The 48,598-nt window shown below is 25.3% G+C and carries 40 protein-coding genes (1 of these 40 cut by a window edge); 25 read left to right on the top strand and 15 right to left on the bottom strand.

Going from position 1 to position 48,598, the window contains the following annotated elements; genetic code table 11:
- Positions 1-882 carry the final stretch of a capsule polysaccharide biogenesis protein gene (locus tag AC1B00_RS01135; RefSeq protein WP_488847720.1) on the top strand. Its footprint begins 1,029 nt before the window's first position, so only the last 882 of its 1,911 coding nucleotides appear in the window; the start codon falls outside the window, past its left edge; the stop codon is at positions 880-882.
- Positions 883-885: 3 nt separating this feature from the next.
- On the opposite strand, the gene AC1B00_RS01140 is transcribed toward AC1B00_RS01135, so the two are convergent.
- From AC1B00_RS01140 to AC1B00_RS01170, 7 genes are all read right to left on the bottom strand, one after another.
- On the bottom strand, positions 886-1,074 hold the full coding sequence (locus AC1B00_RS01140; protein ID WP_488847721.1) for a hypothetical protein: 189 nt from the start codon (positions 1,072-1,074) through the stop codon (positions 886-888).
- 459 nt (positions 1,075-1,533) lie between these two features.
- Positions 1,534-1,836, bottom strand: a complete 303-nt coding sequence (locus tag AC1B00_RS01145; protein WP_488847722.1) for a hypothetical protein — start codon at positions 1,834-1,836, stop codon at positions 1,534-1,536.
- A gap of 58 nt (positions 1,837-1,894) precedes the next feature.
- Positions 1,895-2,830: a hypothetical protein gene (locus AC1B00_RS01150; RefSeq protein ID WP_488847723.1), complete on the bottom strand. Its 936-nt coding sequence runs from the start codon at positions 2,828-2,830 to the stop codon at positions 1,895-1,897.
- 14 nt (positions 2,831-2,844) lie between these two features.
- Complete coding sequence (locus tag AC1B00_RS01155; RefSeq protein WP_488847724.1) at positions 2,845-6,936, bottom strand: glycosyltransferase; 4,092 nt, start codon at positions 6,934-6,936, stop codon at positions 2,845-2,847.
- Positions 6,933-8,072, bottom strand: coding sequence for a UDP-galactopyranose mutase (gene glf, locus AC1B00_RS01160; RefSeq protein WP_488847725.1), 1,140 nt, complete (start codon positions 8,070-8,072; stop codon positions 6,933-6,935). Before glf ends, AC1B00_RS01155 begins: the two co-directional genes overlap by 4 nt.
- The gene (locus AC1B00_RS01165) at positions 8,073-9,464 is read right to left on the bottom strand and encodes a glycosyltransferase family 2 protein (RefSeq protein WP_488847726.1); all 1,392 of its coding nucleotides are present in this window, start codon (positions 9,462-9,464) and stop codon (positions 8,073-8,075) included.
- Positions 9,461-10,759: a UDP-glucose dehydrogenase family protein gene (locus tag AC1B00_RS01170; protein WP_488847727.1), complete on the bottom strand. Its 1,299-nt coding sequence runs from the start codon at positions 10,757-10,759 to the stop codon at positions 9,461-9,463. Before AC1B00_RS01170 ends, AC1B00_RS01165 begins: the two co-directional genes overlap by 4 nt.
- A gap of 218 nt (positions 10,760-10,977) precedes the next feature.
- On the opposite strand from AC1B00_RS01170, the gene AC1B00_RS01175 reads away from it, so the two are divergent.
- The 8 genes from AC1B00_RS01175 to AC1B00_RS01210 all read left to right on the top strand — a co-directional run bounded on the left by AC1B00_RS01175 (position 10,978) and on the right by AC1B00_RS01210 (position 21,435).
- Positions 10,978-13,470 carry a bifunctional glycosyltransferase/CDP-glycerol:glycerophosphate glycerophosphotransferase gene (locus AC1B00_RS01175; RefSeq protein ID WP_488847728.1) on the top strand — a complete coding sequence of 831 codons (2,493 nt, stop codon included), beginning with the start codon at positions 10,978-10,980 and terminating at the stop codon, positions 13,468-13,470.
- Between the two features lie 9 nt (positions 13,471-13,479).
- Positions 13,480-15,000: an amino acid adenylation domain-containing protein gene (locus tag AC1B00_RS01180; RefSeq protein ID WP_488847730.1), complete on the top strand. Its 1,521-nt coding sequence runs from the start codon at positions 13,480-13,482 to the stop codon at positions 14,998-15,000.
- A 9-nt stretch (positions 15,001-15,009) separates the two neighbouring features.
- Positions 15,010-15,237, top strand: a complete 228-nt coding sequence (locus tag AC1B00_RS01185; RefSeq protein WP_488847731.1) for a phosphopantetheine-binding protein — start codon at positions 15,010-15,012, stop codon at positions 15,235-15,237.
- Complete coding sequence (locus AC1B00_RS01190; RefSeq protein ID WP_488847732.1) at positions 15,234-17,972, top strand: hypothetical protein; 2,739 nt, start codon at positions 15,234-15,236, stop codon at positions 17,970-17,972. Before AC1B00_RS01185 ends, AC1B00_RS01190 begins: the two co-directional genes overlap by 4 nt.
- Entirely contained in the window at positions 17,969-18,397 is a 429-nt protein-coding gene (locus AC1B00_RS01195; protein ID WP_488847734.1) for an HAD family hydrolase, read from the top strand. Before AC1B00_RS01190 ends, AC1B00_RS01195 begins: the two co-directional genes overlap by 4 nt.
- A complete protein-coding gene (locus tag AC1B00_RS01200) occupies positions 18,398-19,960 on the top strand; it encodes a capsular biosynthesis protein (protein ID WP_488847735.1) in 1,563 nt (520 codons plus the stop codon).
- Positions 19,957-20,685, top strand: coding sequence for a glycosyltransferase family 2 protein (locus AC1B00_RS01205; protein ID WP_488847736.1), 729 nt, complete (start codon positions 19,957-19,959; stop codon positions 20,683-20,685). Before AC1B00_RS01200 ends, AC1B00_RS01205 begins: the two co-directional genes overlap by 4 nt.
- A gap of 564 nt (positions 20,686-21,249) precedes the next feature.
- Positions 21,250-21,435, top strand: coding sequence for a hypothetical protein (locus AC1B00_RS01210; protein WP_488847737.1), 186 nt, complete (start codon positions 21,250-21,252; stop codon positions 21,433-21,435).
- 57 nt (positions 21,436-21,492) lie between these two features.
- Here AC1B00_RS01210 and AC1B00_RS01215 read toward each other — a convergent pair whose 3' ends face one another.
- Positions 21,493-23,961: a CDP-glycerol:glycerophosphate glycerophosphotransferase gene (locus tag AC1B00_RS01215; RefSeq protein ID WP_488847738.1), complete on the bottom strand. Its 2,469-nt coding sequence runs from the start codon at positions 23,959-23,961 to the stop codon at positions 21,493-21,495.
- Between the two features lie 38 nt (positions 23,962-23,999).
- On the opposite strand from AC1B00_RS01215, the gene AC1B00_RS01220 reads away from it, so the two are divergent.
- The 9 genes from AC1B00_RS01220 to ppa all read left to right on the top strand — a co-directional run bounded on the left by AC1B00_RS01220 (position 24,000) and on the right by ppa (position 32,926).
- On the top strand, positions 24,000-25,025 hold the full coding sequence (locus tag AC1B00_RS01220) for a hypothetical protein (protein ID WP_488847739.1): 1,026 nt from the start codon (positions 24,000-24,002) through the stop codon (positions 25,023-25,025).
- Positions 25,022-26,428, top strand: a complete 1,407-nt coding sequence (locus tag AC1B00_RS01225; RefSeq protein WP_488847741.1) for a phosphomannomutase/phosphoglucomutase — start codon at positions 25,022-25,024, stop codon at positions 26,426-26,428. The genes AC1B00_RS01220 and AC1B00_RS01225 overlap by 4 nt, the downstream gene beginning before the upstream one ends.
- Positions 26,429-26,509: 81 nt before the next feature.
- Positions 26,510-27,694, top strand: a complete 1,185-nt coding sequence (locus tag AC1B00_RS01230; RefSeq protein ID WP_488847742.1) for a capsular polysaccharide export protein, LipB/KpsS family — start codon at positions 26,510-26,512, stop codon at positions 27,692-27,694.
- A 2-nt stretch (positions 27,695-27,696) separates the two neighbouring features.
- Positions 27,697-28,458, top strand: a complete 762-nt coding sequence (gene kpsM, locus AC1B00_RS01235; protein ID WP_488847743.1) for a capsule polysaccharide transporter KpsM — start codon at positions 27,697-27,699, stop codon at positions 28,456-28,458.
- Positions 28,455-29,117 (top strand): ABC transporter ATP-binding protein, encoded by a 663-nt coding sequence (locus AC1B00_RS01240; protein ID WP_488847745.1) that lies wholly within the window; start codon positions 28,455-28,457, stop codon positions 29,115-29,117. Before kpsM ends, AC1B00_RS01240 begins: the two co-directional genes overlap by 4 nt.
- Positions 29,117-30,205 carry a KpsE/RkpR family capsule polysaccharide export protein gene (locus tag AC1B00_RS01245; protein ID WP_488847746.1) on the top strand — a complete coding sequence of 363 codons (1,089 nt, stop codon included), beginning with the start codon at positions 29,117-29,119 and terminating at the stop codon, positions 30,203-30,205. The genes AC1B00_RS01240 and AC1B00_RS01245 overlap by 1 nt, the downstream gene beginning before the upstream one ends.
- Positions 30,205-31,815, top strand: a complete 1,611-nt coding sequence (locus AC1B00_RS01250; RefSeq protein ID WP_488847747.1) for a polysaccharide biosynthesis/export family protein — start codon at positions 30,205-30,207, stop codon at positions 31,813-31,815. Before AC1B00_RS01245 ends, AC1B00_RS01250 begins: the two co-directional genes overlap by 1 nt.
- Positions 31,816-31,834: 19 nt before the next feature.
- Positions 31,835-32,401 carry an adenylate kinase gene (locus tag AC1B00_RS01255; protein ID WP_488847749.1) on the top strand — a complete coding sequence of 189 codons (567 nt, stop codon included), beginning with the start codon at positions 31,835-31,837 and terminating at the stop codon, positions 32,399-32,401.
- A 9-nt stretch (positions 32,402-32,410) separates the two neighbouring features.
- A complete protein-coding gene (gene ppa, locus AC1B00_RS01260; RefSeq protein WP_488847751.1) occupies positions 32,411-32,926 on the top strand; it encodes an inorganic diphosphatase in 516 nt (171 codons plus the stop codon).
- A gap of 479 nt (positions 32,927-33,405) precedes the next feature.
- Here the strand turns inward: ppa and AC1B00_RS01265 are convergent, their stop codons facing one another.
- The 6 genes from AC1B00_RS01265 to AC1B00_RS01290 are packed head-to-tail and all read right to left on the bottom strand — an operon-like array spanning position 33,406 to position 40,928.
- Entirely contained in the window at positions 33,406-33,822 is a 417-nt protein-coding gene (locus AC1B00_RS01265; protein ID WP_488847752.1) for a flagellar FliJ family protein, read from the bottom strand.
- On the bottom strand, positions 33,819-35,069 hold the full coding sequence (locus tag AC1B00_RS01270) for an adenylosuccinate synthase (protein WP_488847753.1): 1,251 nt from the start codon (positions 35,067-35,069) through the stop codon (positions 33,819-33,821). Before AC1B00_RS01270 ends, AC1B00_RS01265 begins: the two co-directional genes overlap by 4 nt.
- Entirely contained in the window at positions 35,062-37,470 is a 2,409-nt protein-coding gene (locus AC1B00_RS01275; RefSeq protein ID WP_336612023.1) for a hypothetical protein, read from the bottom strand. The genes AC1B00_RS01270 and AC1B00_RS01275 overlap by 8 nt, the downstream gene beginning before the upstream one ends.
- Positions 37,463-39,727 (bottom strand): efflux RND transporter permease subunit, encoded by a 2,265-nt coding sequence (locus AC1B00_RS01280; RefSeq protein ID WP_488847755.1) that lies wholly within the window; start codon positions 39,725-39,727, stop codon positions 37,463-37,465. The genes AC1B00_RS01275 and AC1B00_RS01280 overlap by 8 nt, the downstream gene beginning before the upstream one ends.
- The gene (locus AC1B00_RS01285; protein ID WP_488847756.1) at positions 39,724-40,266 is read right to left on the bottom strand and encodes an ABC transporter substrate-binding protein; all 543 of its coding nucleotides are present in this window, start codon (positions 40,264-40,266) and stop codon (positions 39,724-39,726) included. Before AC1B00_RS01285 ends, AC1B00_RS01280 begins: the two co-directional genes overlap by 4 nt.
- Positions 40,263-40,928 carry an MlaA family lipoprotein gene (locus AC1B00_RS01290; RefSeq protein ID WP_488847757.1) on the bottom strand — a complete coding sequence of 222 codons (666 nt, stop codon included), beginning with the start codon at positions 40,926-40,928 and terminating at the stop codon, positions 40,263-40,265. The genes AC1B00_RS01285 and AC1B00_RS01290 overlap by 4 nt, the downstream gene beginning before the upstream one ends.
- 59 nt (positions 40,929-40,987) lie before the next feature.
- Here AC1B00_RS01290 and AC1B00_RS01295 point away from each other — a divergent pair, with 59 nt between their 5' ends.
- From AC1B00_RS01295 to AC1B00_RS01315, 5 genes are all read left to right on the top strand, one after another.
- Positions 40,988-41,683, top strand: a complete 696-nt coding sequence (locus AC1B00_RS01295) for a molybdenum-dependent transcriptional regulator (protein WP_488847758.1) — start codon at positions 40,988-40,990, stop codon at positions 41,681-41,683.
- 113 nt (positions 41,684-41,796) lie between these two features.
- On the top strand, positions 41,797-42,966 hold the full coding sequence (ispF, locus tag AC1B00_RS01300) for a 2-C-methyl-D-erythritol 2,4-cyclodiphosphate synthase (protein WP_488847759.1): 1,170 nt from the start codon (positions 41,797-41,799) through the stop codon (positions 42,964-42,966).
- On the top strand, positions 42,947-43,813 hold the full coding sequence (locus tag AC1B00_RS01305) for a response regulator (protein ID WP_488847761.1): 867 nt from the start codon (positions 42,947-42,949) through the stop codon (positions 43,811-43,813). Before ispF ends, AC1B00_RS01305 begins: the two co-directional genes overlap by 20 nt.
- Positions 43,794-44,960, top strand: a complete 1,167-nt coding sequence (locus AC1B00_RS01310; protein WP_488847762.1) for a sulfate adenylyltransferase — start codon at positions 43,794-43,796, stop codon at positions 44,958-44,960. The genes AC1B00_RS01305 and AC1B00_RS01310 overlap by 20 nt, the downstream gene beginning before the upstream one ends.
- 9 nt (positions 44,961-44,969) lie before the next feature.
- Complete coding sequence (locus AC1B00_RS01315) at positions 44,970-46,109, top strand: tetrahydrodipicolinate N-succinyltransferase N-terminal domain-containing protein (protein WP_488847764.1); 1,140 nt, start codon at positions 44,970-44,972, stop codon at positions 46,107-46,109.
- On the opposite strand, the gene AC1B00_RS01320 is transcribed toward AC1B00_RS01315, so the two are convergent.
- A complete protein-coding gene (locus tag AC1B00_RS01320; protein WP_239816908.1) occupies positions 46,101-46,496 on the bottom strand; it encodes a trehalose-6-phosphate synthase in 396 nt (131 codons plus the stop codon). The genes AC1B00_RS01315 and AC1B00_RS01320 overlap by 9 nt on opposite strands.
- A 66-nt stretch (positions 46,497-46,562) precedes the next feature.
- Between AC1B00_RS01320 and AC1B00_RS01325 the strand changes: the two genes are divergently transcribed.
- Together AC1B00_RS01325 and AC1B00_RS01330 are read left to right on the top strand one after the other, a co-directional pair.
- Positions 46,563-47,390 (top strand): prephenate dehydrogenase, encoded by an 828-nt coding sequence (locus AC1B00_RS01325; RefSeq protein ID WP_239816909.1) that lies wholly within the window; start codon positions 46,563-46,565, stop codon positions 47,388-47,390.
- A 168-nt stretch (positions 47,391-47,558) separates the two neighbouring features.
- Positions 47,559-48,598, top strand: a 1,040-nt coding sequence (locus AC1B00_RS01330; protein ID WP_488847765.1) for a cache domain-containing protein, incomplete at its 3' end; no start/stop codon positions are given.

Here is a 48,598-nt window from a genome sequence, read left to right on the forward strand (position 1 = left end):
TTTATGAACTCTTTAAGTGCCTTAAAGCGGTATAAGATTACAGAAAACGATAAAGCATTCATTTGGGGTAAAAAATATGACAAAAATGAACTCGAAAAGTATTTTAAGAATGTTAGTATTGTAGAAGATGGTTTCATACGCTCAATTGGGCTTGGTTCAAATTTAACTAAAGCATACTCATTAGTTGTTGATGATATGGGGATTTATTTTGACCCAAATACTCCAAGTAGATTAGAATATATCCTAAGAAATACTAATTTTAGCGATGAATTAATACAAGAAGCAAAAAAAATTAGAAAACTAATCTTAGATAATTCATTTTCTAAATATAACTGCTTAAAACATAAAGAATTACCAAAAAGAGAGCAAAAAACAATATTAATCCCAGCGCAAGTTGAAGATGATGCATCTATAAAATGTGGTGGTTTAGGATATAATACTTTAAAACTTATCAAGCAAGTTAGGACTGAAAATCCAGAAGCTTATATAATCTATAAAGTTCATCCTGATGTAGTAGCTGGTAATCGTAAGGGACTTAAGGATGAGAAAATTATTCTTAAATACTGTGATGAAATCATAACTGATATTAGTATAGATAGTTGTATAAAAGCTTGTGATGAGGTACATACCATCACATCAACAGCAGGTTATGATGCACTTATCCGTGATAAAATAGTAGTAACTTACGGAGCTCCGTTTTATGCTGGCTGGGGTCTTACAATTGATAAAAACATAACCCCAGAAATCCTATCTCGCCGTGATAGAAAACTAAGCACTGATGAATTAATAGCTGGGGTTATTGTTTTATACCCTAGATATTTAAATCCCAAAATAAAATCACCTTGCAATGCCGTAACACTCATAAATAATCTAATAAATTAAATACTATAACTGATTTTTATCTTTATTATTGATATTTTCCAAAATCACTTCTGTTTTTATACCCAATAAATCATAAATTATTTTTGCTTGTTTATGTAATTTTATATCTGAAGTTATCAAAACATCAGCATATGTTCCATAGATAATATTTGTTACATCATGGGTTCTATTAATGCTTTCTTCCTCATTCATATGAATATATTTTCTTTGTATTTCATTTGATACTATCTCTATCAGTGCTTCTAGAAAAAAAGCATAATTTGTTTTCATATACTCAATATCTAACTTAAAATCAAATCTTTCTTTAAGTCTAGATAAAATATATTTATAAGATGTGTCACCATCTTTTTTTTTCATATTTCCATAACTCACAATTTTTTTTTATTTATAGGATCTACCTCTAAACGATTACGATAACCATATGCTAATGTTCTAATTAAAAAATCTTTTGGTTCTTCTATATTAACTATAATTTTTTCCAAATAACATCCTTTTTCCATAATATCACATTGTAGCTCGCTCAACCATAAAGCATCTTCTAACTTGGATGAAAAACCTTGAAGCTTATTATAAAAAGCGAATTTATAGGAGTATGACTAGGTCTTAAAACTTTATTTTTTGTGATTTCACTTATAATCTTAAGTGTAGATATTATATTGTTTTTATCTTATATTCATCAATTCCTATAGATTTTAAAAATAATTCAAAATCTTCAATTGTAATTTTTTCATAAGCACTATCTTTAATAATCATGCCTAAAACATCATACATTTCATATAATTTCTCTTGACTTAAATTAGATTTAAATAAAACAGTAGTGCCAGTATCTTCTAATACAGCAGGTGAATATAAAAATTCATATTCTGTATCTTTATATTTATTTAAAAAATAACTCTTATAGTCTTCATTTTTTAAATAAACAAAAATATTCATATCTAAACATGCTTTTTTCATAGTATCTCCTTAAATATTTATTGTATTTGAACAATGTAATGTCAATTAATTTTTAATTTTATAAATATTGAATAAAATCATATCCTTTAGATACGATAATTGTCTGTTCTTTGATTCCACTGCGTGTAAATTTTGTATATTTAATATCTTTATTGCTTAGTAAATTCTCAACTTTTGATATAGTATTTTTCTCTCCTTGTCTTGAGCTATCGTCTATTATAATAATAAAATCATCATCTAAATTATCATTTTCTATAATATCTAATATATTCGTTCTAGGTAAATTTTTACCCCACCCTACTGGACCATCAACAATTATTAAACTAAACCTTATATTACTTATAAGTGGTGATAGATTAGAATACTTATCATTAATACCACCATCATATTCAAATTCTTCCAACCATAATAAATTAATGCTAATGTTTTCACTGAGCTCTAGTTCTTCTTTATAGGTATCAATCCATTCTTCATTATGCTCACATATAAATAATTTTGATTGTTGATTTTTAAATTTAGCGTATTGTGTTGTTAATTTTGATGTTTGACCTAATCCAAATTCTAAAATATTATTTAAAGATACTTTATCTAAAATCCTAAAGAGTATATAAATAAAACTATAATTAGCCGCCCACCCATATAAAGATATAGATTTATCTTTAAGCCAAAAACTATTTCCAACACTATCTGCAAGCAATCTTGCAAAATACATTTCATTCATATAGTTTTGTAAATATTTAATTTTATTAATTTCTTCAGTTCTATAAGAGATATTTTTTACATTATACTCTTCAAACCTTTTTGATAATACTTCAAAATTACTTTTTAATATTTTTTCTTGACTTTTTATTTCACCACCTATCGTTTTAAATAGTTCATCTATTTTCTCTAATCGTTCTAATATAACATCAAGCTTATTAATTGCATTATTGTTGCTTGATATATAATCCTCAACTTTTTGTTCAAGCTTATAAATTCTTTCAGTCAAATTCATATAATTCTCCAATATCAACCTATTCTATTTTTTAAATGCTCTATCTCTTTTCTTAGCTTTGCGTTTTCTTCTTTGATAAGGTCTAATATTTCTCGCCTAGTGTTAAACTTCACATATTTTAAACCTAAGAAATAGTATCTTGTTTTATACTTTTCTCTTGTGATTGAAAAAAATTTATTTGATTGTCTTACCCCCATTGATTTTTCATACTCAAGTCTATTCTTAATGATATTTTCAATAATATTATTTATATCCTTAGGCTCTATTCCGTTTGAAAGCTTGATTATCAAATCTTTTAATTCATTTTTAGTATAAGGATATGGAGATTTAACTACTTCCACATCTATCACCTCACCATCTTTAACTTTCATTTCATAAGTAAATGCTTTATCATGCCAAGCTATAGTAGGCTCTTTTAAAATTTCTCTTCCATTTATTTTGATTGACTGGTAATTTACATATAAAGGTATTCTTTCGCTATTAAAACTTTTATCAATTCCCATAAATTTAAATGTTAGATTACCATTACTAATTGCTTTTACCTTAAAACTATTTTTGTAGTTTTGACTAGTTAAAACACTTCCAATACCCTTATCATTTATAAACCAAGCTGGGGTTGATATATTGATTTTCGAACTATTGTTTAATAACTCTATACTATTTTCAGATGTTCTAACATTTCTAACATTTACTTTAAAAGACTTTTTGTTGCAATTAATTTCTAATTTAAATTTTTGATTATTAAATACATATTTTTTTATCTTATACGAATTATTTTTAGTAATAATTAAAGGTTTTTTTAAAAGACTTTTACCATTTAATTTGATTTGATTATAAGTGATATTTCCACTATAGTTAAACAAATCTATCACAAGCTTTCCGCTCTTTATAATTTTAAATTCAATAGCATTATCATTTCCTATAAAACTATAGCCATTGCTTTTTTCAGTTGAGATGACTTGTATATCGTTTGTGTTTTGAATAATTTGTATTTTGTTGTTTTTAGAACCAAAATTTTTAATATCAATACGACAAGTATTTAAAATAGAATTAAAATTATTATAATCGATATTGCTATTACCTAATAATTTTATAGCTTTTTTTATAAAACTTGCTTTTTTAGGCTTATAATATTCTCCTATATAAATATTATATAATAATTTTGGGAGTTTGACCATTTTACCTAGTTTTAAATCAAAATATTCTGGATTAAACCTATGAGTACCACTCATAGGCGTAAAAGTCATTTCTCCAAATAATGCCTTATCTTTTAAAATATAAAAATCAACTCTAACAAACGAAAATTCTTTAGATAATATTTCCGATAACTGAATCAACTTATCTATCAAAGCAGGTTTTTTTATTTCATTTTGTATTGGCGGCCACTTAACTTCTAAATCTATTTCATTCCAATTTACATCAAAAATAGCTCTTCTGTGTTCTAGTGTTCCACTAAGCTCATCTACCCAAATTTGCTCTACTCTACCATTGAGACAATAAAACCTATAATCATATAAATTTTTACCTAATTCACTAATGTATTCTTCTATAATAATTTTTGGAGTAATATTCAAATAATGCAACTCTAAACCAAATTTAAGCGCATAGTTATCACTTAACCATTTATCTAATTTTTCTTCAACATCTTTTAAATCTAATTCATGTTTATTCTCTACAATTATATTATACCCAGATCCATGATTACATTTAATCACAAATTTATCTGGTAATTTATCAAAATCAATCTCTTCAAATTTATCATATACACCTAAAAGTGGTATCAGATATTCTTCACCAATTTGCTCTTTTATCCATTCTCTTACAAGATACTTGTCAGCTAATCTTGTTTTAATAGGAGTCGAATCATACAATTTCATCCACTGAATCTTTTCATTTAAAGTTTTTGGATTTTCTAAATTTAAAGTTTTACCAGTTACTTTTTTATACCAAATAATTAAATCATTTTTATCTTTTTCTTGCTTTCTTTCATGATATAAGGAATAATATGCTTTTGGATCTTTTATTATTAACTTAATATTATTAATACCAAATTGCGTAAAGATAGTTTCATCTATAAGATTTTCTTTTAAGTATTTTTTAAAATCCTTTGCAAACCTTTCAAGAAATAATATTCTAAAATTATCATCAATCCTGTCTAATGTAAAATTATAAGCAAAGTATCTAAGTAATACAATAAATTTTCTAAGCTTAATATTATTAGCAAAATTTTGTAGAATAAAATTCTCTATAAAATCATACTCTTCACACATGCAAAAAACTTTTTCTTTACTCTTAACTGAAGAATTTGGATTATCTCTTCTTATCCTATAATATGAATCTTCTACAAACATTATTTTTTTTGCATAGCAAAAAGTCTGTATCCAAAATCCATTATCTTGAAATGACGCACCAGGAGTTTCATTTAACTTAATATTATTGTTAATTATCATAGTTCTTTTAAAAATACCATTACAATTAATATTATTGACTCTAAAAATATTTATATTACTATGAATGTTGTATATTTGGTTATAAGAGCATGTGTTATTGTTACATAGTTTTCTATCAATGAATTGCCTATATTTACCACTTCCATAAAAAATTTTAAAGTCTGACTTAATAATATCTAAATAATTATTTTTAGCTATTTCATATAATTTTAAATACATATCTTTTTCAATATAATCATCAGATTCTACAATACTTATATATTCACCTTTTGCATATTTTAATCCCAAATTAATTGTTGCACCATATCCAGAATTTGCCTTGTGAATAACTTTAATTCTATTATCTTTAATTGCATACTCATCAAGAATTTTAGGTGTATTATCTATGGAACCATCGTTTAAAATTATCACTTCTATTTCTCTTAATGTTTGCTGCAAAATACTTTCAATACATTCTGATATGTATTTTTCATTATTATATACAGGTACTAAAACACTAACTTTAGGTATATAATCTAATTGATTATCAAATTTAACCCTATCATCATTACTTATAACTAAATCGATAAGTTCAATGGAATTAAAATATTTTAAAAGATAATCATCTATTTGCATACTTAATAAATCAGTAATATTTTTTAATTCATTTTTATAACTAATTAATTCTTTACTAGAATCAAGTTTATATTTATCAACCATTACTGCTTTAAAAAATTCAATCAATCTATATTTATCTTTAACACCAACTTTTGATAAATTAAAAATAAATACAGACGCTAAAAGCGTATAAAAACTTGATGATATAAAAAAATTATTTATGTTTTCACATTCTACATATAGCTTAAAAATAGCATTTTCAAAAACAAATAAATCATTACTTTTTGAATTTGTTAAAGAATTGCTGTTATCAACCCTATAAAAACAACCGCAAATATTTAAAAATATCGCACTATCACATTTTAATAAAGAGTTATACATAAAATATAAATCATTTGTTGTTTTAATATTTTGAAATTTAACATTATTTTGATTGATTGACTTAGCGAAAAATAATTTATTCCATGGCGCTGGATTTGTCAATTGAAATAGCTCATTATAATGTTCTTTTAAAATGATTTTTTGTTTTTCAATAATTTTACTTCCTTTGCTATCAGAAATATTAATATTACCATTAATATACTTGAAAGTTTTATACCTAAAAACAATTATATCAACTTTTTGTATATTTAAATCACTAAAAATTTTTTCATATAAATTTAAATCAATATAATCATCACTATCTAAAAAATGATAATATTCCCCACTAGCTACCATCATACCAGCATTTCTTGCAACTCCAGCATATAGATTTTCTTGAATAAGGACTGTGATGCGATTATCTTTAACTGCGTATTCTTTTAAAATTTCTAATGAATTATCGGTTGAGCCATCATCTATACATATTATTTCTATTTCTTTTAAGCTTTGGTTTATTACACTATCTAAACATTCTTTTAAATATTTTTCTGTGTTATATACTGGGATTATTACTGATACTTTTGGAGTATAATCAATTTTATTTTTGATTAAAATAGTAGCTTTTGTATCAGGATCGCCTTCGGCGTTTTTGACTACAATTTGATTTTCTGATAAAGTCATTAATAAAAGGTCGCTCATTTATTACCTCCTTTTATATTAAAAATATCCTCAAACACCTCAAAAGCACCGAGGATAGTTCTATTCATATCATAGTATTTGTAAGCCCCTAATCTTCCTAAAAAATAGGTATTTTCTAGCAATATAGCTTCTTGTAAATATTTGTTATATAAAGCAATATTTGAATCATTTAAAATTGGATAAATTCTTTCATTCTTTCCTATTTCAAATTCTTCAGGATATTCAAACGATAAAACAGTTTTATTAGAATTTTCTTTTAAAAAATATTTATACTCAGCTATTCTAGTAAAATCATAATTATTAGGATAATTAACCACTGGAGCATTTTGAAATTTATCAATATCATAAGTTGTAATTTTAATGTCTAGACTTCTATATGGTAGTTTTCCAAATTTATATTCAAAAAATTCTTCAATAGCTCCAGTATAAAATATTCTATCAAATTGTTTTTTATTTATATTTTTATAGTCTGTGTTTAGTCTTATTTCTATATTTTTATGAGATAACATATTTTCAAACATCTTAGTATAGCCTTTAAGAGGTACACCTTGGTATTTTTCTTGAAAATACCTATTATCTCTACCTATAAAAACCGGAACCGACCCAGTAACAGATGGATCTAACTCTTCAGGCTTAAAACCCCATTGTTTAACAGTGTATTCCTTAAAAATTTTTTCATATATAAAATCCGCTAATAATTTCAAATCTTTATCATCTGTTTGTAATAGCTCAAGTATCTTTACCTTTACATTATACCCAAATTTTTCTATAAGTTTATTTTCCAATTTATTTGCCAACTGCTCAGGAAACACAATATGCAACGAATTTAAATTAAACGGAACTGGCACTTCATTACCATCTACTATACCTAAAACACTATGCATAAAAGGCATCCATTCAGTATATTGTGATAAAAAATCCCAAACTTCTTTATTGTTAGTTCTAAAAATATGGGGGCCATACTTATGAACTATAATACCCGTATCTATATCTTTATAATCATAACAAGTACCTGCTATATGGTCTTTTCTATCTATAATAACAACTTTTTCATCCAATTCATTGGCTATTTTATTTGCCATTACAGCACCACTTAAACCACACCCTACTATTAAATTTAATTTTTCTTTACTCATTTATATTCCTTTTATTTTTACCATCTCAACACTATTTTTTTTATTTTTTACATTTCTTATATTTACTTTGAAATCTTGTTTTTCATTTGCAATTCCTAATCTAAATTCCACTTTAATAGTCTCATTATTTTTAACCTTTAACTTGTATCTATAAGGAGAATTATCGGTTGTGATAACTGGGAGTATATTTATTATCTCATCATTGATTTTTATTAAGTTATATCTTGTAGCTTTATAAATGCCATTGCTCAAAATAGACCTAAAAGTTATATTAAATATCCCACTTCCTATAGCTCTTAGATATATCACACAATCACCGCTACCCTCAATGCTTATGCCATTACCTTTATCATTAGAAAGTATCTTTGGATATGAATAGTAAAAATCTTCAAATTTCGTTTGTTGTGGCTTGTAAACTATGATAAAATCATTAAAATTTATCAATTCTCTATCATTAAAGCATCTATCAGATATAGCTTTTAACTCATCAAAAACATCTTCACTTAACTTATCTATATGACTTATAAATTGTGATTTAATTTTCATAAAAATATATTTCAAGATAATTTGTTTATGCTTTAAATCCACTTTTTCTATATTTTTAAATTGACTTATCAAATCAGCTAAATTATCAGCTCTAAGCTGTATTAAAGAATTAACATGATTTCGTCTATACATAATCAATTCCTTATTTGATACATAAAGCCTATTTAGATTATTTATACACTTTATGAAAAAACTAACATCATTAACACATTTAAGATTATCAAATTTTATATCGTATTTTGTAACAAAACTAGTTTTGTATATACCACTCCAAGCACTATCAGGAAGAGTTAAAAGTAAATCTATCTTAGGATTTTTTATAAGTTTATTGAAATAATTTTTATCAAGTTTTGATATTGCAATATAATCATTTTGATAATATAAGTCATTATAATCATCATAAATTATATTTTTAAATTTAAGCAACTCCACTTGATATTTAACAGCTTCATTATAAATATATTTAAGCTCTCCATCCATCACATCATCACTATCTAAAAAGTGATAATATTCCCCACTAGCTACCATCATACCAGCATTTCTTGCAACTCCAGCATATAGATTTTCTTGAATAAGGACTGTGATGCGATTATCTTTAACTGCGTATTCTTTTAAAATTTCTAATGAATTATCGGTTGAGCCATCATCTATACATATTATTTCTATTTCTTTTAAGCTTTGGTTTATTACACTATCTAAACATTCTTTTAAATATTTTTCTGTGTTATATACTGGGATAATAACTGATACTTTTGGAGTATAATCAATTTTATTTTTGATTAAAATAGTAGCTTTTGTATCAGGGTCGCCTTCGGTGTTTTTAACCACTATAATTTCTTGGCTCAATTCTTAACCCCGATATTTATTACGTCAAAACCATATTTTTTAGCTTCATTTAAGTCTATTATATTTCTAGTATCATAGATTTTTTTAACTTTTACAAAATCTTTAAGCTTTGAAAAATCAATATCCTTAAACTCATCCCACTCAGTTAAAACCACTAATAAATCGCATTCTTTAGCGCATTCATAAATTGAGTTTGTGTAATTTACACTCTCATTTAAAATACTTTTAGCGTTTTGATTAGCCTTTAGGTCATATACATTTATATTTTGATAATCTTTAATCAATTCCTTTGTAATTTCAATCGCTGGACTTTGTCTACAATCGTCCGTACCATTTTTAAAAGCAAGTCCTAAAATACCTATTTTTGGACTATCAATATCTTTTAAAATATCTTTAATGTTATTTACAATTTTTTTAAACCTATTATTATTTCCTCTGATTGTGGTTTTTATTAACGAAATATCTACTCCAAATTCTTTAGCCATTCCAAGCATTGCCAAGGTATCTTTTGGAAAACAACTCCCACCATATCCAGGACCAGCGTTTAAAAATTTGTCACCAATTCTACTATCAAGCCCAATCCCAAGCGCAACATCGCTTATGTTTGCACCACTTTTTTCACAAAAATCAGCCATCTCATTTATAAAATGTATTTTCATTGCTAGAAATGAATTAGATGCGTATTTGATAAGCTCAGCTGATTTTCTAGAAGTTATTAAAATTTTATCATTATTTATATGAAAATATAGTTTCTTTAACACCTCACTTGCTTTATCAGAGTTACTTCCTATTACAACTCTATCAGGATTATAAAAATCCTCTAAAGCATATCCTTCTCTTAAAAATTCAGGCAAAGATACTATATCAACATTAGAATTTATTTCATGTATAATTTGCTCTATTTTATCTCCAGTTCCAACAGGAACAGTTGATTTAGTAGCTAATATGAAATATTTATTTTTATCTTTTAAGTTTTTACAAATTTCATTTGTTGCTGCAAAAATGTATTGTAAATCAGCCTTTTCACTATCATTTGACTGCGGAGTTCCAACTGCTAATATAACGATATCAGCCTCATTTACAGAAGAATATGATGTGCTAAATGTTAGGTTTTTATTTACCACTTCTAAAAATGCTTCTTCAAGATTATTTTCATAAATTGGAAGCTTACCCTCCTTTAAAGAATTGATTTTACTTTCATCAACATCTACACAAACAACATTATGACCTAATTTAGCAAAACCAACACCACTAGGCAAACCCACATAGCCAGTTCCAATAATAACTATATTCAAAATTTCTCCAAGTATTGAAAAACCATTATTTTCAATATTAAAAAACATTGTGTCTTATTAGAAGTAGATAGTTTTAATATGTATTGATATATTAATTTTTTACACGATTATTACCTTTTTTTAAGAAAAAAATGCTTTAATTATTGCTTATTATTTAAATTTCAATACCATTTATTTGTATTGAAATTAATGGTTTTTCAAATAAAAAAAGGTAAGTTATGTTATTATTTAGAAAAGTAAAAAAATTATTCAGAGATCCAGAGTTATTTTTTCACGACTACAACATAAAAAAAAGAGCTAAAGAAAGTTTAAGAGCCAATATTAAACACAAAAATTATACCCACTACTCAACCTACACAATAGTCTCAGCTGTTTATAATGTAGAAAAATATTTAGATGATTTTTTTACTTCAATGATAAATCAAAGCATAGGATTTGAAAAAAGCATATTTTTAATAATGGTAGATGATGGTTCGACTGATAATTCTGCTAATATTATTAAAAGGTATCAAGAGTTATATCCTGAAAATATAATGTTGCTTCACAAAGAAAACGGTGGACAAGCGAGTGCAAGAAATCTTGGACTTAAATACACTAAAACTCCTTGGGTAACTTTTACTGATCCAGATGATTTTTTAGATAAAGATTATTTTAAAAATATAGACATAGAAGTATCTAAAAATGAAAATCTTGCAATGCTAAGTGCAAACATAATCTTTTATCACGAAAAAGATAATTTTTATAAAGATAATCATCCACTAAACTACAAATACAAAAACAAAAAAGCTATTAAGATTAAAGATTTAGGTAGGAATATTCAGCTTTCAGCTGCAACTGCTTTAATAAAAACTGAATTAATTAAAGATTTTAGATTTGATGAAGATTTAAAACCTTGTTTTGAAGATGCGAAATTTATAAATGAATATTTATTAGATAATTTAAATAAAGATGCTATTTTTATAGAAAACGCTAGATATTTTTATAGAAAAAGAGCTGATGAGAGTTCTACGCTTGATAAAGGAATCAATAATGAATACTTTTTAAATGTTACAAAAAATGGAACATTAAAAGTTATTAAAAAAAATAACAATACATTTATACAAAATATTTGTTTATATCATCATATTTGGCAAATCAGAATTATATTAAATAATCCTAAGGCTATATTAAAACTAAACAAAGATGAAATAAAAACTTACAAACAAACTTTAAATGAACTTTTTAAACATATTGATGTTACAACAATTGAAAAATTTAATATTGCTGGATGTGATTTTTATCATAAAATAGGTATGTTAAATTGCTTTAAAAAAGAAGATTCAAATTTCAATATTTGTTATATTAAAAAAATATGCAATTATAAAAATGAAATTTTACTTAATTTTTTCACCAGAAATAAAGATTGGAATTTAAAAATAGAGTTTGACAACAGTAATTATGAAATTATTAGTAAAAAAACTATAGAACATAAATTCATAGATGAAGTATTTATATATGAAAACTATGTATGGATTAGATATTCATTTTTAGCAAATAATTTTAAACTTTATTTAGATGACAAAGAAATAATGATTGGATATGGAAATTATGTTTATGATTTAAATAAAATTTCTTCAAACAATTCTAATATTTGGGTATTTATAGATTCTGATTTGAGAGCTGATGATAATGCAGAACATTTATATAGATATGTTATGAAAAATCATCCTAATAAAAAAATATGCTTTGTGCTAAGTAAAACTTCAAAAGATTGGCAAAGATTAGAAAAAGAAGGATTTAATCTTATTGAATTTAAATCTAACATATATTATCAAATTACAAAACAAGCAGAGTTTATAATATCATCACATGCTGATGGATATTTTTTAAATGACTTTGATTTGTTTTCAAAAACTAAATTTGTATTTTTACAACATGGAATTACAAAGGATGATTTATCTAAATGGTTAAATGTTAAAAATTTAGATTTATTTATAACTTCAACTAAGGCAGAATATGAATCCATCATTAATGGAAATTATAAATTCTCTGACAAAGAAACAAAACTAACTGGATTTGCAAGGCATGATAATTTAATTAACATATCAAAAGATACAAAAGTAGAAAACACAATAATTCTAATGCCTACTTGGAGAAATTATTTAGTCAGCGGTAATGCAAATACTTCTAAAAGAAATAAAAATAATGAATTTTTAAATTCGAATTACTTTAAAATTTATAAAAGTCTCTTGATAAATAAAAAATTAGAACAACTTTTAAAAGCTAACAGTTATCAAATTAAAATATTTTTACACCATGCTATGGATATTTATAAAGATAAGTTTAATGAATTTAAAAATTCACAAATTGAACTTTTTAGCCTTAGTGATATTTCTTTGCAAAACGAATTGGTAAAAGCAAAATTATTAATCACTGATTACTCTTCAATAGCATTTGAGATGGCTTTAATCAATAAACCTGTAATTTACTATCAATTTGATAAAGATGAATTTTTTGCAAACCATACATATACAAAAGGATATTTTGATTATGAAAGAGATGGATTCGGAGCAGTTGTTGAGACAGAAAGTAATTTAATAAATGAGTTAGAAAAATTATTTAAATCAGATTTTAAAATTGAGAAAAAATACCAAGAAAGAATTGATAATACTTTCACATTTAAAGATACCAAAAACTGTGAAAGAATTTATCAAGAAATTATGAAATTATAAGGAATTAAAATGACAAATAATATCGTGGATTTTTTAAAAAAATCAAGTAAAAAATTTCCAAATAAAACAGCAATAATAGAGCCTTTTACTACTTGTTTAGCTTTAAATGGAGAAAATAAAATCACTTATAGTAAACTAAATGAGTATACAGATAAACTAGCTAGTAAAATCATTGAGGTAATTGGTGCTTCAAATAAACAAGTTCCAATTTTGATAATTCTTCCAAAAGGAATTGATTGTTTAATATCTTTTTTTGCAGTCGCTAAGAGTGGTAATTTTTATACTCTATTAGGAGAAGATCAACCAATAGAAAGAATAGAAAAAGTTGTAAACATTTTAAAACCTAAGATTTTAGTTACTTCTAGCAAATTTTCATTAGAAATTAATATACCAAGAATTAATATTGATGATATTAGTAGTTTTAATGTTAACCTCATAGCATTAAATAATAAATATGCCAATCATATTGAAAATAATTTATTATATGTATTTTTTACTTCAGGTTCAACTGGTATTCCAAAAGGCGTAAGTATAAGTCATAAAAGTGTTATAAATTTTTCACTATGGGTACAAGAGCATTTTAATATAACTGAAAATGACTCTTGGGCTAATCAAGGTCAACTACATTTTGATCTTACAATAGCTGATGTGTACACTAGCTTAGCTAGTGGTTCTACATTACATCTTTTACCAAATAGCATGTTTGCTTTCCCTAAAAAAATATTAGATTATTTAGAAAAAGAAAAGATAACTACAATTTTATGGGTACCATCAATTTTTGTCTATTTTGCAAATACTGGAGCTATTAATAACTATAAATTAGAAAATATGAGAAATGCTATGTTTTGTGGTGAAGTTATGCCTGTAAAACAATTAAATATTTGGATGGATAATTTAAAAAATACTAATTTTATAAATCTATATGGACCAACTGAAGCAACTTGTGCTTGTACATATTATCATGTAGATAAAATACACGATAATAACGAAATTTTACCAATCGGCAAACCTTGTTTTAATACTGAATTATTAGTATTTGATGAAAATTTATCTATTATTGAAAATAATATGATTGGTAAACGTGGTGAATTATATCTAAAGGGAAGTTGTCTTAGTTTAGGTTATTACAATGATAATTTAAAAACTAAAGAAAATTTTATACAAAATCCACTACATAATAATTTTAATGATATTGTATATAAAACTGGAGATATTGTTGCTTATGATGAGAATGGAGATTTGCTTTGCTTTGGAAGAGTAGATAGTCAAATCAAATATAAAGGCTATAGGATAGAATTAGGAGAGATTGAAAGTGCTATAAATTCACATAAAGATATTAAAAATGTTGCTTGTATATTTAAAGATGAAATTATATGTTTTTATGAAAGCGACATAAATATTGATTTAAAACTTTGGTTAAAAGATAAAATTTTGAGTTACATGATACCTACAAAAATAATAAGACTAGATGGTTTTAAACTAAATCAAAATGGCAAAATTGATAGAAAATATTTAAAAGAAAATTATTAAGGAGAAACAATGAAAGAACAAATTATAAAAATTTTAAGAGAAGATATGGAATTAAATATATCAGGTAATGAAAATGATTTAATTAACAATAAGGTCTTAGACTCACTAGCTATTATGAATTTAATTGGTAATCTTGAAGAAAAGTTTGATATTGAAATTGATTTTGGAGACATAATAGAAGAAAATCTAAACAGTATAGATAATATAGAAAAACTCATAACTAGGTTAAAGTCATGAATATAACTTGTTTTGGAACATGTGATATGATATGGACTGGTCCTTTCATTAAAGGACTAAAAGATTCAGGCAATAACATTTTAACACTAGCACATTCTAATACAAGCATGGGGTCTAACATCTATCACCTTATTAAGTATAAAGATAAAATTATAAAATCAGATCTTATTGTCGTAGGAATTTCAGAAGAAAGTAGTAGGATAGAAATTAGAGAAAGCCATGAAAAATTAAGTTTATATTTTTATAACGAATTAGTAAAAATTAATAAAAAAGTTTTAGTTATTATATGGCACTATGTAAATATGTATACGCAAGATGGTGTTATATATGATTATTCTAAAACGCAAGAAAATTTATGTAAACACTTTGGGTTTAACTATATTAATCTATTTAACTATTTTAAAGATAAAGATATATTTGATTTTTATAATAATCAAATAGACAAACATCATCCAATACATGATACCATATATCTATTCGCAAAGGATGTATCAAAAAACATAGATAAGTTTAATTATCCTATAAAATCTATTGAAAATTATAATATTGATTTTGAAGTAGTAGATAATAATAATTTGCAGCATGAAAACACGTTGAAAGTGAGAAATCACCTACAAAATCAAAATATCATAAAATTAAAAGACACTCAAATAACTTTTCCATCAAGCATATATGGTAATTATTTAGTAAGTATTCATGCATGGAATAGAGCAATAGGGATGGATAATTCAAGTTATGGTTTAATAAAAATAACAACATCAAACACTGCTACAAACCTAACCCTATGGGGATGGGAACATATAGTAGACTTATATCTTAGCGAATATAGAATCGATGAAAACTTTAATATAAAAACAATAAAAAATTTTGATAGCCCTAAAGAATTTAGATGTATAAATGTAAATAGATTTAGTGAAAAAGTTGGAATAATAGGCTTTTTAATCAGTACCAAACCTATAAAATTGATTAAAAAAATTGAATTACAAAAGAACTCTGATTTTAACTTTAATTATATTGGTGATATTTTCATACAATTACAAAATGTAGTTAATGATTATTACAAAAGAATAAAACAAGATATAGCATATCTTGACCAGCTTAAAAATGAAATTGTGCAAGAGAAAAAAAATTGGAATTATAAAGATGTAAAAGAAAAATATAAAAAAATTATTAAATTAAATAGCAAGTATATTTTCACTTATCTTGACTTCTTATATAACATCGGTGATTATCAAGAAATGATAAATATTATTACTGAATTAAAAGTATTTGAAAATGAAGAATTTTATAAATCATATCAAGACTATAACAAAATGTGGGCAGTTTTAAATTTAGTTAAATTTTATTACTTAATTAACTTGGAAGATTTATCTTCAAATGATAACGAAAGAAAACTATATGCAAGCTATAAATTCCTAGATGCAAAACATTTGAACAATATATTAAAAGATAAAAATTTTTACAAAGACCATTGGAGCTTTGCTTTTGCAATTAATGCAATTTTTAATAGACTTATAGAAAACAATAAACTGGATATAGAAATTGCCAATAATATTATTCAATATTTAAACAAATATAACATTACTAAAGATAGGAAAAAATATATTATTAAAACGATGGTTGACTATTTTATCTTAGAAGATAAAAATTTTTTTAAGTTTAATTATAATTTAATTTTTTTAATTAATTGTCTAAAAGATGATGAATTGGGTGGGCAAGAATTACAAAAACTAATATATAGTTTAATCAAATTACATGGTTTGAGCAGTGCAAGCATATTTCAAGAAAATTTAAACAATATAAAAATAGCAGTCTGTATGAGCGGTCCTTTAAGGGGCGATTTTAATCAATCTTTTGGTTTTTTAAAACAAAATATACTAGAGCCATTAAAAGCAGATTTATTCATCCATACTTGGGAAGATACAAGATTATATACAGGATTTAGAGGTGGAAATATATGGAATTCACTTTTTGGAAATTATATTTCCACAAAAGCACTTGGAGAAATAAGAAATAAAGAGTTACTAGAAAAACTTTTACCAAATACATTTAAGGTTTTATCTACAGAAATTACCGTTAAAACAAAATATGATTTTTTTAATAACATCAATCCAACAGGTATATTAATAGATAACGAAAAAGATTTTGAAAACAGATTTAAAGACTATCCACTTTTAAAATATTCTAGAACACAAAATTTAAATATCAGTAAAATGTTTTATGGCATTCAAAAATCACTTGAATTAATGCTGCAACATGAGATAAAATATAATCTAAAATATGACTTTATTATAAGACTAAGGCCAGATGTGCCTATTTTAGAGCAAATAACATTAGAAAAAATACAAAAAATTAAAAATAGTCAAATTCAAGTTGCTTTCACAGAATTTGGAATGGATGATGTAGCCTTTATTGGTAGAAGATTAGATATGATAAAAATAATGCAATATTTCCAATATATAGATAGCTCAAAGAAACTAGATGCTTTCAATATAGGTGAGGACTCTCCACACGATACATTGATTAGTTATCTAATTTATAATGGTTTAGAAAATATTGATTATGGAATAATTAAAAGCTCTGATATATCTTTCTGTACCAAATCTGCAAGACCTGATTTTGATAAAGCATTGCAAGAAGATTTAAAAAATATTCAAGATGAAAATTTAAAACAAAAGATTATTGATTTTTTTGAAGAAATTAAAAAACAAACTAATGTGGTAAAAGTTCAATGAAAACTTTAATAGTAGATTTAGATGGAACTATAACAGTTGATACAGAATGTGAGTACGAAAAGAAACCAGCCAATAAAGAAATGATTAAAAAACTTTTAGAATATAAAAAAATAGGTTTTAAAATAGTTATCAACACAAGTAGGAATATGAAAACTTATCAAGGAAATATAGGCAAAATAAATGTCAATACATTACCAAAAATAATAGAATGGCTAAATAAACACAATATTCCTTATGATGAAATAATTGTTGGAAAGCCTTGGTGTGGAGAAGATGGATTTTATGTAGATGATAAAGCCATAAGACCTAGCGAATTTATATCTAAAAGTTATGATGAAATAAAAAAATTACTAGACATAGAAACTTTAAATAAATATGTAAACATTTCAAACGATGCTGATATTGATGGGGGGAGGGAGGTATAAATGATTATCATAACCTCTGCTCGTTATGTAAATCCGGAACTAGAAACAGAGTTTGGGAAAGTACCGCCATCGTTTTTGCCAATAGGTGGAAAGAAACTATATGAATATCAATCTTCATTGTTTAAAAACATAAATGACAAAATTATGCTAACCATACCAAAAAGTTATAAGCTTAATAAATATGATAGCTTAAAACTAAAAGAACTTAAGATAAATACTATAAGACTAGATGAAAACTTAATATTAGGGCAATCATTATCTCAAGCAATTTGTTTAAATTTAACTAATACAAATTTAAATAAAGGTTTAAAAATTTTACACGGCGATACATTTTTTAAAGATTTAAACTTTTTAGATAATAGCATAGGAATATCAAGAAGCAATGATAATTATAATTGGACTTATCTACTTAAAAATAAAAAACCTATATTTAATGTAAAAAATAATCAAGAATTGAATGATAAAGATATACTAAACGGTTTTTTTGAAATTCAAAACATAAATTATTTTTTAAAATGTTTAATTAAATGCGATTATGATTTTAAGCAAACACTATCAAATTATTCAAAAAAATATAATTTTAGACTAAATACAAATCAAACCTGGCTTGATTGTGGTATTGCTACGAATTATTTCAATGCTAAGAAAACTATAACCACAGAAAGAGCATTTAACTCATTAAAAATAATAAACGGTTATGTATGTAAAAGTTCTTCTATGAACAATAGAATAAAAGCAGAACAAAATTGGTTTGGCTCTTTACCAAAGGAATTGTCTTTATATATACCTCATTTTTATTTAGAAGACAATAAATACTATACCGAATATCTTTATTTAAACACATTATCAGAACTTTATGTTTTTGGAAAAATCAATATAATTACTTGGGAAAGAATATTTTTAAGCTTAAAAAATTTTCTAAATACTTTACATAGCAATAAAACAAATGAAATTATTAATTATGATTACAAGTTAAAAACACAACAAAGATTACAAAAGTTCTCTACAGAAACTAATTTTAATCTTAATAAAAACATTATTTTTAATCAAAAAATAAATATTAGCATAAATGAAATTATAAAAGATATTAATAGTAATTTTATAGAAAAAAAACAAAATAGTTTTATTCACGGAGACTTTTGCTTTAGCAATATTTTATATGATTTTAAATCGGCCTCTATAAAAACTATTGATCCTAGAGGTATGGATTTTGAAAACAACATAACACCATACGGAAATAGTTCGTATGATTATGCCAAGTTATTTCATTCAATTATTGGGCTATATGATTTTATAATAGCAAAACACTATGAATTAAAATTTAAAAACACAATTGATGATTATATAATTGATTTTAAATTATATATTGATAATAGTATCAATGAAACACAAAATAAATTTTTAGAAATTTTTCAAAATAGTTTTAATATAAAAGAAATTTATATTATAACAATCCATCTCTTTTTATCAATGCTTCCACTTCATAGTGATAATTTAACAAAACAATATGCCTTACTTGCAAACGCAGTAAGATTATATATAGAATTTAAGGAATTACCATGACAATAATATTTCCAATGGCAGGACTTAGTAGTAGATTTTTTAAAGTAGGATATAAAATACCAAAATATATGCTTCCTATAAATAACAATACTTTATTTTATGAAGTGATTAATGGTTTTAATAAATATTTTGATGATTGTAATTTTTTATTTATTTGCAAAAAAGATTATAGCACTAAAGATTTTATAACTAGAGAATGTGAAAAGTTAAATTTAAAAACTTATACAATTATTGAGCTTGATTTTAATACTTTAGGACAAGCACATACTGTATATTTAGGTTTAGAAAAAGCTAAAGTAAAAGATGAAATTTTAATTTTTAATATAGACACAATAAGACCTAATTTTCAATTACCAAATGAGGAATTTTTAACTAATTGTGATGGCTATTTAGAAGTTTTTGAAGCAGATGGAGATAATTGGTCGTTTATTCTGCCTAGCACTAACAACTTAGTTTTAAAAACAACAGAAAAAGAACGCATATCATCTTTATGTAGTAGTGGACTTTATTATTTTAAACAATCGAAAGATTTTATAAAAATTTTTCAAACAATATTAGAAAAAAATGAAACTTCAAAAAATGAATATTACATAGCACCTATGTATAATTATCTTATACAAGATAAAAAAACAATCAAGTACTACCAAATAAAACAAAATGAAATTATTCCTTGTGGGACACCCGATGAATACGAAAACATATTAGAAAGGAAACAGCATGATTAAAAAAATAATTTTGAATCATAAAATTTTATAATTGTTTAATGAGTATAATATCTATTTTAACGCAAGTGGCTTAGTGCTAATCAAAGAAGAAGATGTGATTTATTAATATGATGAAAATAACCTGTAGTCGAAGGGGTATTTAGAACAAAATATTTCATTTAATTCAGGCTATAACATATATATTATGAGTTATCGTTCTTGTAGTAATTCCAAAATACCATTTAAAAATAATCATAGCTTAAAATTGGGTGATATTGTTCTTTGGCATCAAACATACAAATTCACACCTTTAGTCATCACATTGATACTATAACAGCCTCTACTGTAGTTAAGATAGAAATTTTATAATTTTTAGAAATATAGCAATTTCTAGCATTTTAGAGTATGATAAAATATCTTTTGTAAGCTCTCCATTGCAAGATAAAAAATATAAAGATATAGTAATATGCAACGATGTTTACATTGGAGAAAGTGTTGTTTTATACCAGGTATCACAATTGGCACTGGAAGTGCAATATCAGCCAATTCCGTTGTTACCAAAGATATACCTTGTTGTGAAATATGGTGAGAAAATCCAGTAAAATTTATAAAAAAAGATTTAATGATAAAATCATAAATAGATTATTAAACTCTAGTTGGTGGGATTACAATATTTATGGTATATTTGGTAAATACCTAGATAAACAATTTGTTAATAGTCTAGATATATTGAAAGAAAATATTCAAAAATACAAAAAAACTAGAACATAATAAATTATATTTTTGATGAACTTATTAATAGTTATAATTAATTTTATTTAATAATACTTATAACTTAAATAACTCTATTTTATTTTTACAAACAATACCAAAACCATGCTTATGATAATCAAAATAGCCTTTATCATAAGTGTGGTTATATTGCTCTTCTTCAATAAACTGAAAATATATAACCTTCTTTTTAAGTAATGCAAAATCAAATGCTATTGATGAATAATCTGTGATTAAAATACTAGCTTTGCACAAATATTCTTGAATATCAATATCTTGCATATTTATAACTTCTATGTAGGATGATAATTTAAAATCATCTAAATATTCAAGCATTGCAAAATGAGGCATAAAAACTACCTTATATCCACTATTTTTACATATATTTTTTAGCTCTTTACTAGTTAAAAGCTCTTTATAATTTTTATAATATAAACTATCGTAAAAATTATCATTTTTCTTTCTTTTATATGTTTTTTTATCAATTTTATCTGCTAGATATTCTCTCCAAGTAGGAAAAATTAAAATCATTTTTTCTTGTTTAATCACTCTACTTTTTTCTATAAGTTTTTCAAACCTAGGTATACCAGTTAATATCACTTCTTTTGAGCTTAATTTATAATTAGAATAATCACTTACAATAGAATTATATTCATAAATTGAGCTTGTAACCATAAGCGAGATATCCTTAGAATTAAGCCAATTTGATATATTATCTTTAGTTACTCCGTGCTGTAAAAATATAAAATGTTTATTAAATAAAGTATATTTTCCAAGTCCTTTTAGCAAATAAGTATCAGTATGAGAACTTATAATTTTACTAGCTCTAAAAAGTGTAAATTTAAACCAAAATCCAGAACTAGATACTACATTAAAACCTTTATTTTTAAGTCTTGCAAAGTCATTTGAATTTTTATCTATGATAAAAACTATTTTTTGCTTAGGATAATTATTTTTAACATATTCATAAAAATATTCTGCGTTATCATTTGCCTTATATTTTCTATCGGCAAAAAGCCATAATTCATTAACTTTGCAAAACAATCTTTGTTTAATGCTTTTATAAATGTTTTCATTGATATTTAAGGTTGTATCACCATTTAAAAATTTATAAAATTCAAAACCTTTATTTGTAATATTTGTATAATTAAATCTTTTATAAAAGAGCTGTTTTATTTTATAAAAACTCTTATCTTTTATTATAAGTCTTTTACCATTTAAAAAAACTTCAATATTTTTGATTTTAAAATCATTTTTAATATAAATTATTTTTTTATAAACAAATACATCTTTAAAAAAATCAATTTGTTGAATTTTTATAAAATCAACTTTGCATTCTTTATTGTTAATAAAAATTTTAAAATTATTACTATCTTTTATATAACAATAGCTTAAAACCAAGTATTCGTTAGTATATTTTTCCAGTTCACATTCGCAAATATCAATTTGCAAATCTTTAAATTTATTTAAAATACCGATTTTTAAAAAACCGCTTAAAATTGAATTATTTAAATTATTTTCATCAATAAAAGAAAAAATCTTTTTAAATATGCTTATAAATTCAACATATTCTTTTAATTTAATTACTTTTAAAGGCTTTAATACAACATCTTTTACCATCCAATAAATATCGTAAATAATAGTTTGTTGTATAAAATCAGGAATATATCCTAGTTTATTTTGTGTGTGTTCTAGTAAAGCTAAATATCCACTAGATGTCACATTTAAAAAATACCTTTTATCTTTTAGTTTTTTATCAAGCGTAGAACTCTCATCGGCTCTTTTTCTATAAAAATATCTAGCATTTTCTATAAAAATAGCATCTTTATTTAAATTATCTAATAAATATTCATTTATAAATTTCGCATCTTCAAAACAAGGTTTTAAATCTTCATCAAATTTATAGTTTTTAGCAAGTTTTGTTTGTATTACAGCTGAGTGGGTTGCAAGTTGAATATTCCTAGCCAAATCCTTAATCTTAATAGCTTTTTTATTTTTATATTTATAATTTAGTGGATGATTATCTTTATAAAAATTATCTTTTTCGTGATAAAAAATTATATTTGCACTTAGCATTGCAAGATTTTCATTTTTAGATACTTCTATGTCTATATTTTTAAAATAATCTTTATCTAAAAAATCATCTGGGTCACAAAAGGTTATCCAAGGAGTTTTAACTTGTTGTAGTCCAAGATTTCTAGCACTTGCTTGACCATCGTTCTCTTTATAAATATAAGTAATGTTATTTGGATATAGCTCTTGATATCTTTTAATAATACTAGCTGAATCATCAGTAGAACCATCATCTACCATTATTAGTTGGATTGCTTTTTCAAATCCTATTGTTTGATTGATTATTGAAGCAAAAAAATCATCTAAATATTTTTCTACATTATAAACAGCTGAAATTATTGTGTAGATTGAGTTGGGTTTATAAGGTAATTTTAAAATTTGCTTTTTAGATAATTTAATCTTTAAATCGTAAAAAACTTCATTTAAATGTGTAATTTTATATTTATATGTCATAATAAACCTTGTTTAATTTTCAATATTTTAGGATAAGAATGCAAATTAGTATAATATCAACAGTATGTTATAAAAACAAAAACCATTTTATATACAAAAGAGCCTTAGAATTAATTGAATATTTTAAAAATACAAATTACGAATTTATAATTACTGATGCAAGCAAAAACAAAATACTTACAAATAATTATCCAAATATAAAAATTATACAAAGCAAATACCAAAACCCATTTTCTCCAGCACGAGCAAGAAATGAAGCTATAAAACAAACAAAATTTGATTTTATAATGTTTTATGATATAGATATGACAAATAATGATGAGTTTTTTACTAGACTTGAATGTAAAATACAAAAAGAATTTGAAACAGGAATTTCAAACTTCATTTTATTACCATTTTTATACTTAAGTAAAAAAGGAACCGTTAAATTTGAAAAAAATAAAAATTTAAACATACTAAAAGAAAGCTATCTAAAAGGCTCTAGAGAATTAGTAGAAAACATTTCGCTTAACAGTTCAGCTATGATTATAAAAAAATCATATTTAGAAAAAATAGGCTTATTTAATGAAGGATTTGAAGGGCACGGTGGAGAAGATTACGAGTTAATTCATAGATTAATTGTAAATAATCCTCATTCAAAAAAACCAGATGATTATTACACTAATGAAACTTCCGATGTAATTGCAAATCTTAAAGGGTTTAGAAAATATATGGCATATTATACTTTGCCGTTATTCTTTGAAGAATTATTTTTGGTACATAGATGGCATGATAGACCATTATTTAATAATTTTTATTTTAAAAAATCAAATAATCAAGATTTACTAGTAAGCAAAATGAAAGAATATGATAGTAAAAACAAAAATATTTGGAAAGCTGAAAAAGAATTTCATTTTGATAGCTATCTAAAAAATTTATGTAAAAAATATAATGTTCAAAATAGCATAGGTTTATATGTTTATGATAAAAATAATAAAAAGTCAAATTTTAAATCAAAATTAAGAAAATTAATTAATAGGCCAAGAGAGTTTTTTAAAGATATTAAAATAAGGAAATGCAAATGAAACACATATTTAGAGAATACGATATTCGTGGGATATTTGGAACTGAGATTAGTCCTAGTTTTACTAAAGCTTTAGGCTTTGCAATAGGTAAAATTATGCTTAATAAAAACGCAAAAAGCGTAAGTGTTGGTTATGATGCAAGACTTAGTAATAAAGTCTTAAATAACGCTCTAATTTATGGACTAAATCGTGCAGGTATTAAGGTTTATTCTTTAAGGCTTGTTCCTACTCCGCTTGGATATTTTAGCAATTATGCTTGTGATATTGATGCAAATATTATGATAACAGCATCACATAATCCTAAAGAATACAATGGTTTTAAAATTACAATTAATAAAGAAAGTTTTTTTGCAACTGAACTTGCAAATATTTATGATGAAGTAGCACTCTGCTTAAAAGATTTTGATGATAAGATTGAAGATATTGAATATGAAGAATTAGATATAAAAACAAAATATATTGAGTTTTTACAAAAAGAATTCGCTCATCTTAAAAACGCTAATTTAAATCTAGCAATCGATACTGCTAGTGGTGCAGCTTGTGAAGTAGTAGCAAATATTTTAGATGCCCTAAATATCAAATACGCTCATTATTTTAGTGAATTTGATGGTGAATTTAGAGCACATGAACCAGATCCAACGCATGAAGAAAATCTATTTGCTATTAAAAATGAGCTTAATTTTAGTAGTTTTTCACATCATTGCCCTACTCCACTTTATAAAAATGGCTATGTTAAAAATACCGCTACACTAGGCTTTGGCTTTGATGGGGATGCTGATAGAGTTGTTTGTGTTCTAAAGGATAAGATTATCAAAGGTGATGAGCTTTGTTATCTTTTTGCAAACGATATAAAAAATCCTAAAATCCTTTGCGAAGTAAAATGCTCTAAAATAATTTTTGATAAAATAAATGAGCTTGGCACTTGCACAATGTGTAAAACTGGTCATTCAAATATCAAAAAAGTTATAAAAGAGCAAAATATTGACCTAGCAGCTGAACTTAGCGGACATGTATTCTTTAATGATAAATATTACGGATACGATGATGCAATTTATTCTATGCTAAGAATTATTGAACTTTATTTAAAAAATCCTGATTTTATAGGAGTTTTAAATAAATTACCTAAAAGTTATTCAAGTGATGAGATAAAAATAAAAGTAAAAGAAGAAGATAAATTTAACATAATAAATACTTATAAAGAAAAAATAAAATCTCTTAATCTAAATGCTAAGCTTATTGAAATAGATGGAGTAAGATTGGAATTTGAAAACGGATTTTCATTACTTCGTGCAAGCAACACAAGTCCTTATTTAGTAGCTAGATTCGAAAGCATTAGCGAAGAAAAATTAAAAGAAATTAATGATTTTACATATAAACTTTTAAATGAAATTATTAAGAATTAATTACTAAATAAGTTTAAGTAAATATAATCTTAAATTTTAAAATACCCTTTAAAGGGTATTAATATATTATGAAAAGTTAGTATGAATATAGATAGTTTAATTAATAAATTTAATAATGAGAATATTTTATTTTTACAAGGTCCAATAGGGCCTTTTTTTAAGCGATTTAGCAAATGCCTAGCTAAAAACAATAAAATTTATAAGATTAATTTTACTGCGGGAGACTTTGCATTCTATCCATCTAAATATAATTATAAAGACAATTTAAGTAATCTAAAATCTTACTTAGATAATTTTTATAAAACCAACAACATAACCTGTATTGTATTATTTGGAGATACTCGTCCAATTCATGAAATTGCAATCAATCTAGCAAAAAAACAAGATATTAAAATCTACGTATTTGAAGAAGGCTATTTAAGACCAAATTACATAACCTGTGAACTAAACGGTGTAAATGCAAACTCTCTAATGAGTAAAAATAAAAATGATTATAAACAATTAAATATATATAAAGAAAACTCAAAATTATTTAAATCAAGCTTTAATATAATGGCATTATATGCCTTAATTTATTATACTTTTAGCATAATATTTGCCTGTTTTTACAATAATAAAAACTATCATAGACCATTAAATATAATGGAACTTTTTAGATGGTTTAGGCATTTTTACAGAAAAGCAAAATATTATTTTAAAGAAAAAAATGTAGATAATTTAGCTAAAAAATATCATAAAAAATACTTTTTAGCAGTTCTTCAAGTTCATAATGATAGTCAAATAAGAAAACATTTCAAAGACAAAGGTATGAAAAAATTCATAGTAAAAACTATAAAATCTTTTGCTAAAAGTAAATCAAAAAGCGTTTTAATCTTTAAACATCATCCACTAGATATCGCATACACTGATTATACAAACATTATAAATGAACTTACAAAAAGACTAGGAATAAGTGATAAGGTATTTTATATACATCGTGGGCATTTGCCAACTTTATTAAGAAATGCAAAAGGCTGTATTTGTATAAATAGCACGGTTGGAATGCAAGCGCTTTATCATAATTGTCCTACTATAGCTTTAGGAAATGCAATTTATGATATAGATACACTTGTTTATAAAAAATCTCTTGATAGCTTTTGGCAAAACGCACATAATTTTGTAAGTGATTATGATTTATACCTGAAATTTCAAGGATATTTATTAAAAAACAATCAATATAATGCAAACTTTTACTTAAATTTCAAAGAATTTGAAATAGGAAATTAAAAATGTGGCATATAATAAACGCCCTTATTTTAAGGGAGCTTAAAACTAGATTTGGTAAAAATGAAACCTTAGGATATATTTGGGTTATATTTGAACCTATGATGCATGTTTTATTTATGCTAATAATTTTTACAATGATTAGGGATAGAGTTTTGCCACAAGTTCCATTTTCACTATTTTTAATATCAGGAATGGTTCCATTTTTTATGTTTAGAAATATTGTTAATTTTATAATGAATGGAATTGATGCAAATAGAAGTTTATTTACATATAAACCAGTTCGCCCTATACATGTTTTCTTAGCAAGAGCATTGCTTGAAGGGATTTTATATTTTATAATCTTTTGCATTCTTATGATAACTACAGGATTTTTTATAAACTACAATATAATTCCTTTTAATATAGTTTATGCTCTTTTAATTTTTATATGGCTTATCGTAATAGCATTTGCATTAGGACTTTTGCTTGCAGTTGCTTTTTACGGCAAAGATACAATTAAAAATATCATAGGCTATGCGCTTACAATGATGTATTTTGGCTCTGCTATTATGTTTCCTTTATGGATAGTGCCAAATAAAATGATTGATTTTCTAGCTTATAATCCAATTTTACATATAATTGAGCTCTTTAAAGAAAATTATTTTGAAACCTACCCTGTTGTAGCTCAAATAAATATTGAATATCCTTTGCTTTGTACCTTGGTATTATTATTCTTTAGCCTTGGAATGTATTATAAAAGAAGAGTGGAGCTAGGAACTGCATGATTAAGCTTGAAAATATTACAAAATACTTTGTTTTAAATAATAAAAAAAGGCACTATATTTTCAAAGATTTGAATTTCACTTTTCCTGATAATTGTTCTATCGGACTAATGGGTAAAAATGGAGCAGGAAAATCTACTATGCTTAGGATTTTAGGTGGTCTTGATATTCCTAATCGTGGAAAAGTTATAGTAGATAAAAGCATTTCATGGCCAGTTGGCTTTGCAGGTGGATTTCAAGGAAGTTTGAGTGCAAGAGATAATATTAAATTTATTGCTCGTGTTTATGGATATAAGGGTGAAGCATTAAAAGAAAAAATAGAATATGTAAAAGAATTTGCCGAGCTTGGAGATTATTTTGATGAACCAATTAAAAGCTATTCATCAGGTATGAGAAGTAGAATTTCCTTTGGTCTTAGTATGGCATTTGATTTTGACTACTATCTCATAGATGAAGCAGGTGCGGTTGGTGATCCATCTTTTAGAGCAAAAAGTCGTGCAATATATGAAGAAAAACTCTCAAAATCTAAAGTAATAATGGTTTCACATGATATTAACGAAATAAAAACTTGGTGTGATAAAATAGTTTTCTTAGAAAATGGAACAGCCACAATCTACGATGATGTAGAAGAAGGTATTAATAAATATAAAGAAAGTTGCTAATGAAAAAAAGAATTATAAAATTTATTACAAGCTTTAAGATAATTTTACTTTTGAGCTTAATTTCACTAATTTACTTTGCTTTTTTAGCAAGCCCTAGATATGAAAGCACGGCAATATTAGGAGTAAAATCAACAAGTACTTCAACCGATACTTCAAGCCTAATTCCAATAATAGGACTTACAAGCTCATCTAAAGAAGATTTAATGTATCTTAAAGAATATATCAATTCATACGATATGCTAACAATTTTACAAAAAGATATCGATATTAAATCTATGTATAAAGGTAAAATTGATTATGAATTATTACTTAAAGACCTTGATATAAAAGAAGATTTTTTAAAATACTATCAAAGCAGAATAAAAATAGTTTATGATGATTTAACTGGACTTTTAAGCGTTAGTGTAAGTGCATTTAATCCAGAAGATGCTAAAAAAATAGCCGATACTATTTTAAAAGAAAGCGAAAATTTCATAAATGAAATATCACACAAAATAGCAAGAGAACAAATGAATTTTGCCAAAGAAGAATTAGAAAAAGCTAGCCTTGAATTAAGTAATATTCAAAAAGAAATAAATGAATTTCAGAATTCAAATTCTATGCTTGATCCAATAACTCAAGCAAAAACTCAATCAGCAATAAAAACTCAAATAGAAGAAAAAATAATAGCAAAAGAAGTAGAATTAGCTACGCTAAATAGCTATCTTAATGCAAATACTCCACAAGTTAAAGCTTTAAAATCAGAAATAAACGCACTAAAAGCACAGCTAAAAAAAGAAAGTGATAAATTGACTTCAAAAGATAAAAACGATAAATTAAATTACTTGGCAATTGATTTTAGCAATCTTAGCTTTAAATTAAAGTTTGCTGAAGATGCTTACAAATTAGCCTTAGCATCTTATGAAAAATCAAGGTTAGAAGCTAACAAGAAATTAAAACAAGTAATTATAATTTCATCTCCTATATTATCAGAAATTGCAGTATATCCTAATGTAATTTATGATGTATTTTCAGTGTTTTTTATATTAACACTAATTTTTGGAATTATTAAATTTACATATTCAATTATTGAGGAGCATAGATATTAATGAAAAAAATATTTTCTATATTATTTATAAGTTTATGTTTATTTGCAGTAGATGTTTCAAATCTTGCAGATACTAAAGAAACAAATGTAGAAGTTAAAGCAGAATCAAATACTTTTGGAGCTCATTTATTTTCAGGTAATTTTAAACAATTTAGTAAGCATATTTATAATCCTGATTATAAAATTGCAATAGGAGATGTTATAAATATCAAGCTTTGGGGAGCAGTAGAGCTACAGCAAAAATCAAGTGTTGATTCTCAAGGAAATATTTTTATACCTCAAGTTGGGGTTATACATTTATTAGGCATTAGCAATAAAGACTTAGTAAATGTTATACAAAATAAAGTAAAACAAACTTATAAATCAAATGTTTATTCATACGCTGATATGGATACATATCAAAATATTTCAGTTTTTGTTACAGGAAATGTAAATAAGCCAGGACTTTATGAAGGGCTTAGTTCTGATTCTTTAATTCAATATATAGATAAAGCAAGTGGAATTAATCTTGAATATGGAAGCTTTAGAAATATTGAGATTTTAAGAAATAATAAACTAGTTAAAAAAATAGACTTATATGATTTCTTGCTAAATGGAAAACTTGATTATTCTATGTTTAAAAATGGAGATGTAATCTTAGTTCATCAAATAAATGGCTATGTAAGTGTAAGCGGTGATGTTTTAAAGCCATATAGATTTGAACTTGGAGTTAATCTAAAAACCTTACAAGATTTAGCAGTATTAGCAAATGCTAAACCTACTGCAACAAACGCTATTATTAAAAGCTATGATGAAAACAATAAACTTCATATAAACGCTTACAAAAAAAGTGAATTTAATGAAGTTTTAGTAAAAAATGCAGATGAAATCGAGTTTAGACCTGATTATACAGCTGATAAAATTAATATAAAAATAGAAGGCGAGCACAATAGCTTACATTCATTAGTTATTGATAAAGGAACTACATTACAACAAGCACTTGATCTTTTAAATATTAACGATTTATCTAATATAAAAGCAGTTCAAATTTATAGAAAAAGTGTAGCAAGCTTACAAAAAAAGCTAATTGAAGCACAACTTAAAGAATTAGAAACTCTAGCTCTTACAACAACTTCAGCAACTTCTGAAGAAGCAAAAATTAGAGATAATTGGGCTACAAATATCTTAAAATTTATTGAAAGAGCAAGAAATGTTGAACCAAAAGGTCAAATAGTAATAGATGATGAGAAATTATATTCATCTATCGTACTTGAAAACGATGATGTTATAAATATTCCAAGTAAAAATAATCTAGTAGTTATTCAAGGCGAAGTTGCCTTACCAGGTGCTTTTGTTCATCAAGAAAAACTTAAAGTTAAAGATTATTTAAAAATGGCAGGAGATATAAACTCAAGAGCTGATAAAAAAAGAGTATTGTTAATACATGCAAATGGTAAAGCTGATAAAATTAGCTTAAGCTCATTTAGCTCTGATAAAAATTCTAAAGTTTATGAAGGTGATTCGATATTAGTTTTACCTAAAGTTGAAACTTATAATCTACAAGTTACAAGCGTAATTAGTCAAATCTTGTATCAAATCGCAGTAGCGACAAAAGTTATTTTAGATATTTAATTTTACGAAAGGAAAAAATATGAAAAAATTATTTTTAATAATAGGTGCACCAGGTAGTGGAAAAACTACTGATGCTAGTATTATCGCAAAAAATGAAAATTACACTCACTATTCAACAGGCGATTTATTAAGAGCTGAAGTTGCAAGCGGAAGTGAATTAGGTAAGCAAATTAATGAATTAATTTCAAAAGGAAATTTAGTTCCATTAAAAATAGTAGTAAATACAATTATGAGTGCTCTTAAAAAAGCTCCTAGCGATGTTATTTTAATCGATGGCTATCCTAGAAGTGTAGAACAAATGCATGCTTTAGATGAGCAATTAGCTAGCTCAAACGAAGTAAGTTTAAGTGCAGTTATAGAAGTATATGTAAGCGAACAAGTAGCAAAAGATAGAGTTTTAGGTCGTGCAAGAGGCGCTGATGATAATGAAGAAGTATTTTATAATCGTATGAAGGTTTATACCGAGCCTTTAGCTGATATTTTAGATTTTTATAAAGCAAAAAATCTTCATACTCAAATAAACGGCGAAAGAACAATCGAAGAAATTGTTGCTGATATGAGCAAAGAAATCAAAAATAGAATTTAAGGAGTAAAAATGGATATTACAAAAATTAAAAGTGGAAATGCAGAGAAATTAAACGCAGTTATAGAGATTCCTTATGGATCAAACATTAAGTATGAATTAGATAAGGAAAGCGGGGCAATCATGGTTGATAGAGTTATGTATTCAGCTATGTTTTATCCAGCAAACTATGGATTCGTTCCAAATACACTTGCAGCAGATGGCGATCCTGTTGATGTGCTAGTATTGAATGAATACCCAGTTCAAGCAGGAGCAGTGATTCCTTGCAGATTAATTGGTGTTTTAATTATGGAAGATGAAAGCGGTATGGATGAAAAATTACTTGCAGTTCCTGTAAGTAAGATTGATCCAAGCTATGATAACATTAAATCTTTAGATGATTTAGCACCACACAAATTAGCAAAAATTAAAAACTTCTTTGAAACCTACAAAGCATTAGAAAAAGGCAAATGGGTAAAAGTTCAAGATTTTAAAGGTATAAAAGAAGCTACTAAAATACTTGAAGAATCAATCAAAAACTACAAATAATCTAAGCAGCTATTTAGCTGCTTATTAAAATCAATTTCCTAATTCAAATTCCATTAACTTTATTTATAAATAAACAATAAAGATAAAATACTGCAATTATTAAATTTAATGATTTTATTAACCTAACAAAATATTTTAAAAGGTTTAAACAATAGGATATATTAAAGTAGCCAATAAAATGCTACTTTTATATTTAAAACGATTTTAGATAGCTTTTTGTTAATTTAAAAGCATATTTTATAAACTCGCCCGACTAGATTTTTTAAACTTTTTAAAAATTCGCCGCCCCCACCGAAAGGAAAAAATTTTATTTTTTAGGTTTTTTATCTTTAAAAATAGATGTTTTCGCCGATTTTTGCTAGGTTTTTAGACAATTTTTAGGGTTTTTAGCATATTTTAATATAATTTCAAATACAAGAATATTTTTAATATAACTAAAGAAAATTTTACATTTAACAAAAAGAATTTGAATTCGGAATTTAATTATTACTTTGTGAATTAGCAAAAAATCTCATTGTAGCAATCTCGTCTAATTCTAAAGCTTGTTTTTTCTCTAAAGCTTTTTTCTTTTGCTTTAATTCTTCTTCGTATAAATATTTGATTTTTTCATAATCAAGAGAAGCTCTTTTGTAAAGATGATTATAATGGCTTATTTCTTTATCGCAAAGGCTTAATTTTTCTTTTAACTGACTTTGTTTTAGAAGATTAACTTGTATAAAATCATTTACTAAAACCATTTCATTTAGAGTTGTTGGCTCTTTTAATTTATTTATCTCGTTTTTTACTAGTTCTAATTCGTTTTCTACTGATTTTTTTCTAAGTTTTGCTTTATTTAAATCAAGCTCTGCATTTTGCAGAGCCTGTTTTTTGACATTTAAAATTTGCTTGAATTTCATAAAATGATAGTATCTTCACGCTCAGGAGAAGTTGAAATCATTTTAATTTTTACGCCTACTAATTCTTCAATTTTAGCAATATATTTCTTTGCATTTGCAGGTAAATCATCGTATCTTCTAATACCATAAATCTTACCAAACCCATCAACGCTTTCATAAATAGGCTTTACATTTTCTAAATCAGCTGGAACATAATCAATAATTTCTCCATTATATTCGTAAGCTTTACAAATCTTAATGCTATCAAAATTCTCTAAAACATCTAACTTCATTAAAGCAAGTTCGCTTAAGCCATTTAATCTAGCTGTGTATCTTACTGCTACTGCATCAAACCATCCGCAGCGTCTTTTTCTACCTGTGCTAACTCCGATTTCTTTGCCTATTTCGCCAATTCTTTCGCCTTGCTCTGTTTTATCTTCTGTTGGAAATGGCCCATGCCCTACTCTTGTAGTATAGGCTTTTACAATTCCTATTGATCTACCAGCTTCATATGGACTAAGTCCTAAACCGCTTAAAGCACCTGCTGCAATTGTAGTTGAGCTAGTTACATACGGATATGTTCCATGGTCAATATCTAATAAACTTCCTTGAGCACCTTCAAGTAATACTTTTTTATCTTCATCTAAAGCCTTCCAAATAAGTCTTGTAGTATCACAAATATAAGGAGCTAGCATTTCTTTATAACGCTTTAAGTTTGCTAAAAGCTCATTTGCATCAGGAGCACTAACTCCTAAAGCATCTAAATAAGGTTTATTCATTACAAAATCTTTTAATATTGCATTGCATAATTTCTCAGGCTCTAAAAGCTCGCATACTCTATGACCACTTCTTGAAATTTTATCAGCATAGCAAGGTCCAATTCCTTTACCTGTCGTTCCTATTGCATTATCGCCTTTGAATTTTTCTTTTGCTATATCTATTTGCGCGTGATAATTTAAATTAAGGTGAGCTCTATCGCTAATAAACAATCTACCTTCTAAATTATCAAATTGTGCCATTTCTGTAATTAAAACTTCAGGATTTAAAACAACACCATTTCCTATAACATTCTTACAACGCTCATGTAAAATACCACTAGGTAATAAATGTAACGCATAGCGAACACCATCAACCCAAATAGTATGACCAGCATTGTGCCCGCCTGCACTTCTGCAAACAAAATCATAATTAGCACATAGCTTATCTACAACTTTACCTTTACCTTCGTCGCCCCATTGAATACCAACTAAAATATCAGCTTTACTCATAAATGTCTCCTATAAAAATATTATATCCGTTTTCGTATTTTTGCATAATTCTATCTCTATTCTTTTGCTTGATTAATTCTACTAATTCTCTCATATAATTTACTTTTATTTCTAATTCTTCATTAGTAATATTAATTTTATTTAAATTACTTAAAAACTTATCATAATTTAAATTATCAAAAGACTCATTATTATTTATTCTTCCACCAATAACTTTGTAATAATAATCACAATATAAGCTATCAAGATTATTTATATTCTTGTCTTTACAAAATAATATAAAATTATCTAATTCTGCTAAATCATATTCTTTTTTAAAAATTAAACAATATATATTATCACCTGTTGAATTTTTTGTAACTACATAGCTTAATTTGCACGAATGAAGTATGTTATTAATATCTTTTAAATAAACAATATCTTTTAATGTGCTTGTTTTACCTTCTTGCATATTTCTTGCAATTTGCTCGTAATTTTTAGCTATCATATCACTTAAATATAGTTGATGGTTTGTATTTGCTAATCCAAGCAATGCTCTTAGTTCTTTATTAGCATTTAAACATTTAAAGTCTTTATCAAATATACCTATAATTGAATTTGTTTGCTTGTATATATCGCTAAATGATATAGGCTCTCTTACTTCATCATCTAATAAATCTTGTCTTAATAATGCTAAATGAGCTATGATATTTAAAAATTTTGATTGTTTATTATCATAATTATAATCTTTTGAAATATTAAAACTTGCTTTAAATTCTGCATATCTTCCATTATTTTGTCTTAAATACAATACTTGTTCAATCACTCTTGAATAATTTGAAAAACTATTATCTTTTAAGTTTTTAAGTTTTATTAAAAATTCTAAATAAGACTGATAGCTTCTTTCATGTAAAAGGTCTTTAAAATAAACAACACTAGATGCTGAATATCCTAAAATCCTATCTATATTCTTGCTACAATTTCTAAATTTTAATTTTCCACCCTTTAAAGTAAAATTCATAGTAATAATAAAACTTTTTTCCAAAGCTTCATATTGAGATTTAATAACTTCGTAACTTTTACTAACCATATTAGTATCTAAAATCATCAAAATATCATAACAAAATCTCTCAGATCTCATTACGAAAGGATATATTTTAACTTCCTTAAAATCTTCTCCATTTACATAATGCTCTGTTTGTATATAAAAACCTTGATTTTTAATAGAGTTTTGCATATTGTTCGCAAAATTAATAGGATCAGTAGTTAAGTCTTTTTGCTCTTTTTTACCTAGCATATATAAATTAAGCTTAGACATACTTGTAATTTTTTGATTATAAAAATCTAATGCCGATTGATTTGCTTTAAAAATCTTTCCCGTAAAAGCGTCAATCATAAGCATAGGAATGGTGCTTTTACTAAACATAGAACTTAAACGCTGTTCTAATTCTCTATATTCTTTTTTAATATCCTTATATTCTAATACTGAAAATGCAGTTTGTTTTTGTAAATCTATTAAATCCGAACCTTCAATTAATTCAAAATTTTGAAACTCATCAATATCACTTGCACCTTGCAATTCATAACAATACTTAACTTGCTTAACCAAACCTTTTCTAATTAGCATAAAATCAAGATATGAATTCCAAAAATACATTACTAAAATAATAAGCAAAAACGCACTTATTATAAAATAATAATTCAAGTATTCAGATATAGAAATAAAACTTCTTACATTAAATCCACTATATTCTACTTCTTTTATAATATTTGAAAAGTTCCTATCTGTTTGATAAACACCTGATAAGTACCAATAATAATTAAACTCATTTATATTTTCAAGTAAAGCTAATTTTGATACATCACTTGAATATAAAACATTTCCAAAAGAATCTACTAAAATATAATCCGTATTAAACTTATTTACACTTTTTAATAAATCAAATAATTCTAATTTTGCAACTAAAAATGTATATTTACTATTTTCTAATTTCTTAGCAAAATAAATGCTAGCTTTTTGGTCTTTTGTAACTATTAATTCACTTACATAAGTTGATTTATCAAATAATTTTTTTGAGTTAATTTCAATAAACTTTTTAAGCGGATCATTTGAATCAATACTAACTTTATCAATAACTTCACCTGCATCATTTAAATAATAAAATGCCGAAAAAGTATTTAAATCAAGTTTTTTTAAACTTGGATTGATTTCAAGTGCTTTAGAATATAAATCAAGTCTTATTTGATGCTGTTTAATAGAGTTTTGAATACTATGTGAAATCAGCTTATTATTATCAGTTAATTTATCATTTATCGTTGTAAAATTGACATATAAACTAAAAAATAAAACTAAAACTAATAGAATAAAAGTAATAAAAAAATTCTTTCTTAATAACCAAATAATATTATTAAACTTAAGCACTTAAATCCTTCTTTGATAATTCATTTTTAAAATATCCCTTAAAATATAAGCTTATAATAAGTGATGGTAATAAAAATAAAGAACCGCATAATAATAAAATCATAACTAAAACAGTCAGTAAGCCAAAATAAATTGTAGGGGTAAAATTTGAACTCATCATCAAACAAAACCCTAAAACAATAGTGCAAGTCGTATAATATAAAGCCGAACCTATACTTTGATGGCTTGCAATTATTGCTTCATTTAAAGGCTTTCTTTTAATTTCTTCTTTAAATCTATGAACATAATGAATAATATCATCAACTCCTATTCCTATTGAAATAGCAGCTATTGTAATACTCATCAAATCAAGGCTTAGCCCACTAAATGCAATTATCGCAAATAGTAGTGAGATAGGAATTAAATTAGCAATTATTCCTATGATGCTAAATCTTATATTTCTAAAAATTATTAAAAATAATGCAAATAAACTTAATATAACAAAATTAAGAGTATCTACTTGTGAGCTAATCAAAGAACTTAGCATATTGTTATAAAGAACCATTACTCCACTTATTTGAAGATTAATATTATCATCTTGAGTAAGTTTTGCTAGATTAGTTTTTAAATCACTTAAGAATTTAGCTCTTTTTAGCGTTTTATCGCTATCAATCATTCTAATTCCTATTCTAAATTCTTTTGTTTTTTCATTGTAATATGGATAAATTATTTGAGCTTTTGTACTTTCATCAAGGTTATTTTGTAATATATTTAATAAAAATCCATCTATATCTTTTCCTTTATTTATTGTCTTAGCAAAGTCAAGTAAAGAATAAAGACTTAAAACACTTCCAACATATTCTTGCTCTTTTAAGAAATTATGAACTTTTTTTAATACTTCAACCTTTGAAGGAGTTAAATAATACTTATCGTTATCTTCTAAAAACTCAGCAAATTCATCTTCTTCTTTTTCATCTTCATCGTTAAATTTAATAATCACATCTAAAGGCAGAGTTCCACCTAATTTTTCATCAATTAATAAAAGACCTTTTTTAATGTCGCTACTATCTTTAAAATAATTTACGAAGCTATTTTCAGCACTTAACTTAGGTATAGAAATACTAGCAAAAATTATGATAATTAAGCATACAAAATAAACGATTTTTCTATGATAAATCGCAGTTTTAGCACAAAACAATAAGATTTTTGGCTCTTTTGCAAAATATACATTTTTAAAATCTTTTTTTGCTAACAATAAATAAGGTAAAAACAAGTAGCATAAAAACAAGCTTACACTTATTCCTATACTCATCATAACACCTAGCTCGCTAATTGGCTTAATCCCTGAAAATACAAGGCTTAAAAATCCGACAACGGTTGTTAAAATTGCAAAAAAACTAGGCTTTGCTTTAGCTAATAAAGTATGTCTTACATTGGTAGTTCTATCATTATATTTATTGTAATTTAAAAGCTCTGAAAAATGTGATAATAAATGCACAATTACTGAAATAGTTATTATTAAAACTAAAGCTACATAATTACTTGAAATAACCGTAATGTTATATCCTATTAAAGCTAAAATTCCCGTTGTGCTAAATAAAGATATTAAACATATAAACATACATATAAAAACAAAATAAAAACTTCTAAAAAATATAAAAATAGCCAACGATAATAATACAAAAAGCCCTATTCCATAAACATATAAATCTGATTTAACATAAGCTATCATATCACTTGCTATTACGCTCATTCCACCTAAAATCAAATCATTTTCATTTGCAAAATCTTTAAGAGTTTTTATAAGCTCATCGGGGTTATTAGCAAATATTAAAAAATCAGCTACTAAAAAATCTTTACTTACTAAATTACCTAAATAAAATTCATTTTTGCTAATTTCTTCTTTTGCTTTAACTAAGTTTGCTCCATCATTTATGCTTTTTTCATCGCTTAAAAATAAAGGTGCATTTAATATACTAAGGGTTGATTTTATACCTTTGATTTTAAGTAGTTTTTTTTCTATTTCTTGGAGTTTTGCTATGTCGTTAAAAACATCTTTGTCGCTTTTATATGCTAATACTAAAAAATCTTGAGAACCAAAAGTCTTAATACTTTCATTAAATAGCTTTAAATCTTTATCATCTTCTAAAAAAAAGCTTGTAGATTTTGCTTCTACTTGAATTTTTGTTGAATAATATGATAACCCTAAGCATATAGCAAGAGTTATCATAAAAATAATTTTTGAATATTTTATAAGAAAGGATATTACTTTATTCATTTAAGTTTTTCAAATAAAGCATTAATTCCGCTCTGTTTTATAATATCTAAAAACTGAGCTCTATAACTTGTAATTAAACTAGTATTAAGTATATCAATATCGTATAATTTGCACTCATTTGCAACTTTTCTAAACTTAAATACCATTTCTTTTGTTTGTTCTTCGTAATCTACTTTCATATTAGCTTGGCATTTCTTATCATCAATATTTGTGCTAACTAATTCTAAGCTACTGCCTTTTACTAAATCAATCTTACTTGAAAAATCCTTTTTTAATCTCTCAATAAAAATAACCTTAAATTCTGCTAATTTTTCAGCACTTAATTCGTTAGCATATTTTGATAAAACTAATTTTGTCATTAAATCTATATCTAAATTATCTTTTAATAATTCAAATAAATCTTGACTTTTATTTACACTTTCACTTTTAAAAATACCTTGGATTTTACCAACATCTACTGCAATATCTTCTTTAAAGGTATCTAATTTATAAGCATATAAACTGGCAATACTTAAAGCTACAATTAGTAATTTTTTCATTCTAATTCCTTCCTATTTTTCTCGTAAAAATCTCTTATTGTTATATAAGGATTTACACTTTTATAAGCTTCATTAATCAACAAATAATTATTACTTGTTTTATCAACAAGTCCTAAAGTTGAAACGCTAATACTAGCATTATTAGTTAAATAAAGACTAGGCTTTAGTGCATAATCAAAAGGTAAAGCAAAAGCATCCCTTACATTTGATGGTCCTAAGAATGGCAATACAATATGCTCTCCAGCAGGTACTCCCCATCTAGCAAGCATTAGACCAAAATCACTTTCTTTTTCATATTTATAAGGTCTTAAAATCCCACCAAAACCTAAAATTGTATTTCCTAAAAAAGTTCCTAATTCAGCAGTTCCTGCTTTAAATTCCCCACTAAAATATAAACTAATAAATCTTAAAGGCGCTCCTAAATTATGGAAAAAATTATTAACACCTTTTTTTACAATAGGTGGAGTTATAGCATTATAAATATTACTAAGTGGTCTTAAGCTCATATTATAAACAGCGTAATTAAAATCTGTCATAAAACGATTATATGAGTAAAATTTATCAACTCTTTCATTTTGTTCAAATTCAGCCTCAAAATCATCAAAATCATTAGCATTTAAAGAAGCAAATACTAAGAATATAAAAAATATTTTTTTAATCATAATTACTCACTATTTAGTATTTTTGGCAAATAATAACAAAAAACAATTAAGAAAAAAATATGAAAATTAATCTAGAAATCGAATTTATTTTAAATGAAAATATCAAAATTACAAAAAAACATATTATGCTTTTAAAACAAATTGAAATTGATAAAAGCATAAGCAAGGCAGCCAAAAATATTGGAATTTCATATAAAAATGCTTGGGATAGCCTTGATGAAATAAATAAAGCTTCTAAAATGCCTTTATTTTTAAATAATTCAAGAAAACAAGGCTCAGTTTTAAGCGAATTTGCTAAAGAAATATTAAATAAATATGATGAATTTTGTATTTTCAAAAATAAATTAAATGATGATTTTAATCTCAAAACTTCAGCTCAAAACAAACTAAAAGCACAAATAAAAGAAATCAAAAATAATAAAAATTATATAAATCTAGTATGCCAAATAGAACAAGATTTAATCAATGTAAATATTTCAATAAACGCTCTTAAGGATTTGGATTTAAAAGTATTTGATGAAATATATTTAATTTTTAAAATAAATTTTATAGAGCTTGAGCAAGACGGCGAAAATGGATTTTATGCAATAATAAAAGAAATAAATGAAGTTGATGATTTTGTATATTTTACTTTAGAATTTAATAAACAATATCTAAAAGCCTTAGCACATAAGAAAAAACTAAACAAAACTTATTTTATAAATGACAAAATCCTATTTCAAATTCCAGCAAAAAAAATAATCGTATCCTTATAAATGTTACTATATGTAACAAATATATAAAGTAAAATTAAAAAATGTTACATTTTAGATAAGTTTTAATTTTATTTTGTTAAAAAATAACTCAAAATTAAATTTTAAGGATGATTATGCTTGATACAACGCTAATTTTATTAGCTGCTGGAAATTCTACTAGATTTGGCTTAGCTTGTAAAAAACAAAATCTTTATATAAACAAAGAACCTTTATGGCTTTATCTTGCAAGAACTTATGAAAAATTAGCAAATTTTTCAAAAATTATAATAGTTTGTGATGAAGTTAAGTTTTATGAATTAAAAGAGCCAAAATATACCTATGTAAAAGGTGGTAAAGAAAGATTTGAAAGCATTGAAAATGCCTTAGAATTAGTAAAAAGCGAATATGTATTAATTACAGATGTTGCAAGGGCTTATGTTAGTAAAAAAGTTTTAAATGAGTTATTTTTACACGCAAAAGATTATGATAATGTATTTCCTGCAATTAAAGTTGTTGATACTATTTATAACGAAGAAAAGCAATGTTACTTAAATAGAAATGAATTAAAGCTAGTTCAAACCCCACAAATTAGCAAAACAAAATCTTTAAAAACTGCTAATTTAAAAAACTTCACAGATGAAAGCTCAGCAATTCTAGCAAATAATGGCAAAATTAAATGTGTTCTAGGTGATGAATTAAGCTTTAAATTAACTAATAAAAGTGATTTAAAAAAATTAAAATTACTAAATCTAGCAAGTGCTAGTAAAGAAACTTTCGTAGGATTTGGATATGATGTGCATGAGTTTTGCCATTCAAATGTAGGTCATAAATTAAACGATGATAATAAAAATAATGAATTAATATTAGCAGGAGTAAAAATTAGCGATGATTTTGCTCTTAAAGCACATTCAGATGGAGATATTGTAGCTCACGCATTAACTGATGCAATATTAGGTGCATGTGGTTTAGGAGATATAGGAGAAGCTTTTAGTCCCGATGATGATACTTATCACAATGCTAATTCTATGCAATTACTAAAAATAGCTTATGAAAAATGCAAAGCTTATGGTTATGAATTAATTAATGCGGATATTACAATTTGTGCTGAAAAGCCAAAGCTTTTAAAATACAAACAAGAAATGTTAAGGAATTTGAATTCGGAATTAGGCATTACAAATATTAATATAAAAGCAACAACCACTGAAAAACTAGGATTTGTAGGACGATGCGAAGGAATTAGTGTAAGTGCTGTTGTAAATATGAAACTATTTGATTGGAGCGAATATGAAGATATTAATAGTTGAAAATGAAATTTATTTAGCTCAAAGCATTGCTTTAAAGCTTAATGATGCAGGTTATGTTTGCGAAGTTGCAAATGAATTTAAAGATATAAAAAACAAATATTATGATGTTATTTTGCTATCTACAAACATAGAAAATTTTATAAAAGTTATTCAAAACCACAAAAATAGCGTAATTTTACTGCTAGTTTCTTATGTTAGCAGTGATACTGTTAGTATGCCTATTGAAGCAGGGGCTTATGATTATATTCAAAAGCCTTTTATGATAGAAGAGTTAATTAGAAAAATTAATTATTTTTATAATTACAATAAATTAAAATCACAAAATATAGCTTTGAGTGGATATATAAAATCAATAATTGATTCAAAAATACACGCAGCTAAAAAAATGGTTTTTCCAACCTTAATTAAAACAAATAAACAAATATTAGCAGATAGCTATGTGTTTAACTATGCTTTTTCACATAATATAAATATTCATTTTACTGATTTAAGCAGTTCTTTTAATCTTAATAATTTATTAGTAGGCGATAGAGATATTAGATATTTTACTAATTTTCAAGTATTAAAAGGCTCAAAATTAGAGCAAATCTTAAAGCTTAGCAAGGGTCAAAATTTTATATTCCATACAAACGGAAATACAGATGTTGAAGGCTTTAATATAATTGAGCTAGAAGATAACGAAAACACCTTAGCTTTAGGTGAGATTTTAACGGTTGATGATTATATTAAAAACGTGATTTTAAACTGGCAAAAAAGCTACTCAGATACAGAACTTAGCAAAAAAATAGGAATTAGCAGAAAATCACTTTGGGAAAAAAGGAGAAAATATGGAATTAATAAAAAATAAAATAAAAGAAATAAATATAAGCGAAAAAGAACTAAGTATATTAAGCTTAATTGAGATTAATTCCTTTAATACAAATGGGTTTTTACCAAATAAAGAAGAAGTATTTAAAGCCTTCAATACAAACACAATAAGCGAAAATATCTCAACCTGTACCCTAGCCTTTTCTCCTAGTTTTGAGCTAAACTCAAATCTAAATAATTGTGTATTTGATAAAGAAGTTTCGCTTAAATTAAATGATAAAATAGTAGGTAAAATCACAAAAGCATGCACCTTTGAAAACGATAAAGCTTATACAAGTATTTTTAACGCTAATACTTGCAAAATAGGCGATGAATTAAACCCTTGTTTATCAGGTAAAATTGAAATATTTGATAATGAATTTAAAAAAGTAAAACTTGCATTGAATAAAAAAATAGCAAAAGATAATGCCAAAAAAATCACAGCATTATTACTTAACGCAGATCCGATTACAAGAGCTCATGAAAGAATGCTAAGATGGACTATTGATAAAGCTGATTTAGTAATTATTTTTGTCGTTGAAGGATATGATTCAAATTCTTTAAATTATGAAGCTAAAAGAGAATGCTTTGAGTATTACGCCAAAAATTTCTTGCCACTTGAAAGAATTTTTCCAGTTTATTTAAAAAATATTGATTTATTTAGCCCTTATCTTGACCCAAATTACGAATGTTTATTAGCTAGTTCATTTGGTGCAAATAAGCTTGTAATAGGACAAAATCATCAAGGTTTAGGCTTATTTTATGATAATAATTTAGCTCACACAGCAATTGATGAACTTTCTCGCAAAAGCGGACTTGAATTAATTGTCTTACCTGAGTTTGTATTCTGCAATAAATGTAATGTTATGGTAAGCACAAAATCTTGCCCACATGGAGCACATCATCACATAAAATACCGCTCTTCAATGATTAGAGAAATGCTTCATTCAGGACTTATTCCACCAACCGTTTTAGTAAGAAAAGAAATATCAGCTAAATTATTAGCACATTTACATCCTAATAGATTTAAAAATGTTCAAATGATTTATGATGGATTGTTTCCAAGCAATGGTATTATTGAGAAACGAAGTGATGAAGACCTTTATAAAGAGCTAATTACTTTATATCAAACAAGTTATATGATTTAAGGAGTATTTATGAATAATTTTAATAGTTTTTGCGAAAGCGTTCAAAATGAAAAAGATTTTTTCAAACCACTTGCATTTGCAATAGGTGTTGGATATTTTTCACAGCTAAATAAAGAGCTAATTTATATAGATTTTGCAAATATTAATTATCTACAAAATTATGGGACTTTTAGTGTATTTTTTAAAGAATTAAACCTTGCAAAATACAAAGATGAAAGCGAATTTGTTTTAGAACTTACAAAAGATAATTTAGAAAAAATATTAAAGCATTTTGAATGTTTTAATAATGATGGCAAAAAACACGAAAATATAATAACTTTAAAATCAGCTTTAGAAAATATAAATCAAGAAAAATTTTTCTTAGTAGCTATAAATAAAGACGAAGCTCCTAAAAGTATGCCAAGTGTATATTTAAAATTGCATTTATTATCAAGACAATTCGTTAAACCTAGAGAGCTTAATTTAAACGGAGCGTTTGGCTTGCTTAAAAATCTTGCATGGAGTGGAAATATTCCTTATGATTTAGAATATTTAAGAGAAAATGAAGCAAAATTAAAATTTAGCAAAACCTATCCTATCATAGATTTTGTAGATAAATTCCCAAGATTTTTACAAAGTATAATTCCAGCAGATAATACAAGAATACTTGATACTTCAAAAGTAAGATTAGGAGCACATCTTGCGAATGGAACTACAATTATGCCAGGTGCAAGTTATGTGAATTTTAATGCTGGAACTCTAGGTTCAGTTATGTGCGAAGGAAGAATTTCAAGCTCTGCAATAGTTGGAGCAGGAAGTGATGTTGGCGGTGGTGCAAGTATTTTAGGAGTATTAAGTGGCACAGATGGAACTCCTATTAGCGTTGGTAAAAGTTGCTTATTAGGTGCAAATAGTGTTACAGGAATTGTTTTAGGCGATGATTGTGTAATAGATGCAGGAATAGCGATATTAGCAGGTAGTAAAGTTGAATTATTATTATGTGATAATCTTAAGAATGCAAATCCTAATTTTGATTTTTCAAAAAATATTTATAAAGCAAAAGAGCTTTCAGGTCTAAATGCTTTACACTTTAGATTAAACTCAACAAATGGAAAACTTCAAGTAGGATTTAATAAAAAAGCTATAAAGCTAAACAAAGACCTACATTAAAAGTAGTTTTGCCAATAAAACTATCAAAAAACATAAAACCAAAGCTATTAAATGAGAGTGTTTTACCAAAAAATGCTCTCTATTATTTTTAAACTTTACATAATAAATACTAAGAATAGTTATTAAAAACATAAAAATAATTAAAGATATTTTAAGTATAAAAGCAATCTTATTTACGAATTCAAATTCTTTAAAAGCTAAGATAATTCCGCTTACAATAAGTATTAAAAAACTTATAGCATAAATAATTCCTGAGCTTTTAAAATAAGCTTTTTTAATCTCTATGTTATTTTTAATATTACTTAAAAAAATTGCATCAAAAAACACATATCCAACAAAAATAATAGCTGTAAATAAATGAGAAAAAATCACTATAAAATCAAACATAAAACTCCTTTTTTTAAAAAAATATTATATTATTTACTCTATAAAAATCTTAATTAAGGATAAGTTATGAAAGCAGTTGTTATAGGTTTAGGTCTTATAGGTGGCTCACTAGCACTAAATTTAATGAAAAATAAATTTATAAGCGGAGTTTATGGCATTGATTTAAACAAAGAGCATGAAAAAGAAGCATTAAGGCTTAATTTAGTTCATGAAATAATTGAGTTTAAAGATATTAAGACTTGTGATTTAATCTTTTTATGTGTTCCTGTTGGTGCGATTATTGAAATAATAAAGCAATTAAAAGATATTCCTAAAACAACTACTATTATTGAATTTGGAAGCACAAAAGAAAGCATACAAAACGCAATTAATGATGAATTAAAAGAGCAATTTATACTAGCTCATCCTATGGCAGGAACTGAACATAATGGCCCAAGTGCTGCTAAAATTGATTTGTTTAAAAACGCAGTTTGTGTTCTATGCAATACCGAACATACAAGCGTATTTCATCAACATAGAACCATAGAATTATTAAGTAATATCGGAATGAAAATTACTTTTATGAATGCAAGCGCACACGATCATCATAGTGCAATCATCTCTCATCTTCCGCATGTTATAAGCTTTTCTTTAGCAAATTATGTGCTTGATTGTGAAGATAAGAAAAACATTTTACACCTAGCAGGTGGTTCATTTGCTGATATGAGTAGGATTGCAAAAAGTAGCCCAGCAATGTGGGAAAGTGTATTTAAAGAAAATAAAGCAAATGTTTTAAATGCTTTAGATGGATTTATAAGTGAGCTAAATGAGTTTAAAGAAATGATGAATAATAATGATTTTGAAAAATTAAATGAATGGCTTAAGAATGCAAATAAATTAAAAGAAATTTTATAAAATTATTTATATATTAAAACATTAAATTAATTAAAAATAGAAAAATAAACAATTTTCCTTAAACGCTAATTTGCCTTTATACTAGGCAAATTAAAATTTCTTATGCGTTAAATATTATGAAAATCTTTAATTGTAACATTAATGTATTTTTTTAAAAAGGGGAAGTTTATGAGACTAACAAACAAAATTCCAGCATTAATTGCTATACCACTTGTAATTTGCTTTGTAATTTTATGTTTTGTGAATTATTCTAGTTCAAGGAATGATTCTTTAGCTTATACGAACAAAGCAAAGGAAAATGGCTTAAATGCCGCAATGCTTTATGTTGATTCATACTTTAATACAAGAATGAATTTTATTGACAAATTAGCACCTAATTTAGCTAATAAGATTAGCGAAAATAATTCTGATGAAAATATTTACGATTTGCTTAAAAGCAATCTAGGTATTTCAGGATTTTCAGCTTTATTTATAGGTCTTGAAGAAAATGGTAAGTTTTATTACATAAGCCTTAATGATGAGCCTTATATAGTAAAAACTCAAGATGCTAGAGGTCGTGGTTGGTATAAAGACGCTGTTAGAGAAAAGAAAGTGTATTTAGGTAGCGAAGTATATCCTGATGAAAGATTAAAAGAAAAAGTTGTAACAATATCAGCACCAATTACAAAAAATGGAAAAGTAATAGGAGTAATCGGTGGAGATATGGCATTTAAAGAACTTAAAAACAATGTTTTAACACTACATTTTTCTGATACAAATACAATTTTTGCTTACAACAAAAATCTTGAGTTTGTAATGCATCCAAACGAAGAATTAGAGCTTAAAAAAGATGATGTTATAAGAATTATTGATGGAAAATTAAAGGATAATAAATCAGTAGTTTATAGTTTTAAAGGTGACGAAAAGGCTGCAGTTTGCACCGATTCAAAAACAATAGGCTGGAAGTTTTGTAGTACAAACCTAACAAGTGATTTAAGCACTACTCTTAATTCACTTTTAATGCAAAATATAACTTTATTTTTTGTAACTTTAGTGATTATTTTGCTATTTTTATTCTTCCTAATCAAACACTCTCTACGCCCACTAGATATAATCCAACAAGGTCTTAAAGAAGTATTTAGTTTAGTAAATCACGAAACCAAACACGCAAGTAAAATAAACCTAAACTCTAAAGACGAATTCGGAGCAATGGCAAGAGCTATTAATGA

The sequence above is a fragment of the Campylobacter sp. DY7 genome, from assembly GCF_057802535.1.

Coding starts and splice junctions, on each gene's coding strand:
- AC1B00_RS01145 (WP_488847722.1), bottom strand. CDS start 1,836: ATGAAAAAAGCATGTTTAGATATGAATATTTTTGTTTATTTAAAAAAT.
- AC1B00_RS01295 (WP_488847758.1), top strand. CDS start 40,988: ATGAAAATTAATCTAGAAATCGAATTTATTTTAAATGAAAATATCAAA.
- AC1B00_RS01240 (WP_488847745.1), top strand. CDS start 28,455: ATGATTAAGCTTGAAAATATTACAAAATACTTTGTTTTAAATAATAAA.
- ppa (WP_488847751.1), top strand. CDS start 32,411: ATGGATATTACAAAAATTAAAAGTGGAAATGCAGAGAAATTAAACGCA.
- AC1B00_RS01280 (WP_488847755.1), bottom strand. CDS start 39,727: ATGAATAAAGTAATATCCTTTCTTATAAAATATTCAAAAATTATTTTT.
- AC1B00_RS01185 (WP_488847731.1), top strand. CDS start 15,010: ATGAAAGAACAAATTATAAAAATTTTAAGAGAAGATATGGAATTAAAT.
- AC1B00_RS01325 (WP_239816909.1), top strand. CDS start 46,563: ATGAAAGCAGTTGTTATAGGTTTAGGTCTTATAGGTGGCTCACTAGCA.
- AC1B00_RS01140 (WP_488847721.1), bottom strand. CDS start 1,074: ATGAATGAGGAAGAAAGCATTAATAGAACCCATGATGTAACAAATATT.
- AC1B00_RS01225 (WP_488847741.1), top strand. CDS start 25,022: ATGAAACACATATTTAGAGAATACGATATTCGTGGGATATTTGGAACT.
- AC1B00_RS01245 (WP_488847746.1), top strand. CDS start 29,117: ATGAAAAAAAGAATTATAAAATTTATTACAAGCTTTAAGATAATTTTA.
- AC1B00_RS01190 (WP_488847732.1), top strand. CDS start 15,234: ATGAATATAACTTGTTTTGGAACATGTGATATGATATGGACTGGTCCT.
- AC1B00_RS01305 (WP_488847761.1), top strand. CDS start 42,947: ATGAAGATATTAATAGTTGAAAATGAAATTTATTTAGCTCAAAGCATT.
- AC1B00_RS01200 (WP_488847735.1), top strand. CDS start 18,398: ATGATTATCATAACCTCTGCTCGTTATGTAAATCCGGAACTAGAAACA.
- AC1B00_RS01310 (WP_488847762.1), top strand. CDS start 43,794: ATGGAATTAATAAAAAATAAAATAAAAGAAATAAATATAAGCGAAAAA.
- AC1B00_RS01250 (WP_488847747.1), top strand. CDS start 30,205: ATGAAAAAAATATTTTCTATATTATTTATAAGTTTATGTTTATTTGCA.
- kpsM (WP_488847743.1), top strand. CDS start 27,697: ATGTGGCATATAATAAACGCCCTTATTTTAAGGGAGCTTAAAACTAGA.
- AC1B00_RS01270 (WP_488847753.1), bottom strand. CDS start 35,069: ATGAGTAAAGCTGATATTTTAGTTGGTATTCAATGGGGCGACGAAGGT.
- glf (WP_488847725.1), bottom strand. CDS start 8,072: ATGAGTAAAGAAAAATTAAATTTAATAGTAGGGTGTGGTTTAAGTGGT.
- AC1B00_RS01150 (WP_488847723.1), bottom strand. CDS start 2,830: ATGAATTTGACTGAAAGAATTTATAAGCTTGAACAAAAAGTTGAGGAT.
- AC1B00_RS01320 (WP_239816908.1), bottom strand. CDS start 46,496: ATGTTTGATTTTATAGTGATTTTTTCTCATTTATTTACAGCTATTATT.
- AC1B00_RS01255 (WP_488847749.1), top strand. CDS start 31,835: ATGAAAAAATTATTTTTAATAATAGGTGCACCAGGTAGTGGAAAAACT.
- AC1B00_RS01220 (WP_488847739.1), top strand. CDS start 24,000: ATGCAAATTAGTATAATATCAACAGTATGTTATAAAAACAAAAACCAT.
- AC1B00_RS01315 (WP_488847764.1), top strand. CDS start 44,970: ATGAATAATTTTAATAGTTTTTGCGAAAGCGTTCAAAATGAAAAAGAT.
- AC1B00_RS01215 (WP_488847738.1), bottom strand. CDS start 23,961: ATGACATATAAATATAAAATTACACATTTAAATGAAGTTTTTTACGAT.
- AC1B00_RS01265 (WP_488847752.1), bottom strand. CDS start 33,822: ATGAAATTCAAGCAAATTTTAAATGTCAAAAAACAGGCTCTGCAAAAT.
- AC1B00_RS01205 (WP_488847736.1), top strand. CDS start 19,957: ATGACAATAATATTTCCAATGGCAGGACTTAGTAGTAGATTTTTTAAA.
- AC1B00_RS01175 (WP_488847728.1), top strand. CDS start 10,978: ATGTTATTATTTAGAAAAGTAAAAAAATTATTCAGAGATCCAGAGTTA.
- AC1B00_RS01290 (WP_488847757.1), bottom strand. CDS start 40,928: ATGATTAAAAAAATATTTTTTATATTCTTAGTATTTGCTTCTTTAAAT.
- AC1B00_RS01230 (WP_488847742.1), top strand. CDS start 26,510: ATGAATATAGATAGTTTAATTAATAAATTTAATAATGAGAATATTTTA.
- AC1B00_RS01155 (WP_488847724.1), bottom strand. CDS start 6,936: ATGAGCGACCTTTTATTAATGACTTTATCAGAAAATCAAATTGTAGTC.
- AC1B00_RS01180 (WP_488847730.1), top strand. CDS start 13,480: ATGACAAATAATATCGTGGATTTTTTAAAAAAATCAAGTAAAAAATTT.
- AC1B00_RS01195 (WP_488847734.1), top strand. CDS start 17,969: ATGAAAACTTTAATAGTAGATTTAGATGGAACTATAACAGTTGATACA.
- ispF (WP_488847759.1), top strand. CDS start 41,797: ATGCTTGATACAACGCTAATTTTATTAGCTGCTGGAAATTCTACTAGA.
- AC1B00_RS01285 (WP_488847756.1), bottom strand. CDS start 40,266: ATGAAAAAATTACTAATTGTAGCTTTAAGTATTGCCAGTTTATATGCT.